Source organism: Terriglobales bacterium (assembly GCA_035651995.1).
Taxonomy (GTDB): domain Bacteria; phylum Acidobacteriota; class Terriglobia; order Terriglobales; family Acidobacteriaceae; genus DASRER01.
Genome location: DASRER010000020.1, coordinates 1 through 57671, shown reverse-complemented (window position 1 = coordinate 57671; position 57671 = coordinate 1). Strand labels below are relative to the sequence as shown.

Here is a 57671-nt window from a genome sequence, read left to right as displayed (position 1 = left end):
CGGCGACCGAAGAGGACATCTACCGCGCCATCCAGCGCAGCATCAAGCGGCCCGACAGCCCGCGGACATCGCCGGTGCCGCTGCCGCGCCGGGCCCCGAAGCCCACCGTCCGCGGCAGCGAGCGTGACGAGGTGGATGGCGCCATGTTCCGCGCCCGCGCCGTGGAACCGCACAAAACGCGCTCCGGGTTCGTTTTCTTTGACGTTTCAGGCATCAGCCGCCCGCTTTCCGGCGCGCGCCTGTACGCCACCGGCGTCAAGAACGGCGACGGCGACGAGCTCTGGTACTTCGAAATTCCGATGGAGAAGTACCTTTCCACCCCAGTTCGTTGATTTGCGTCCAACCTGAGCGCGACTGCATCCAGCTGCCATGCAGGCCTCGCGGCCAGCGAGCGATTGCCTGATCCGGCGCGCCACTTTTTCCGACGCCCAGGCCGTGCTGCGCTGCCTGCACGCCGCATTCGAGCCTTACCGCAGCCAGTACACCGAAGGGGCGTTTCGCGACACGGTGCTCGATCCGGTTACCGTCCACAAGCGCCTGGCGCGCATGTCGCTGTTCGTGGCGATCGCGCCAGACGGCAAGATCGTCGGCACGATCGGCTGCGAGGTCCAGCCTGGCGGCAGCGATGGCCATCTGCGCGGCATGGCGGTCCTGCCGCAGTGCCAGGGCGGGCGCGCCGCCGCACAACTGCTTGATCGTGCCGAAGAGGAGCTGCGCGACGGCGGTTGCAGCCGCGTGACGCTCGATACGACCGAACCTCTTCAGCGCGCCATCCGTTTTTATGAAAAGCACGGCTACGCCCGCACCGGACACGTGGCCGACTTCTACGGCATGCCGCTCCACGAGTTCGCGAAAAATTTGCGGTCAGGTTCGCGGGCGAATCTGTAATCTAGAGCATCCATGCGCGCCGTGGCGGTGATTCCGGCGCGGCTGGCCTCCACCCGCCTGCCGCGAAAAGTCCTGCGCCCCATCGCGGGACGTCCGATGCTCGCCTGGGTGTATGAGGCTGCGCGCGCCGCGCCTGGATTGGCCGACGTGATCGTCGCCACCGATGCGGACGAGATCGTGGAGCTGTGCCGCCGCCAGGGTTGGAGCGCAAGGCTCACTTCCGCCGCGCATCGCAGCGGTACCGAGCGGGTGCGCGAGGTGGCCGCCGCCGTTCCGGCCGACGTGTACCTCAACATCCAGGGCGATGAGCCCCTCACCCGTCCCGAGCACATTGCCGCACTGCTGGAGCTGATGGCGCGCAGCGACGTCCAGGTGGGCACACTGAAAACGCCATGCGCGGCACACGATGTCGCCAATCCCAACGCCGTGAAGGTGGTGGCCACCGGCTCGGGGCGCGCGCTTTATTTCTCGCGCGCCCCCATTCCCTTCGATCGCGATGCGGCGGGCGTGGCGCGCTACTTCAAGCACCTGGGATTCTACGGATATCGCAAGGGCGCGCTCGACCGCTTCGCGAACTGGCCGGAGTCGTCGCTGGAAAAATCGGAGCGGCTGGAGCAGTTGCGCTTTCTCGAGCACGGCATCGCCATCCACGTAGCGGAGACGCCTTTCGACACCATCGGCGTGGACACCGAAGAGGACGCGCAGCGCGTGGAGACGCTGCTGCTGGAGCGCGCGCCGCGATGATCACCATGACGCGCCGGCAGATGCAGCGCATCAGTGGCCGACGCCGGGCTGGTGGAAGTCCGGCGCCATGCCAAGTTCGCCCACCTGCGCCTGCGCCGCGACGTGTGGCGCGCCTACCTGAAGCAGCTCACTAAGTGGTAGACCTCCCCCGGCCTTGCCTCGGACGAGTCAGGCTGGATCACGGGCGAAGACATCCTGGCCGGCGGCGGCCTGCGCGTGTGATCCGGGAACATCGGGCCATCGGGTCATTGGACCCTTGAGACGAATCCCAGGGTCCAATGACCCGATGACGCAGTGGCTCGAGATTCACTAGTGGGGCAGGAACTTCGAGACGTAAGGCGAGTTCCGCTCGGATCCCGTGCCCGAACGCCGGAAATGGCCCGACGGTCCCTCCCCCAGGAATTCCGAGAACCAGGCCTCGTGCTCCACCTCCTCATGCAGGATGGCGAGCGACAGATCGTAGGTGCGATGGTCCTTGCCGGCGGTGATGTTGCAAATGTTCGTGTAGCCTGCCACCGCGCAGCGTTCCGCCTTCACCAGGACTTCCAGCATCGAGCGGATGTCCGTCGGGTCCTTCGGCAGCGACGCCGGCGGGCAGGCCGAGATGTCGTGGAACACCTTCATGTCGTCGGGAATTTTTCCGCCGAGTTCGTAGATGCGCGGCACCAGAGCTTCAAAGTGGTTGCGGTCTTCGATGCGCGCGTCTTCGGTGATCTCCTTCAGTCCTTCGCCTTCGGTGCCGATCAGGTTCACGCGCAGAATCGTGTAGTAGTAATACGTGGTCAGTTCAGCGGAGGCGTTTTTCACCAGCAGGTCGAGCAGTTTCTCCACGTCGACTCCCGCCTTCACCACCATTTCACGGGCAACACGCGCCATAACAATTCCTCCTTTCGGGAAACTTGGGTTGCTGATGGGGACCGGTCGGCGTCCCAGAAGTCAGCGGCGGCGTCGTGGCGTTGCGGTCAGCTTCGTGAGCGAGGACTGCGCTTGCGGGCGCATTTGCGGCACAGGCCGAGCGCGTCCACTTTGAATTCACGCACGCGGAAGCCGCGCGGCGCCGGGCGGCGAGCGCGAACGGGAACCAGCCAACTGCTCGCCACGTCTCGCACCGCGCCGCAGCGCGTGCACACCAGGTGATGGTGCCGCTCCAGCGTGGGATCCACGCGCAGCGGGCCCGCGCCGGGATGCAGCTCGCGCAGCATGCCGTGCGCCACGAACGTCTTCAGGTTCTTGTAAACGGTGGCCAGCGAGATCGAGGGGATCTGCCGGCGCACCAGGTTGTAAACGTCTTCCGGGGAGTAGTGGCCCGGCCGGGCAGTGACCGCGCGGTAGATGATCACACGCTGGTGCGTGGCCGCCAGGCCGTGCACCCGGCAAAGCTCCCGGACCTTGGACTGCGACTGCATGCGATATCGGATGATAAGGATTATCGAACAGGTTGTCAGCCGTAATTCATGCCCGCGCGGCTCAGGCGCCCGCGTGCGCGGGCGTGCCCTGGTTCACGAACACGTCCGCTTCGCCCAGGATCTGCTTCACCAGCGCCGGCGATGACGCCTCCGAGTACACGCGCAGCAGCGGCTCGGTGCCGGAGGCGCGGAACAGCACCCAGGCATCGGCGCCGTTACCGTTCGTGGGAGCGTCGAGATAGAACTTGATGCCGTCGAGGTTCTCCTTCCGCAGGACGTTGAACGGGCCAAGCTGCTTCGTCTCCGCAGCCGCGGCGCGCGCGATGGCCGACTGCTTCACGTCGTCGGCCACCTTCATGTCGAGCCGGCCATAGTGGTGCTCGCCGAACTCGCGCTGCAGCCCGGCGACGAGCTGGCCCAGGGTCTTTCCGCTGTCAGCCATGGCGTTGGCGAGCAGCAGCGAGTTCAGAATGCCGTCGCGCTCGGGCAGGTGGCGCGGGATGCCGATGCCGCCCGACTCCTCGCCGCCGATCAGCACTTCTTTTCCCGAGAGCACGACCTCGGTGACGAACTTGAAGCCGATGCCGTGCTCGACCAGCTCGCGTCCGTACTTTTTCGCGATGCGGTCGAGCATGCGCGTGGTGTTGAACGCGCGCGTCACCGCGCCCGGCCACTTCTTGTATTCCAGCAGCCACTGCAGCAGCACGGCGTAGCACTTGTGCGCGTCCACGAACGTGCCGTCTTCGGTGACGGCGCCGATGCGGTCGGCGTCACCATCGGTGATGAAGCCGGCCTGCGCCTTCTCCCGCACCACCGCCTCCTGCGCGGCGCGCACGTGCGGCTCGATGGGCTCGGGATTGATGCCGGGGAACAGCGGGTTCACCTCGGCGCGAATCTGCACGTGATCGACGCCGCGCTGCCTGAAGATGCCGGCGAGCACGTTGCGGCCGGCGCCGTACATGCAGTCGATGACGAAGCGAAAGCCGGCTTTCTCGATCTTCGCCATGTCGGCGAACTGTGTGATGGCGGCGACGTAGTCGGGCTTGAAGTCCACTTCGGTGAGCGCGCCGCCGGGGAATCTCGGATCGGCATTGGCATACAGCTCGGCCTCGATCTTCTTGAGCGCAGCGGGCGTGGCCGATCCGCCGAATTTTTCCTTGAACTTGATGCCGTTCCAGCTCCACGGATTGTGGCTGCTGGTGACCATCACGCCGCCGGCGGCCTGACGATGCTTCACGGCGTACGAGAGTGCGGGTGTGGGCGTGTAATCGTTGGCGAGCTGCACCTTGAGCCCGGCGGCGACGAACTTTTCGGCCACCAGTTCGGCGAAGCGGCGCGAGCCGAAGCGCGTGTCGTAACCGATGAGCAGAGGACGCGAGGCGTCTTCATTCCTGCGCACGTAGGCGGCGATGGCCGCCGAGACGGCGCGCACGTTTTCGAAGGTGAAGTCGTCGGCGATCACGCCGCGCCATCCGTCGGTGCCGAATTTGATGTCTTGGGTCATATGTATTTACATCCCGAAGCGTTCGGGATTTCGGGAGCAAGCGCTCACGTTAACTTCCTGAGTTTCTTCTTCTCATCCAGCTGCTTCACGATCCTGGCCACGTCCTGCGAGTGCTGGCGCGTGGTGATGAGCAAGGCGTCGTCGGTCTCGACCACGACCACGTCTTTCACGCCGACGGCAGCAACGAATTTCCCCGGCGCGTGGACGTAGTTGCCGGCCGCATTCAGCAGCAGCTCGCCGGCGGCTTCGATCACGTTGCCGTTTTCGGCCGCCATCGGGCGCGCCGCGGACTTGTGTTCGTGCAGCGCCGTCCACGAGCCCAGGTCGTTCCAGCCGAAGTCAGCCGGGAGGCAGTAAATCCCGGAAGCGCCTTCGCCGCGCGCCGAGCGCGGCTCGAGCACGGCGAAGTCCACGCTGATGTTTTCCGCCTGCGAATACAGCTTCGCGAACGTGCGCTCGAAGCGACGGGTGCCGTAGGTGGCGGCAATCTTCTCCAGTACCGCCGCTGTTGACGGCAGGTGCTCGCGCAGCGCGTTGACCAGCGTGCGCGCGCTCCAGATGAACATACCGCTGTTCCAGAAATAATTTCCGGCGACGAGAAACTCGCGCGCGGTGATGGCGTCGGGCTTTTCGGTGAAGCGCCGCACGCGCAGCCGGCCGCCGGGCATGGCGCCGCCGGCTTCGATGTATCCGTAACCGGTCTCGGAACGCGAGGGCTCGATTCCCATCACCACGATATTTTCGCCTTCTGCGGCGATGGCGGCGGCGCGCTCCACGGCGGCGCGGAAGCGCTTCTCGTCGGAGATGACGTGGTCCGAGGGGAACATGCCGATGATGGCGTCCGGATCGCGCGCGAGCAGGATGAACGCGGCCAGGCCGATCGCCGGGGCCGTGTTGCGTCCGAAAGGTTCGGCGATGATCTGCCGCGCGGGAACGCGCTTCACCTGCTGCCGGATCGGCTTGAGCAGGTCATCGTTGGTGATGATCCAGAAGCGATTGCGCGGCGCCAGCGGCTCGAGCCGCCTTACCGTCTGCTGGATCATGCTGCGCGGGCCGTCGAGCGCCAGCAGTTGCTTGGCGCGGCGGCGGCGCGAGAGCGGCCAGAACCGGGTGCCGCGCCCGCCGGCAAGAATCACGGGATAGAACGACAGTTTCAAGAAAGCAGCTTCAAGTTTCAAGTTTTGGGCGAAGCAGGCCTTCAGGCCTGCATATCAGGTATCACCCCAATTGGGGCCTTCAGGCCCCGGGTACCTCAGCGGCCGAAGCCGCCGGCCTCCTGGTCTTACGTTCTGCGCAGGGCTCAAGCCCTGCTCCACCCCACAACAAAAGCTGTAGCCTCCACTACTCACTGCGTGATCTCGGGATGAACGGCGCCTGCTTCCGGCAACGACGCCACCAGCAGCTCCGCCTGCCACTGCGGCTTCACGCTGACCTTGGGGACCGAGGCCGGAATCACCGCCGCCTCACCGCGTGCCACGGAGGCCGCCGGCGCTCCGGGAGCGGAAATTACCGCGCAGCCTTCCAGCGCGACGACAATCTGCACGCTGCGGCCGCTGGAACCACCGATTTCGCGGGCGCCGCTGAGCGTGTACTTATCCACGCGGAAGCACGGTGAGTTGACCAGTGTGACCAATCCATTCGATTGCGCTGCGCGCTTTGCTTTCCCCGCGCGAGTTTGCGGTTTCATCGCCGCCAGGCCCAGCTCGACGTGCAACTCGCGCCCGCGCCCATAATCGTACAGGCGATAGGTGGTATCGGAGTTCTGCTGGGTCTCCACCAGGACCGAGCCCGGCCCGATGGCGTGCACCGTTCCCGCGTCCACATAGATGAGATCGCCGGGCGACAAGTCAACGCGGTTCAGCAGCTCCTCGGCGCGGGCTTCGGCGATGGCGCGCTCCATGTCGGCGCGCGTGGTGCCCGGTTTCACGCCGAGTGAGACGTAGGCGCCGGGCTCGGCGGCGAGCACGTACCAGCACTCGGTCTTGCCGCAGGGAAGCCCCGAGCCGCGCGCGCACTCGTCGTCGGGATGCACCTGCACGCTCAGCTTCTCGCGGGGGAACAGAAACTTGATGAGCAGGGGAAACCGCCGCGCTTGCGGCGCCGCCGTGCCGATCAAATCCGCGCCAAAGCGCGGGCTCAGTTCGGCGAGCGAGGCGCCGGCCAGCGGACCATTGGTCACGCGGCAGTCTTCGCCGGTGAGCCACGCCTCGCCGATGGGCTCTCCGACGACCGGACGTGAGTAGACGGGCCGCAGGTCGCGCGTCCCCCAGGGGCGCGTCTTGAACTGCGGCTCCAGCAGCAATGGATACAGCTCGCTCATGCCCCTTCCAGCGGCGGAAACCCGGCCCGCTAAGCGGTTTGATTATAGAGGCAGGGCTGCGGGCTTCCCGGGGATTGACCCCGAAAATTGCAAGTGTTGCATGCTAGAATTTTCCATACCGTAGCCAGAGACTCAGTTCCTGATCTTCAGCAGCCCAGGCAGAGAAGCGCTGTGATCGAGCTTGCCCCTTCCATCCTCTCGGCCGACTTTGCCCGTCTCGCCGAACAAGTGCGTTCGGTGGAAGAGGGGGGCGCCACTCTGCTGCATGTGGACGTGATGGACGGGCACTTTGTGCCCAACATCACCATCGGGCCGCCGGTGGTGGCGTCGTTGCGTAAGGCCACGCGGCTGCCCCTTGACGTCCACCTGATGATCGAGAACCCGGACCTGTACATTCCGGCATTCGTGGATGCTGGCGCAGACTGGATATCGGTGCACCAGGAGGCCACCGTCCACCTGAACCGCACGCTCAACCTGGTGCGCAGCCACGGGGTACGCGCGGGGGTGGTGGTCAATCCAGCAACGCCGGCCGAGTTCCTGAGCGAGGTGCTCGACCTGGTGGATTACGTGCTCGTCATGTCGGTGAATCCCGGGTTTGGCGGGCAGAAGTTCATTCCCGGGGTGCTGCACAAGGTGATGAAGCTGGCCACAGAGCGCCAGCGGCGTGGGCTGAGTTTCCGCATTGAGATTGACGGCGGCATTGGGCTGGCTACCATAGCCGACGCCGTCCGCGCCGGGGTCGAGGTGCTGGTGGCCGGGAACGCCGTTTTCGGCGAGGGAGACCCGGCCGAGAACACCCGCCGCCTGCTGAAGGCTGCCAGCGAGGCGACGCTGGTGAAAGTTTAGCGATTTTGACCGTTCAATCCGGCAGGAGCCGGGTTGCCCGGGGCGCCACCCGGACATCCAAGCTAGCAGTAGCTCGGTCCGGCAACAAAGATTCTGAGAGGCTGCATGCGTCGTCTGATTAGTGCCTGCCTGTTGGGAACCGTCGCGCTGCTCACCGCCGGCTGTCACCATAAGGTTTCCAATCCCATTGCCAACGTCAATTCCAAGCAGCCGGACAAGGTCCTCTACGACCGGGCCATGGAGGCGATGCGCAAGGGCAAGTGGGACGTGGCACGCCTCACGCTACAGACCCTGATCAACACCTACCCCGATTCCGAGTTCGTGGCACGCGCCAAGCTGTCGGTGGGCGACTCCTGGTACGCCGAAGGCACCACCACTGCGCTGCAGCAGGCCGAGATCGAATACCGCGACTTTGAAACCTTCTTCCCCAACATGCCGGAAGCGGCCGAGGCGCAGCTGAAGATCGCTACCATCCACTACAAACAGATGGAGAAGCCGGACCGCGACTTCACCCACGCCAAGCGCGCGGAAGAGGAGTACCGGCAGCTGCTGCAGCAGTATCCCGACAGCAAACTGGTTCCCGAAGCCAAGCAGAAGCTGCGCGACGTGCAGGAGGTGCTGGCCGAGCGCGAGTACCGCATCGGGCGGTTCTACTTCCTGCGTGAGTCGTATCCCGCGGCCATCGCGCGCCTGCGCTCGCTCACCGACAACTATCCGCTCTATAGCGGCGCCGACAGCGCCCTGCTGATGCTCGGCAACGCCTACGAAAAGGAAATCGACCTTATTCGCGCGGGCCGAGCTGCTGAAGTTTCCAAGGGCCGGCTGATCGAAGACTTCACCAAAAGCGCCGCCGAAGCCTACACCCGGCTGATCAACCGTTATCCGATCAGCGAGGAAGCCAAGTCTGCGCGGGAGCGGCTGACCGCACTGCACCGGCCGGTGCCTACTCCCACCGCCGAAGCCATCGCGCAGAACAGGGCGGAAGAAGAGAGCCGCCGCGAAACGGGCAAAGTCGGCAAGGTCATGCTGAACTTCAAGCGCCGTCCTGACGTGGCGCAGGCGGCGCATGTTGGAGAGCCGTCGCTCAATCCGGGCGAAGAAGCCAGCGCGCCTGAGATCATGAAGCGCGCCGAGCGCACCGCCGTCGGCAGCATGGGAGGCGACAGCGACAACCACAGCGTCTCGGTCGAGACCGTGGGCCGCGGCGCTCCGCCTCCGAACGAGGCAACGCCGCGAACCGAAGAAGCTCAACCTTCGACGCCGGCGCCCAATGTCGCGCCGCCGACCGGTGGCTCCAGCTCGAACTCGGCGCCATCGTCGAACCAGACCGGCATCGAAGACCTGCCGGTGACCGGTGGCTCGGCGCCGGCAGCGCCCGGCAATAGCGGGCCTGCAGCGCCAGCCAACAGCGCACCTGCTGCGCCGGCAGCGCGTCCGCCTTCCGCAAACTCGGCTCCGGCGGCAGCGACGCCGGCGGCCAATGAGCCCGCACCGTTGCCCCCGCCCACGCAGATAAACGAGGCGGCACAGGAGCCGGCGGACCAGGCCAGCTCGGCCCCGAGCTCGTCCACATCCGGCAAGGTGGACAAGAAGACCGAGTCCACTTCGAAGAGGAAGAAAAAGAAGAAGCTGATTATCTTTTAGGTATCCCAGTCCTCAGCCGGGTCGCGCAATCAGCACGACCCGCGAATTCTCGGTCGTGCTTTTCCTGCCGGCGCGGCGTCTGGCGCGGAAATGGGAGTTCGCGTAATCGGCGGTCTGCCGCCCTAAGTAACTTTCCCTACGCCGGGTATTCGCGTTGACTTGGATACCGATAAACAGTACCTTTTGCACACTGCTCCCCGGGAAATCCCAAGGAAAACGCCGTGAGTCTCAAGGTCCTTCTGGCCGACGACAGCATGACTGCCCAGAACATGGGCAAGAAGATCCTCACCGACGCCGGCTACAAGGTGGTCGCCGTGAGCAACGGCGCCGCCGCCATGAAGAAGATCGCCAGCGAGAAGCCCGACATCCTGGTGCTCGACGTCTACATGCCCGGCTACACCGGCCTTGAGGTCTGCGAGAAAGCCAAGGCGGACCGCGCGGCGCTGCCGGTGCTGCTCACCGTCGGCAAGCTCGAACCCTACAAGGCAGAAGACGGCCACAAGGTCCGGGCCGACGGCGTGATCGTGAAGCCTTTCGAGGCCACCGACCTGCTCAACGCGGTGCAGAAGCTGGCGGCGGGACTGGGAGTGCTGCCCGATGCCCAAGGCGCGCCCAAGGGTAAGCCGGCCGACTTCGAAAAAACCGTAAAGATGGCGCCCCTGGAATTCGCGGTGGAAGCTCCTTCGGCCGAGGAAGCGCCGCCGGAGCCTGCGCCTGCGCGAACCGAGACCATCGAAGTGCCGAAAGAAGTGGCCGCGGCGGCCGCCTTCGAGCTTCCTCCCGACGAGCCGCCGGTCACGATTCCGAGCATGCCGGCGCCCGACGCGGGCAGCGCCGCGTCTGCCGTGATCACCGAAGCGATGCAGGGCTCGCAGTGGTTCGCCGAGCCGCTTCACGAGATCGTCGTACCGGCGCCGCCGGCGCCCGAACCGGTCCCTGCGCCGAGTCCGGTTGTGCCTGACGCGGAAGCGACCGCGTCGATTGAAGCGTCTGTGGCGCCGCCGGCCGATGAAGCAGCGCCGCCGCGCGAGACGCGCTTCCGCACCGAGGCCATTGAGCCGCCCGCAATCATCGCAGCCGCTGCAGCGGCGGCCGCTGGCGGCGAAGCTGCGCCTCCGGCGTACGAGGGTTCCGCGGCGGGCGAGTTCACCGTGGGCAGCGGCGTGCACGACGCGGCCGTCATCGAGCCTCCCGTCGCGCCCGAGATCGAACTGGAAGCCGCGCCTGCACCCGCCGTGCTCGAGCCGCCCGCGCCCGCAAAGGACCCCGAGGTTGAGTACACATCGCCGCCGCCGGCGCCGGTTGACGCCGTCGCGGAAGCGGGACTCGAATCCACGATGCAGGCCTCGGAGGTCGAAGCTCCGCCCGCGCGTGATCCGGCGCTGGTGACCGACGCCACCGAGATGGCGCAGTTCACCACGCGCTTCGGCGCCGCCGAGCCGGCGGAAGCCGCTCCCGCCGAGACGCCCGCGCCCGAGGAGGCCCCGGCGCCTCCGCAAACCTGGGCGGCCGACCACGCTTTTCCTGACGACACCGCCGCGCGCGTGCGCCTGGCCGAGGAGTTCCACGCCGCCATCGCGCACTTGCCGGCAACGCCGCACGATGAGCCGGTACACGAAGAAGCTGCGCTGGCGCCGGTCGCGGAGCCCGCCCCGGCCGCCGCCGCGACTGTTCCCGATCCGCACCTGGTATCGGAACTGGCGGCAGCGCTCACCGCCGGCAGCGCGCAGATCGCCACCGAGGCTGCCGCCAGCGGCGGCGCCGATCCGCAGACCGACGCCGTCAGCCGCGCCGTGCAGCGCGCCCTCGCCCGCCTGCACAACGAGATCGTGGCGGAAGTGATGCGCGAGCTGAAGGGCTAGCCGCCCAACATCCACCAATCCACCACAGAGACACAGAGCAACCGAGGTCCTGGCCGCGCGCGATCGGTATGCGCAGCCTCACAGCCCAAGCGTCGAGTTGGCGGCTCGCGCCACCTGCGGACTCCGCCCGTCCCTGTCCGGTTGGACGCGGCCGCCGTAAGCGCGGGTTTCCGCGATTCGAGTGTAGGATTGCTGCAGCCGACGTGAGGCGATCGCCATGTCATCCGCAGAAACAAAATCAGCCGGGCCGAAGGCGCCCGATCCGAAGGCTTCCAATTCGCAACCTGGCATCTGCTTCGGCGGCATGACTCCGATCCTGCGCGTGGCCGACCTGAAGGCTGCCATCGATCACTACGTCCGCGTGCTCGGCTTCCGCATGCTGTGGGACTCGCCGAGCTTCGCTTCGGTGAAGCGGGACGAGTGCGAAATCTTCCTCTGCGAGGGCGACCAGGGGCACGCCGGCGGCTGGGTGTGGATCGGGGTGAGCGACGTGGACGCCGTCCTCGCCGAGTACCGGCGCAGCGGCGCAAAGATCCGCCACGCGCCCACCAACTACTGGTGGGCCTACGAAATGCAAGTCGAAGACATTAACGGCAACGTGCTGCGCATCGGCTCCGAGCCCCGGGGCAAGACGATGGGCGAGTGGCTCGACATGCGCGGCGTCCGCTGGATCCCGCAGGCTGATGGCGGATGGAAGAAGGTGAAGTAGCCGGTCAAGAATCGGACCTTCGAAGTTCGGCGTCTGACCAGTATCCGCTCTGTTTGACCCCTCTTTTTCCCGTCCTTTACACTGAAAAATTCCCGCGTCGCTGCTGGGAGACGTAGCAGGCAACGTCTCTGCGCGTTCTTGCCAGCCGTCGCGATTCGCCGACACATGCCCCACGATCTCCCAAAAGCCTACGACCCGGGCGCGATTGAGGCGCGCTGGGCCGAATACTGGGTCGGCGAGCAGTTGTTCCACGTCGAAACGCCCGGTCCGGTTTCCAATCCCGAGCAAGCGCCGCACATCTTCACGCTGCTGCTGCCGCCGCCCAATGTGACCGGGCGGCTGCACATGGGGCACATGCTGAACCACACCGAGATGGACATCATCACGCGCTGGCGCCGCATGCGCGGGGCGCTCGCGCTGTGGCTGCCCGGCACGGACCACGCCGGCATCGCCACGCAAATGATGGTGGAGCGGCAGCTGGCCAGCGAGGGCGTTGCACGGCGCGAGCTGGGCCGCGAAAAATTCGTGGAGCGCGTGTGGAAGTGGAAGGCCGAGTACGGCGGGGCGATCCTGGAACAGATGAAGCGCCTGGGCGACTCGGTGGACTGGTCGCGCGAGTACTTCACCATGGACGATCGGCTCTCGCCGGCAGTGCGCGAGGCCTTTGTCCGGCTGTGGGAAGACGGGCTGATCTATCGCGGGAAGTACATCGTGAACTGGTGTCCGCGATGCCAGACGGCGATCAGCGACCTGGAAGTCGTGCACGACGAAGTGGTGGGCAAGATTTACGAGATCCGGTATCCCGTGGAACCGTCGTTTCCCCACGTTAGCGCCGATGAAGCCGGCGTGAACACGGGGCACGCTCATGAAAGCGGTGAGTTCATCACGGTGGCGACGACACGTCCGGAGACGATGTTGGGTGACACGGCGGTTGCGGTGAACGCGGCTGACAACCGCTACCGGCGTCTGCATGGGCGGCGCGTGCGCTTGCCGCTGGCGGCCGATGTCCGCAAAGACGCACTCGGAAACGAGGTGACGCGCTCGATCCCGATCATCCTCGACGAGCTGGCGAATCCCGAGTTCGGCACCGGCGCGGTGAAGGTGACGCCTGCGCACGATCCCAACGACTTCCAGGCCGGGCTTCGCCACAACCTGCCGCAGGTTGATGTGATGGACGAAGTGGCGCGCATGAACGCCAACGCCGGCCGCTACGCCGGACTGGATCGCTACGAAGCGCGCGAAAAAATTGTGAACGAGCTGCGCGAGGCGGGACTGCTGGCCGCCGTGCGCGACCACATGCACGCGCTGGGCAAGTGCGATCGCTGCAAGACGGTGGTTGAGCCGCGGCTTTCCACGCAGTGGTTCGTGGCGGTGAACAAGCAGCCGAAATCGGGCGGGCCATCGATGGCGGAGCGCGCGCGGCGCGTGGTGGAAGACGGCTCGATCCGCTTCACGCCGGAAAATTACAAGGCCATCTACCTGAACTGGATGGCCGGTATCTACGACTGGTGCATCTCGCGGCAGTTGTGGTGGGGCCACCGCATCCCGGCGTGGCACTGCGGCGAATGCGCCGAAATCATTGTGGCGCGCGAGGCGCCGAAGTCGTGCGCGAAGTGCGGCTCGGCGAAGCTCACGCAAGACACCGACGTGATGGACACCTGGTTCTCGTCGGGACTGCTGCCGTTCACCGCGTTCGGATGGCCTGCCAAGACGCGCGACCTGGAGGCGTTTTATCCCACGTCGCTGCTGGTCACGGGCTTCGACATCCTGTTCTTCTGGGTGGCGCGCATGATCATGCTGGGCTGTCACTTCATGCGCGATCACCGGCAGGATGCGGCGGTCAAGGTGGCGAGCGGCGCGGCGCGCGGTCCGCGCGAAGCCGAGAAGACGAACGACACGGCGCCCTTCCGCGAGGTGTACATCCACGCCCTGGTCCGCGACGCCGAGCGGCAGAAGATGTCGAAGACCAAGGGCAACGTGGTGGACCCGATCGAGATCATCGAGCGCTTCGGGACCGACGCGGTGCGCTTCACGCTGGCATCCATGGCCGCGCCGGGGACCGACATTGCATTTTCCGAGTCGCGGACGGAAGGCTACCGCGCTTTTGCCAACAAGATCTGGAACGCGGCGCGCTTCCTCTTCATGCACGTGGACAAGGCGGAAGAGAGCGGCGCGTGGGAGTTGGCGGAGTTTGGGGCGAGCAGTTCGGAGGCCTCGCGAAACGTTGCCGGAATCCCGGGCTTCCAGCCGGTCACGCTTGAGGACAGGTGGATCGCGTCCTGTTTTTCGCGCGCGGCCGAGCAGTGCAATGCGGCGCTGGCTGAGTATCGTTTTCACGAGGCGGCGCTCGGCGTCTACCACTTTTTCTGGGACGAGTTTTGCGACTGGTACATCGAGCTGGCCAAGCTCCGGCTGAACACGGGCACAGACGACGCGGCGAAGCAGGCGACGCGCGCGGCGCTGAACAACCTGGCCTCGCTGTTCGAGGCGGCGCTGCGGCTGCTGGCGCCGTTCATGCCGTTCCTGACGGAGGAAATCTGGCACGCGCTGTACGACGGCAAGCCGCCGCTGAAGTCCATTGCGCTGGCGAGTTTCCCGCAGGCCGACGCGAAGCAGATCGACGACGCCGCCGAAACCGAGATGGCGGTCCTGATTGACCTGATCGTCGCAGTTCGAAACTTGCGGACCGAGCAGAAAGTGGAAACACGCGCGAAGGTCCCGGTGCGCGTGTTTGCCGACACCACGACGCGCAAACTGGTCGAAGCCAACCGGCAGGCATTGGAGAAGCTGGCGAACGTGGAGGCGGTCGAGTTCGTGTCGCAGCCGCTCTCGCAGCAGGCGGGCTCGCGAAGCACGGCGCGCTTCGATGTGGCGCTCGTCTACGAGAAGAAGATTGACGCCGGCGCCGAGCGCGAGCGCCTGACGAAAGAGCTGGCGAAGCTCGAGGGCGAGGCCTTGCGCGCGGCGGCGCAGCTGGCGAACGATGGTTTCCTGGCGAAGGCGCCGCCGAAAGTGGTGGAAGGCCTGCGCACGCGCGCGGCGGAGCTGGCCGTGCTGATCGAGAAGGCGCGGCGGGCGCTGGACGCCATCGGGTAATTGCCTAATCGGGTCATCGGGTAAATTAGGGACGCGGCGAGGTCCGTGGGGCGCCGAGCCACATGCCGAAGGGCCTTCGTGCTGCGTCGTGAACTACGGGCCCACAGCGGTTTTCAAGAGAAATGAACTGGCACAGCCATCGCGTCACCGCCATCCTGGAGAACGCGCTCGCCGAGGACAAGGCGACGCGCGACTCGACGACCTACGCGTGCATCGATCCGCAGCAGCGCACGGTCGCAACCGTTCTTGCAAAGCAGGACTGCGTGCTCGCCGGCGTGGGCTCGGTGCAGCGCATCCTGGAAATTTTCGCGGTGATGGATGGAACAGTCACGTCGCACCCCGATGTCACTTCGCATCCCGAAGTTTTCGACGGCGTGCGGCTGCACAAAGGGCAGACGATTGCCGTCGTCCGGCACAATGCCCGCGTAGCGCTGGCCTGCGAGCGCGTGATCCTGAACGTGCTGCAGCGCATGAGCGGTATCGCGACGCTCACGCGGCGCTTCGTGGACGCGGTGGCGGGCACGCGCGTGCGCATCCTCGACACGCGCAAGACCGTGCCGGGACTGCGCGGGCTCGACAAGTACGCGGTGCGCTGTGGCGGCGGGTTCAATCACCGGCTCGACCTGAGCGACGGCGTGCTCATCAAGAACAACCACATCGCGCTGGCCGGCAGTATTGCCGAGGCGCTGCGGCGCGCGCACCAGAACCGCCGCGGCGAGCAGCCCATCGAGTGCGAAGTGCGCTCGATCGCCGAACTCGAGGAAGCGCTGGGCAACGGCGCCGAGGCCATCCTGCTGGACAACATGAGCGTGGAAGACGTGCGCTTCGCCGTGGAGCGCGTGAAGCAGCACACGCGGCGCATTCCGCTGGAGGTTTCGGGCGGGATCAATCTGGAGAACGTTCGCGCGTACGCGGAGACCGGCGTGGAGTATATCTCGGTCGGCGCCCTTACCCATTCGCCCATGGCGGTGGACATGAGCATGCGCATGGCGCCGGGGTAAAACGCTGCCGGCTTCCCGCTGCCCGCTCCCCGCACGGCCCGCTGACCGCGAAGGCACGAAAAAGCGAAGAGATTCTTCTGACGATCGCCTCGCGCCTTTGGTGTCTTCGTGGGGAAGAACCGGGTTGCGGGAAGCGGGTAGCGGGAAGCCGGCAGCGTTCTTCTATAATCCCCGCATCCGCAAAGCCCTGCCAAAGCGCATTCCCGCTGAGGTCGCCGTGCCCGACGGACGCACCGACGAGCGCCTGGGGCGCGTGGTGCGTCTGCTCGCCGATCACGCCATGGTGGTGGTGAGCGGCACGAAGCTCGCCGATGAGATTGGCGCGTCGCGCTCGGCGGTGTGGCGTCTGGTGCAGCAGCTGCGCTCGCTGGGAGTGGAAATCGCCGGGCGCCCGACTACTGGATATCAGCTCACCACCGTCCCCGATCTTCTGCTGCCCGACGTGCTGGCGCCGCTGCTGCGAGGCACTCGCCTGGCGAAGAACATTCATCATTACTTCCGGATCGGCTCCACGAATACAGTGGCGATGGATGCGGCGGCGACGGGCGCGCCGGAGGGCAGCGTGTTCCTGGCCGAAGAGCAGACGGCGGGGCGCGGGCGCGGCGGCAATCGCTGGAATTCGGAGCGGTCGTCAGGGATTTACTGTTCGGTGATTCTGCGGCCGGCGGTGCCGCCGGCGGACATCCTGTCGCTTTCGCTGCTGGCCGGGCTGGCGGTGGCTGACGCGGTGGAGAGCGTGACCGGTCTCAAGCCCGACCTGCGCTGGCCGAACGACGTGCTGCTCGGCGAAGAGAAATTCTGCGGCATCCTCACCGAGATCAGCGCCGAGGTGACGCGCGTGCGCTACGCCGTGGCCGGCATCGGGATCAATGTGAACCAGCGCGAGTTTCCGCGGGAGCTGCGCGGCCAGGCGACGTCGCTGCGGATGGCGTCGGGACGCATGTGGTCGCGCGTGGAGCTCGCGGCGGCTTTGCTAAAATCGCTCGACCGCATGTACGCCGATTTTCAGCGCCCCGGCGGCGTGCAAAATGTGCTGCCGCGCTTCGAGGCGGCTTCCAGCTACGCGCGCGGCAAGCAGGTGCGGGTTGACGAGAACGGCGGCTTTGAAGGCACCACCGACGGCCTTGATGAGCGCGGATTTCTCCGCGTGAAGACCGCCGGTGGCGTGCGGACGGTGATTTCGGGAGGAGTCAGGCCGATTGCGTAATTGAGAAATCGGGTAATCGGTTAAAGTCAAATCAAGAGCCAGCCACAAAGGACACGAAGGCGCCAAGGTCACAAAGTAGCGGTCCTCGATTTTCATTTACCGGCTTTCTCAATTTCTCAATTACCCGATGCTTCTGGTCCTCGATGTCGGCAACACGAACACGGTGCTGGGCGTTTTCTCCGGGCCTGAGGGCGGAGCGCGCCGCCTGGTGGCGCATTGGCGCGTCGGGACGGTGCGCACGCAGACGGTGGACGAGTACGGCGTGCTGTTCCGCAACCTGTTCGCGATGGGCAATATTGACGCGCGCGCGGTGAACGGCATCGTGATTTCTTCGGTCGTGCCGCCCATGGACCCAACGCTGCGCGAGGTGTGCGAGCGATACTTCGGCACGGCGCCGCTGTTTATCGAGCCGGGCGTGAAGACCGGCATGCCGGTGCGCTATGAGAATCCGGCGGAGGTCGGCGCCGACCGCGTGGTGAACGGCGTGGCGGCTTTCGAGAAGTACGGCGGGCCGTGCATCGTGGTGGACTTCGGCACGGCGACCACATTCGACGCCGTTTCCGCCAAGGGCGAATACATGGGCGGCGTGATCTCGCCGGGCATCGGCATTTCGGCGGATGCGCTGTTCAGCCGCACCGCGCGCCTGCAGCGGGTGGAAATCCGCAATCCCGGCCGCGTGATCGGCACGACGACGGTGGGCAGCCTGCAGTCGGGGCTCTACTTCGGATACCTCGGGCTGGTGGACGGAATCCTGGAGCGCATGCTGCCCGAGCTGGGCGGAAATCCGAAGGTGATCGCGACGGGCGGACTGGCGCCGCTGATCGGCAGCGCGTCGAAGTACATCACCGAGGTGGACGAGCTGCTCACGCTCGATGGATTGCGCATCATCTGGGAGCGGAATGCGGCGGCGGGACGTGCGCCGCAGGCTTCGCGCGGCCAGCAAGCCGCCAAAAAGGCACGCTGATTGCGGAGGGGCGCCGCTTTCAGTCGCGCCGTCAATCGCGCCGACATTCGGCTTCAGCCGCTGAGGTATTCTTTCGGGCACGAGTGCAGCGCCTGAACCTTTCTGTCAGACGATGCGCTTACGGTACGGCTGAAGCCGTGCTCCTCCGAAGGATTCGCTCAGCCGCTTCAATCCATTGTGGACAACTATTTCAACTACTTCACCGAGGTCGAGGAGCACTTCCAGCGGCGTCGCGGGGCCGGGCTGCTGCTCTCCACGCTCGACTGGGCGCTGATCGAGACCTGGAAAGACGCGGGGGTGCCGCTCGAGGCGGTGCTGCGCGGCATTGACGATGCCTTCGACAAGTACGACCGGCGGAGGTCGAAGTCGCAAAAGGTGAACAGCCTGGCTTACTGCGCGCAGGCGGTGCTCGCAGCGGTGGAGGGCATGCAGGAAGCGGCGGTGGGCGCACCGCCTCCGGCGGCGGAGCAGGGAGGATTCGACGCGCCAACGGTGGCGGCGTATCTGCGGAGGAATGCGGCGGAGATCGAGCGGCGGGTAGCGGACCTTCCGCCGCCGGCACAGGCGGTCGGGCAGCAGACGGCGCGCAGTCTGGGCGAGATGGCGGATGAAGTTGCGGCGATGCCGCCCGCGACTGCGCGCGCGATGGAAGACCTGGAACGGCGGCTGACCGTGATGGAAGAGCGGCTGTTTGCGGCGCTCACGGCGGCCGCCAGCAATGACGAATTACTGGCGGTGCGCGCCGAGGCTGACCGCGAGCTGGCGCCGTATCGCAGCAAGATGCCGGCGGCGCAGATCGAACAGTTGCACAAGCAGTACGCCAACAAGCGATTGCTGGAGCGGCATCGGCTGCCGCGGCTGAGCCTGTTTTATATGTGATAGGTTGAAGTGTCGCTCGCTTCGCGTCATCTTGAGGGAGCGCGGAGGGCGAGTCGAACGGTCCCTACTTCACCCAATGTTCGCGGGTCGAGCAGGGATGCTTCAGCTCCGGCCCGCTGCGCGGGCCTCCGCTCAGCAGGATGGAAGTTGAGTTGCAAACGGTGCCTCCGCAATCGAAACTCGCCGCGTTCTTCAGCATCCTGCGCTCGCTTTTTTTCTTTGTGCCGCTGGTTTACCTCTACACGGCGGTGCTGGGGGCGCTGTCGCTGATCTCGTCGTTGTGGGACCGCTCGGGGCGCGTGCAGCATGGGTTCGCGCGGCTCTGGTCGCGGCTCATCCTGAAGACGTTGTTCTCGCCGGCGACGACCGTGGGCCTGGAAAATGTTTTGAACGACGGCAAGCCGCGGCTGTGGGTGTTCAATCACGCGTCGGCGCTCGACATCCCGGTGCTCTACGCCGACCTGCCGTTCCAGTTCCGCATCATCGCGAAAAAAGAACTGTTTCGCTATCCGTTCATGGGCTGGCACCTGAAGCGCTCCGGCCAGATCGCGATTGACCCGGAGGATGCGCACTCGTCGCTGAGCAGCTTGAATCGCGCTGCCCAGACGTTGCGCTCGGGCATGCCGCTGGTTGTCTTTCCCGAGGGCGGTCGCTGCATCGACGGACACATCCAGCCGTTCCTCGGTGGCGGGTTCTACGCGGCGATCCGCGCCCGCGTTGACGTTGTGCCGGTGGCGCTGGTGGGCACCTGGGAGGTGCTGCCGATGAACAGCTACCACGTCCGCCCCGGGCCGGTGCAGATGATCGTGGGCAGGCCGATTTCGACCGACGGCATGCACGTGCGCCAGATGGACGAGTTGGCGGCGCGGGCGCAACGCGCGGTTGAAGATCTTTATTATTCGCGCGCGGCCGTGGCGCGCCCGGAGCCGCGGCCTGCCGAGGCGATACAATCAAGCTGATGCGTCCGCGCATTGCCATCCCGGTGCCGCACTCTCAGAAGCCCGACTACGCGCAGCGCTCTCTGCCCCAGTACACGCGCGCCATCGAAGAAGCGGGCGGCGAACCGGTGGTGATCCCGCTCGACCGCGGGCCGGAAGATGTTGCCCGCTTGCTGCGCGATTGCGATGCCGTGCTGCTGCCGGGGAGCCCGGCGGACATCGATCCGCAGAAGTACGACGCGGCGCGCGATCCCAACACCAATCCTCCCGACCCGGCGCGCGATGCGGTGGATGAACTCCTTCTCCAGGATGCGTACAACCTGCGCAAGCCGATTCTCGGCATCTGCTACGGATTGCAGGCGCTCAACGTGTGGCGCACGGGCACGCTGGTGCAGCACATCGCGTCGCCTGTGAACCACGAAGCAGGGCGCAATGTGCTGCGCGCCCACAAGGTCACGCTGGAGCCGGCGTCGCGGCTGGCGGGGATACTGCTGGGGCAGTCGTTACGCCACGTTACCCGCCAAGAGCAGGCCGCGAACGCGCGGCGCCCGCAGGACGGGCGCCAGGCTCCGGCCTCGGCGACGCTGCGGGGCGTGGCGGCGGTTGCCGAGCAGGCGTCAATGCCGGAAATCGACGTGAACTCCAGCCACCATCAGTCGGCCGACGTAATCGGCGACGGCCTGCGCGCCGTTGCGCGCTCGGAGCGCGACGGCGTGGTGGAGGCCATCGAGGGCACGGCGCCCGACCACTTTGTCGTCGCCGTGCAGTGGCATCCCGAGCGCACCACCGCGAGCGACGAGCCTTCGCGCGCTCTGTTCCGGGCGCTGGTGGACGCGGCTGCCGAGTGGAAGCGCAAGCGCCGAACCACGTCCTAGCTCCATTCCCAAGATGAACGACGGAGTCACACTCACACTCACGGGCAAGGTCGCGCTCATCACCGGCGGCTCGCGCGGCATCGGCGCAGCGGCGGTGAAGATGTTCGTGCGCGCCGGCGCGCGCGTGGCATTCAACTACGTGCGTTCGCGCGCTGAGGCGGAGCGCGTGGTTGCCAGTTGCGGCGGAGAAGCGAACTGCCTCGCGGTGCAATGCGAACTCCATGGTCCCGCCAGCGCCGAAAGACTCGTCAAAGCGGCGATCAACAAGTTTGGCCGGCTGGACGCGCTAATCGCCAACCACGGCATCTGGCCGCCGGAAGACGTTCCCGTGGATCGCATGACAGACGAGCAGTGGCGGCGCACCGTGGCCGTGAATCTCGACAGCGTCTTTGGCCTGGTGAAGCACTCGGTCGCGCAGATGAAAGCGCAAAAACAAGGTGGAAGCATCGTTCTCATCAGTTCCACCGCCGGCCAGCGCGGCGAGGCGTTTCACGCCGACTACGCCGCGACCAAGGGCGCAGTGATCAGCATGGTGAAGGGGCTTTCGACCGAGCTGGCGGCGCACGGCATTCGCGCGAACTGTGTCGCGCCGGGCTGGGTGGATACCGATATGTCGGCGCCGGCGCTGAGCGATCCGGCGTATCGCGAGCGCGTGTTTCGCGCCATCCCGCTTGGCCGGGTGGCCACGCCGGATGAAATTGCGGCGCCGATTCTGTTCTTGTGCACGCCGCATGCGGGATTTATCACCGGCGAAATCTTCAACGTGAACGGCGGGGCGGTGCTGGTGGGATAAAGGCAGGTTTCACGTTTCGCGTTTCACGTTTCACGAAAAGGCAAAGGCGCATCGCTCTTCACGGCCAGATGCTAAGTGCCAAATGCCAAGTGCGACGTGCCGACCAGAGCAGCCGAACGGACGAAGTTTGCGTCCAACCTGATATCGCCAGATGAAAAAGATTCTCGCAACCCTCGTGTTGTTGACCTGCTCCGCGCTTGCGCAGGCGCCGGGCCAGCCCGCGGTCAGCCAGGACGGCAGCTCGCGCAAGGCGCGGCAGCTCCTCGACCAGATGATCCGCGCGCTCGGCGGGCAGGCTTACCTCAACTACACCGACGTCGCCCAGGAAGGCCGCACCTACGGGTTCTCTCACGGGCAGAGCGGCAGCGGCGCTCCTTTCTGGCGCATGTGGAAGTGGCCCGACAAGGAGCGCCTGGAGCTGACCAAGCAGCGCGACTGGATCATCATCCACAACGGCGACAAGGGATTCGAAATCACCTTCCGCGGCGTTAAGCCGGAAGAGGCCGAGGCGCTGAAGTCGTATCTCGAGCGCCGCGAATTCTCGCTCGAGCGCGTGCTGCGCGTCTGGCTCAATGAGCCGGGCACAGCGCTTTTCTACGACGGCCAGGCGGTGGCGCAGCGCAAGTCCACCGACAAGGTGACCATCCTGAACTCCAAGAACCAGGCAGTCACGCTGTATCTGGATATTGATTCGCACCTGCCGATCCAGAAGAGCTACCAGCGGCGCGATCCCACCACGCGCGAGAAAGACGACCAGGACGAGGTTTACGACAACTACCACCTAGTGCAGGGAATCCAAACGCCCTACAGCATCACACGCCTGAAAAACGGCGAGATGGAGAACCAGCGCTTCCTGAACCGAGTCAGCTACAACAACGGCTTTCCCGACAGCATGTTTGAAGCCGCGCCCCTGCCGCCCGAGAAGCGGTAATGCGGCAGCTCCGCCCTACATGACTTCGCCCGGCCAGCACGGGTACAGGTGGGGATGCTTCGACGACGGCCCGCTGCGCGGTCCTTCGCTCAGCATGACAGTTGGATAAGGGCGCGCCTGTAAGTCCGACTCAGGTGCTCACGGCAGCCCGGAACCGCCTCTTTTGCGCCACGGACTGTGGCGAATTTGCCACAGCCGCCACCTGCAACTCCGGGCGTAAACTGCACATCTAGAAGTCGTTACGTTCCCCCGCTGCTTGAGTTACGAGCAGACAATTCGTTCCGCGGTGGAGTGCAGCGGCGTCGGGCTGCACAGCGGCGCTCCGGTGAAGCTGCGAATTCTGCCCGCACCCGCGGGCACCGGCGTGGTGTTCCGCCGGGTTGACCTCGACGGCTTCACCATCGAGGCGGTGAGCCGCAACGTGGCGCGCGTGAGCTACGCCACCAGCCTGATGAAGAAAGGCGTGCTCATCTCCACCACCGAGCATCTGCTCTCGGCCTTTATCGGCATTGGGGTGGACAACGCGATCGTGGAGCTCGACAACCTCGAGCTGCCCATCCTCGACGGCAGCGCGCAGCCGTTCGTGGACATGGTGCTGCGCGCCGGGCTGAAGCAGCAGCGCAAGCGGCGCGTCTCGCTGCGCATCCTGCGCAAGCTGGAATTACGCGAAGGGAACAAGTTTATCGGCGTGTATCCGGCCGACGGTTACTCGGTTTCCTACAACATCGATTTTCCGCACCCGATGATCGGTCGCGAGACCTTCGAAATCGATCTCTCGCGCGACCTCTATCGCCGCCAGATCGCCCCCGCGCGCACCTTCGGGTCGCTGGTGGACAAGGAAGCGATGGAGAAGATGGGCCTGATCCGCGGCGCGAGCCTGGAGAATGCCATCGTGCTCACCGCCGACGGCATCATGAATCCGCCGCTGCGCTTCAGCGATGAGTTCGTGCGCCACAAGGTGCTCGACCTGATCGGCGACCTCGCGCTGCTCGGGAAGCGCGTCGTGGGACGCGTGGTGGCCGATCGCGCCGGGCACGCCATGCACACCGCGCTGGTGTCGCGCATCCTGCGCGACCGCACCCTGTGGGAAGAGACCACCGACGAAGGACCATCCGTGGAAACGCCCGCCCGGCAGCCTGTTGCGGCGAACCCCGCGCCGTAACGCGTTTCCAGAATTGCCGTTCCTAAATTACGCGCGCTCAAGATGGCGGCAAGGTTGTGGTCTTTTGGCGGAAAAAACGGAAAACGGAAAACGGGAGAGCGGAAAGCGCCTTTACCCCGCCGTTGCCAGGCGACGTATCTCGGGCCGCGCGGTGAGCCACTGCGCGAGCTCAAGGCGGAGACCGGCGCTGACCGCGCTGAATTGCAGACCCACGTGGCCCTGTGGTGAAGTCCAGATCACGCTCGACTTGGCCTGCATCCACACGTCGCTATCCGGCAGCAGGAAGCGCAGGTGGACGGCGTTGCCGGGACGCAGTTTTTCCCGCTCCAGCCACACCGCCATGCCGCCCTCGCTCAGGTTCAGGCCGCGGGCGCGGACTTCGGTGCCATTCTCCATCTGAAGAAACACCGACGCGTCGATGCCGTGGCGGAACGCACGCCGGCGCTCGCGCGCCATCAGGGCATGCGCCGCGCGCAGGCAGCGTTGCGCACGCTCCTGCGTGACGGGACGCTCCCACACGAAGTTGGCGCCCATCTCGAAAGCTTTCCCGACCGGAGTGGTGTTGTGGACGATGGCGAACAGGACGGAAGTCTTGTTGCTGGGCATGGCGCGGACGGTTTTCACCATGTCGCGCGCGCCCTCCACCTGATCGCAATCCACCAGCACGGCTTCGAACTTGCGGCGGGCCAGGCGCTCTGCGGCAGCCTTGCTCGAAGCCATTGTTTCCAGATGGATACCCAGGTCGTCGAAGAGCCGGCGCATGAGCGCGACCAGTTCGGGATCGCGCGCCAGGAGGAGTGCGTTCAGCAGCATGACTTCCCGATCTTAGGCCGAGTTGCCAGCCGCCCCAAGTAACGAACGGGACGTGGCCCAGGGTAACGGCGGGAGGCTTGCCCGGCGGGAATGGATCGGCCCGTGCACAAAAGAGCGCGCCGGGAAGCGCGCTCGCCATCACAATGACACCTTGAAAGGAAGCTACTGCTTGTTCAACTCCGCCTTCGCAGTCCTGTTCTTCAGCACCTCGATGGCGCGCTTGAGCTGCTCATCTTCCTGGGGAGGCCTTTTCTCCGGCTGCTGCGGAGCGTTTTCGTCGTCGTCGGGCGAGATGTCGTCGTCGTTGTCTGCCACCACGATGTTGGGCGTGACGGCCGTGTCCTGGATGGCTTTACCCGCCGGCGAGTAGTACTTGGCCACGCTCAGGATGAGCGCCGAGCCGCCGGGAACTTCCAGCACCTTCTGCACCGAGCCGACGCCGAAGGTCTTGTCGCCCACCACGTCGCCGCGGGCGTTCTCAAGAATTGCCGCGGCCACGATTTCCGCCGGCCCGGCGGTGCCGCGGTTGACCAGCACAACCACGGGCAGACTGGTAACGGCGCGCGACGGATCAGCCGTGAAGTCTTCGCGCGGATACTTCTGGCCTTGCAGGTACGCGATGGTGCCGTGGTTCAGGAACAGGTTCGCCACCGCGACGCCTTCGGCTTCGTCGCCCTCGGAGGTGTTGCGCAGGTCGAGCACGAGCTTTTTGGCGCCCGACTTCTGCAGCGACTTGATGCGCGAAGCGATCTCCGACGCGCGGCCCTTGGGCAGGCCGTCAACCTTGATGTAGCCGACCGAGTCTTCCATCATTTTCTCGGTGGGCGGGGGAACGCTCACGTTGTCGCGCACGATGGTGATCTTCTGCGGCTCGGCCTTGCGCGCGCGCACCACGCTGATGTTCACCTGCGAGCCGGGAGCGCCGCTGAGCAGCAGGTTGATCTGCGCCAGCGACATGTCGCGCGTGGTCTTACCCTCGATGCCCTCAATGATGTCACCCGCTTCGACGCCCGCCTTGTCAGCCGGGCTGCCGGGAAGCACGGAGATCACGGCCGCATAGCCGAAGCGCTTCGAGATGGTCGCGCCCGTGCCGCCCTTGCCTTCCTTGCGCTCGCGGTAGCTGCGGTACTCAGCCGGCGTGAGATAGCTGGAGTTTGCGTCCAGTGACTCGAGCAGCCCATGCAGCGCGCCGTCGGTGACGTTCGGCATGTTGGGCTCTTCCACGTACTCCTTGCTGATGCGGGTGAGCACCTCGCTGTAGACGCCCATCTGCTTGTAGGCGCCGTCGCCCGTCGAGGCCTTGACGCCCAGGCCGCCGATGACGGTGAAAGCAACAATGACGAGTGAAGTGCTGAGGATGGCGGCTTTAACCTGTTTGGACACGTAGGACCCTTCTCGAACTTCGTTCTTTCCCTGGAACCGCCCGCGGACCGGCCGCGCGCCCGGCTGGCAGTAGCTCATTATACCCGGGTTGGATGCAGCCGGGTTCCCCCGGGATCAGGGTGCTTTTAGACGCCCGCCGGCCGCTTCCGTCACAAAAAGAACGGTGTAGCCGCCGCTGCTTGCTCTGCTTCCAGGCCCCGCCTGGCGGTGATTTTCGGCCTCGCCGCCGATGCTCACCGGGCGAAGGGCGGTGTCCGGCGGGGCCCTCGGGAGACCGTGAAGGGTGTAACCTAAAGGGTGGCCTCGGGACCGCTTTTCATCTTCTGTTAACACTCCTGACCTAAGATCACCACGCCCACTCGGTCATGTCTCGCCTCACGCTCGACAGCCCGCGCTACTACCTGAACCGGGAGGCCTCCTGGCTGGCCTTCAACCGGCGCGTGCTGGAGGAGGCGGAAGACCCGCGCAACCCGCTGCTGGAACGGGTGAAGTTCCTCGCCATCTCCGCCAGCAACCTCGACGAATTCGTGGAAGTGCGCGTGGCCGGCCTGCTGCAACAGATCGAAGACGGCTACTCCGAGTCCGGTCCCGACGGCATTTCGCCTTCCGACACGGCCGCGATGATCGACCGCGACATGCACGAGCTGGTGGGCAACCAGTATCGGGTGTGGAACGACCAGCTTCGGCCCGAGCTCTCGGCCAACGGCATCCGCGTGCTGCGCCTCTCCGAGCTCGACGGCCCGGCGCAGCGCTTCGTGGACGACTACTGCGACCGCGAGATCGATCCGCTGCTCACGCCGGTCACGGTGGACCCCGCGCACCCGTTCCCGCGCGTGATCAACAAGGCGATGTGCCTGGCGCTGCTGCTTCGCCGCCGCCGCCGTTCGGCGCAGCTCTACATGGGCGTGATCACCGTGCCCCGCGCGCTGCCGCGGCTGGTGCAGCTGCCGCGTGCCGGCGACACCAGCGACTATGTGTTTCTCGCCGATCTTGTGGCGGCGCACGCCGCGCGCATGTATCGCGGGTACGACATTGTGTCCGACGCGGCCTTCCGCATCACGCGCAACAGCAACCTCTATCTCCAGGAAGAAGAGTCGCGCAACCTGCTCGACTCGGTGCGCACCGAGCTGCACAACCGCCGCAAGGGCGACGCCGTGCGCCTGGAGATCGAGTCCGATGCCAGCGACGACATGGTCGAGCGGCTGCGCAACAATTTCGAATTGCAGAGCTGGCAGGTGTTCCGCACGCCCGGCCCGGTGAACCTCTCACGCCTGCTGCACATTTACGAGCTGACCGACCGTCCCGACCTCAAGTTCCGGCCGTTCGTGGCGCGCGAGCTTTCCATGCCGGCAACGCAGAGCATCTGGGACCGGCTGCGGACACGCGACGTGATGCTGCACCATCCCTTTGACTCGTACAAATCGGTGGTGGCCTTTATTGACGCCGCCGCCGACGACCCGGCGGTGCTTTCCATCAAGCAGACGCTGTATCGCACCAACGAAGACTCGCCCATCCTGCAGGCGCTGCTGCGCGCCGCCGGCAACAAGGAAGTGGTGGTGGTGGTCGAACTCAAGGCCCGATTCGACGAGGCATCCAACATCCGCTGGGCGCGGCAACTGGAAGATGCCGGCGTGCAGGTGTTCCACGGCCTGGTGGGGCTGAAGACGCACTGTAAGCTCTCGCTGATGGTGCGCAAGGACGAAGACGGCGCCACCCGCCGCTACGCGCACCTGGGCACCGGCAACTACAACCCGGCGACGGCGAAGTTCTATACCGACCTGAGCCTGCTCACCGCCGATCCGGCGCTCACCGGCGCGGCGCACGACGTGTTCAACTTCCTCACCTCGTACGCCGAGCGCAGCCACTACGAGCCGCTGATCGTTTCGCCGCTCAACCTGGCCGAGCGCACGGTGGAGCTGATCGGCCGCGAGGCCGAGCACGCGCGCCAGGGGCGCCCGGCGCACATCATCGCCAAGATGAACGCGCTGCTCGACCAGAGCGTGATCCAGGAGCTCTATCGCGCCTCGCAGGCGGGCGTGACGGTGGACCTGATCGTGCGCGGCATGTGCGCGCTGCGTCCGGGCGTGCGGCGCGTGAGCAGCCGCATCCGCGTGCGCAGCGTCGTGGGCCGGTTCCTCGAGCACAGCCGTATCTTCTACTTCGCCAATGGCGGCGGCGAGGAGATCTACCTGAGCAGCGCCGACTGGATGCCGCGCAACCTCTACGAGCGCGTGGAGGTCATGTTCCCGTTGCAGGACCCCATCTTGCGGACGCGGGTGCGTGACGAAATCCTGGCCGCTTACCTGGCCGACAACAGCAAGGCGCGCCGGCTGCGCGCCGACGGCGAGTGGTCGCGCGCCGACGGCGCGAATGCCGGACCGCGCCGCGCCCCGGGAAAATTCAGCGCGCAGGAATTCCTCGTCGACGTGGCCGAGGGCCGCGCCACCGCCGCCGACATTCCCACGGCCGCCGCGCGCAGAAAGCCCGCCCGCTTCACCGACCGGGCTGAGAGAGTGGCTGCGCGATGATCTTGTACTTTCTCCGCCACGCCAGCGCCGGGACCCATCGCTCCAGCCAGAAAAGTGACGACAAGCGGCCGCTCGACCGCGACGGCATCGAGCAGTGCCGCGAACTCGGCCGCGCCCTGGCCGCCCTCGAGCTCGATGTGGACCTGATCATCTCCAGCCCGCTGAAGCGGGCAACGCAAACCGCGGCGCTGGTGGCGAATGAGATCGGCTACGAAGGCAAGGTGCAGCAGGATGCGGCGCTGCGCCCCGAGTCGAACTGCGACGCCTTCCGCGACCTGCTGGGCAAGTACGCCAAGGCCGAGTCCATCATGCTGGTGGGACACAATCCCACGCTGAGCGAGTTTCTCAGCCTGCTGATCAGCGATGGCGGCAACGACCGCTCGGTCGACCTAAAGAAGTGTGCCATCGCTCGCGTGGAGCGCTCCGGCTCGCGTCCGGCGACGCTGCACTGGTGTCTCACGCCCAAGCTGCTGCGCGCCGCCTACGAAGCAGCCGCCACCAGCTCCCGCCCGAAGACCTGGCGGAAGTAAGCACGCTCCTTTTCCAGCGCCCACAACTCCAGGTCGGCGCCGCCGCGTCCGGCTTTGAGCTTCAGCAGGACCCGATCCTCCACCGCGCGGGCCGAGACGCCGCGCACCGCGCCGCGGCGTCCCTGATCGAGCGACACGGCCAGCCGCAGCAGCGCTACGGCTTTCGGAATGCGCTCTCGGTCCGGCGAGCGCAGGCGGCGCAGCACGCGATCGCCGGGCTGCGGGACCGACTTGCCCAGGAAGCGCGCGAGGGTGGCGATAATGCGCCGCTGCTCGACGGTGTAACCGAAAATGTCGGAGTTGGCGATGATGTAGTACGTGTGCCGGTGCCGGCCGGTGCGGCTCAGGAAAAGTCCCACTTCGCAGAGCATGGCGGCCGCGGCGAGCCACTCGTTGTACTCCGGCGGCAGGCCGTGCACGCTCTTGAGTCCGCCAAACAGTTCGCCGGCGAGCTGGCGGACGCGAGCGGCATGCTTGTGATCGATGCCGTAGTGGCGCCCGACGGCGAGCAGCGCGTTCTCGCGCTCCGACTGCAGTTGCCGTTGCAGGCGGGCGCTGCGGCCGTAGTCGGTGGCCATCTGCGCCAGCAGGCCGTCGCGCAGTCCCAGGGGCGAATAGCGGAAGCCGCGCAGGCCGAGCCGCGTGAACAGCTCGGCGAACACGACGGCGCCGGCCACGATGATCTCGGCGCGTCGCGGCCCGATGCCCGGCATGGCGATGCGCTCGTTGAGCGTGGCGCGCGAGAGCAGGTCCGCCAGCTTCACCACCGCGGCGGTGGGCACCGAGCGCGGCGCGCGGTCCTTCTTGCGCTGGCGCGCCATCCAGGCGCGGTTCAGTGCGGCAGCGGTGCCCGAGGTGGCAATCGCCAGCTGCAGCTTGCGCGCGGCAATCCGCTTCTGCAGCGGGGCAATCTCTTCCGCAATGAACTCGCGCAGCCGCGCCAGCTCCTTGCGTTTGGGCGGATCGCGGCGCAGAAACTCCTGCGTGAGCCGCACCGCGCCGAGCGGCAGGCTGTGGAGCTGCCGGATCTGGCCGCCCATGGAGATGGTCAGCTCGCAGCTTCCACCGCCAAGGTCCACCAGCAGCACGCGCTGGGCGCCGGAGCGCGTGGCCGACATCACGCCCAGGTGGATGAGCCGGCCTTCTTCCAGGCCGGAGATGACCTCCACGTGCCAGCCGGTGGCGGCGCGCGCCCACTCGATGAACGACGCGGCGTTGCGCGCGTCGCGCAGCGCGCTGGTGGCGACCACGCGCACGCGGTCCACGCCGTGCTCCTGCACGGCGCGATGAAAGCGGCGCAGCACCTTCACCGTGTGCGCCATGGTGGTGGGTTCGAGTGTGCCGTTGCGGAAAACCGATTGGCCCAGGCGGGTGACTTCGCGGTCTTCGTGGACCACGCGCAGGCGGCTGCGCACCAGCCGCGCAATCTTCAGCCGGACCGAGTTCGCTCCGATGTCAACCGCGGCGAAGGCGGGCATGGATTCTGGCGGCGCGGTGAAGAATTACGAAACGCCGGCGACGGCGCGCAGCGGGCCCTCAACGGGCGCGGCAGGTTCAGCGCGTGGCGCTTTGCGGGCCCGTCCCTCGCGCTGCGCGAGTAGGTTGCGCTCCGCGTCGGTGGTGACGCGCACCGCTTCCAGGAACTTGGAGCGCGTGATGGCGCGCAGCGCGCTCACCAGCGGCGAACTGGAGCGCCCCAGCTTGTCTTCCGCGGTGCCGGTCAGCGTGAGCCAGTCGTGCCACTCGCCGGCGGCGTCCTGTATGCGGGTGAACTGCTCGATGGCGGCGGTGGCCGCGGGCGTCTTGCCGGCCATCTCGGCGGTGTAGCGCAGGCGCTTGCAGCGCAGGCGAAAGTCGTGCAGCGTGGTCTCGGTGAGCGCACCGCGCCCGCGCGCGAGTTCGGCGAAGCCGTCGAGCGCCTGCGCCACCGGATCGAACCCCGGGCGGGACTGGCGTGCGCTTGCGGCCGACAGCAGTTCCTCGCGTGTCCTCCTCACGTGCTTGCCGAAGTTGTGGTCGCGCGCCGACTCCAGCTCGGCCAGCAGCTTGTTCTCCTGCTTGGCGCGCGCCTTCTCCAGCGCCCGCATCACGCGTTTGCGGTCGCGGGCTGCGGCCTCCACTTTCACCTGCTTGAGGGCGGCGATCTGCACGTCGAGGTCGCGCACCTTGCCGGCGCGCTTGCGCAGCCTGGCCGCTTGTTTCAGAAGCTTGGCCGACTTGCCGCTCCTGGCCAGGCCGGCCGTATCCAGCAGCGACTCCACCCGTCGGATGGTGGTGCGCAGCTTGTGGACCGGCTCGGGGCCGGCCTGGCTGGCGATCTTCTTGGGCAGGTTCTCCAGCGTCGTCAGTAATTTAAGAGTGCGAACTTTCCCTGAGGATTCCATACTCGGCAGGAGTGCCGCACGATACCGGAGAGGGGACCCGACTGCAAGGGCTCCGTACGGCCGCAGCTTCCTTACCAGTTTAACAGTGCCTTAACACTTTGTCGTTATGCTGCAAGCCGCTGTTAAGCCCGCATAAAAGCTGGAGTTGGCCGATGCCATCGGGAAGTTTTGCACTGCAAACGCGGCCCGGCGTGCACCCGGGACAAGTGGTGATGGTGATCAGGGGTCCGCTGACCTTGGAAAACCTGTTCCGGTTTCAGGACGCCTGGCGCGGCCAAACCGCTCCCTCGCTGATCCTTGATCTTGCGGACGTGCCGTACGTTGATTCGGCGGGCATCGGATCGCTGGTGCACCTGCACGTTTCGCGCGAGAAGGCGGGCGGCTCGCTGGCCCTCGTCGCCGTGGCGCCGCGCGTGCGCGAGACGTTCAAGGTGACGCACGTGGACCAGACACTCAAGCTCTTCGCAGCCATCAGTGAAGCTGAAGCCGCGCTGGCGGCGCACGGTTAATGTGCCGCCGCGCTACTCCGGCCAGCCGTTGTGCGGCAGGCCGGGCGTGATCCTGAGCGCGTTCTTGTAGTAGAGCTTCTTCAGTACATCGTCGGGCAGGTCGAGCCCGTACAGCTTCCAGAAAGCGTGATAATCGCGGTAGTAGTCGAAGTATTCGTCCCCCGTCTCGAATACGCGCCAGTAGTACGGATACTCGTCGGGCTGGAAGCTGTCTTTTCCAAACAGAATGCGGTCCTGGTATTTCAGGAAGAACGCGCGCGCGGCGCGCGGCTGCCGGCCAAAGTCGTAGAGCACGGCGGCGACCTCCGGATACACATTCGGCAGGCGATCGAGCAGCTGGCTCAAGCGCGCCAGGTCGTTGGCGTGCCACCCGAAGTGCGCCAGGATGAACTTGGTCCGCGGATGCCGCGCGAACATGTTGTTGCGCTCCGTCACCAGCTCCTCGAACGACGGGAAGCGTGACCGGTCCTGGTAGCGCCGGTCGGGATACAGCGCCAGCTCCAGCCAGCGCTCGTTGTGGTAGTCGATGGGCTCGAAGAATTCCTGCGGGTCGGCCACGTGGATCAGCACCGGCACGTTCAGCTCGGCGCACTTTTCCCAGATCGGGTCCAGCTCGGGATCGTCCACCTTCAGCCGCGAGCCGTCGGCCTTGCGCGCGTGCAGACCGAGGTTCTTGAAAATCTTCAGCCCGACGGCGCCCGCCTTGATGTCTTCCTCCAGTTGCTTGGCGGCGCGCTCGCCGAAGCCCGGGCCCACGTCGCTGAAGTTAACGTTGGCGAACAGCACCATGCGTCCGGGATAGGGACTGTTCTTGATCACGGCCAGCCCCTGCCGCAGGCGTTCTCCCGATCCGCCGCTCAGGTTCACAATGTACCGGATGTTGAGCGCATCGAGCGCCTTCACCACCTTCTCGTACTGTTCTGGCGAGATCGGCGTCGGGTGGTGGCTGTGTATGTCAATCACCGGGAACTTGGCGCGCGGCACCAGGTGCTGCGGCGTCACCAGCGTCGAGCGCGGCTGATATTCGCGGATGCTGGGCGGCGGCCACTCCGGCTGCCGGCCCTCAGCCGGACGCGGCCGTATCAGGCCGGGCGTTTGGGGAGACTGGGCCTGCGTGACGATGGTCAGTACGCAGAGCAGAGTGAGGATGAATGCGGTTCTCTGGTTCATGGGTGAGTTTGGTCCGTGGAATGCAAAATTGCGAAATGAAAAGCACGCATTTTGCATTCGCCGCTTAGCTGCTGATTGTACTCAACGCCCCCAAACCGGTGTCTCTCCCGGATTCAGAGCATCTAATCCCTGGCGAAGCATGGTTCGTCTCTCTCACCGGGCCCTGGCGGTCCTTGCCGCTGTTTTTTTCGTTTCAACCGTCGTGCTGGGCATATCGCTGGGCGCCACGTGGGTGTATGTCGCGCGCCTGCTGCAAAAGCCCGCTCCGAAACCCGGGCCGGTGCGCGCCAGGCTGGCGCCCGTGTCGCCGCTGCTGTTGCAGTACACGCTCGATCTGCCCGGGCGCGGCGAAATCTTTCCCGCGCTGGTGGGCAGCTCGGCCGCCGAGTACTGGCCCGTGGCGGTGCTGACCGTGACCAACGCCTCGGACCGGCCCGTGCTCGTTACCATCAGCGCCGAAGTTCGTGACTGGACGCGGCCGAGCATCATCACCGCCGTCATCGGACCGCGCGAGGCGCGGCCGGTGCGGCTCAATCCCGAGCTTCTGCCGGCGGCGTACAGCAACAGCGAGGTGCGGCGCGCGACGCTTTCGGTGCGCGTCGCGGCGCCAAATGGCGAAACCCTGTTTGCCGATACGCGCCCCGTGCTGCTGCACTCCGGCGCCGAGCTGTTCTGGGGACAGAAGTTCGCCAACGCGCAATACGTGGTGCGCTGGATCACGCCGCACGATCCCGCGGTGATGCGCCTTGTTTCGCAGGCGCGCCAGTATCTTCCGCGCGGGAGGCTGGGCGGATACAACTTCCCGCCGGAGGCGACTCCAGCGGCGATGAAGCGCCAGGTGCGCCAGCAGGCCGAGGCCGTTTTCCGCGCGCTGAAGCGCAGCGGCATCAGCTACGTGAGCAGTATCTTCGTCTACGGCGAATTCATCAATCAGGCGCAGCGCATCCGGCTGCCCAGCGAAACGCTGCAACTGAGCAACGCCAACTGCATGGACGTCTCGGTGCTGTTCGCCTCCGCCATCGAGAACCTGGGCATGCGGCCGGTGGTGATCATCGTTCCCGGGCACGCGTTCGTGGGCGTGCGCTACGGCCCGGATTCGACTGAAACGCTTTACCTGGACCTGACCGTGCTGCCGCAGGGCAGCTTCGCCGCAGCGGAAAAGCGCGCCCAGGAGTGGCTACAGAAGACCGACAACGAACACCAGCTCATGGTGGATGTGGCGGCAGCCCGCGCGCTTGGTATCTATCCGCTGCCGGAGCAGAACGCGACCAGCCCGGTGGCGGGTGGTGCGGCGGCGCCGTCGCCGGGCGCCAAAGCAGCGGCCCCGGGTGCGGAGCCCGCGCCGGGCGGAGCGCGACCGGCATCAGCCCAGTTCGTCCAAACATCCGACGCGGCCGTGAATTTCTTTCTCCCTTGCGCGGGTGGAACATCCAACCCTTGTGCCGTCCGCGCCGCGAGTTCCTGACTCGCGGTTGTAACTGCTGAAATTCCTGTGAAGCCGGTCGGCCTGCGCAAGGCCAGCTGAGCTCAGGCCAGCGCTTTTTCCTTCGAACGGTCGGAAGCGGCCAGGGTCCTTAGCCGGGCGATGAGGTCGCTCTTCCAGTTCTCGCCCTTCTGGAAGCAGCCTTCGGCATCGCGGCGCAGGACGTCCATTTCCGCTCGCGTCAAGTCTTTGCCGGTGAGCACGAAGACCGGCAGCTCGCACAAATCCGGATTCTGCCGGATGCGCTGCAGCACCTGGAAGCCGTCCATGCCGGGCATGATGAGGTCCAGCAGGACGAAGTCGGGCCGGCTCTTCTCCAGCATGGCGAGGGCGGCTGCGCCATCATGGGCCGAGGAAACAGCGTAGCCTGCCGAGGTCAGCGCTTCGCCGACGAGCTGAAGGTCGGCGGGATTGTCGTCCACCACCAGCACGCGCTGCGCGGGCGTGCTGCGGGCCGTGTGCTTGCGAATGGAATTGAGCAGCACGTCACGCGGCACCGGTTTTACCAGGTAATCGCTCACGCCCAGCAGCAGCCCGCAGGTGGCCCGGTCGAGCACCGAAACGACGACGACGGGAATGTCGGCGGTGCGGGGGTCGAGCCGCAACTGGTGCAGCGTGTCCCATCCGCCGCCGTTGGGCATCATGATGTCGAGCGTCACGGCGCTGGGGCGCAGCTCGGCCGCCAGGCGAACCGCTTCCGCGCCGCATGACGCGGCAAACACTTCGTAGCCCGCCGACTCGAGGTGATGCCGAAGCAGCTCCACCGCCGCCGTGTCATCGTCGGCCACCAGGACCCGGACCGGGGTTGACGGCAGTACGCGCTCGGGCGCGCCTTCGGGCGGCGCAGGCGTTTCTGCCGCTGCCGGCGCCAGGGGAAGCGTGAAGCGGAAAGTTGTGCCCTTGCCCAACTCGCTCTCCAGCCAGATGGTCCCACCCTGCCGCTCGATGAGCCGCTTGGCAATGGCCAGCCCCAGTCCCGTCCCTTCTTTCGTTCCGCGCGTGCTCTCGCCCACCTGGCGGAATTCCTCGAAGACGACCTTCTGATCATCAGGCGCAATGCCGATGCCGGTGTCGGAGACAGAAATGGTGACGAATTCGTCGCGGCACGATGAGGCGATGGCCACGCGCCCGTGGTCGGGCGTGAACTTCACCGCGTTGCTCAGCAGGTTGTAGACCACCTGTTTCAGGCGCGTGCGGTCGGCGCGCACGGTGAGCCCCGGCTGAACTTCCCTGGTCACCGCGATGTGCTTGGACATCGCCAGCGGCTTGATGATGGAGAGGACCTCGGGCAGGGCCTCGTCGAGCAGGAAGTCTTCGATGGAGAGGGTGAGCTGCCCGGACTCGATCTTGGAGAGGTCGAGGATGTCGTTGATCAGCTGCAGCAGGTGCTTGCCGGCGGTGCGGATGTGGCCCATCCAGCGGCGCTGCTTCTCGGTGAGCTGCTGGGCGTTGTCGAGGATAAGTTCGGAAAACCCGAGGATGGCATTGAGCGGCGTCCGCAGCTCGTGGCTCATGCTGGCGAGAAACGCGCTCTTCAGCTGCGTGGCCCGCTCCGCCTCGCGGCGGCGAAGTTCCAGCTCCTGGTTCTGCTGCGCGATGTGCGCGGCCGAAGCTGCCAGCTCGCGGTTGGCGGCGGCCAATTGCGCCGTTCGGACCGCCACGCGTTCCTCGAGCTGCTCGTTCAGCAGGCGCACCTCGTTCTCGGCGCGCGTGCGCGCTTCGATGTCGGCCACGAGCTGGTCGAGCATGCCGTTGAAGGTACGCCCGAGCTGCCCGAGTTCGTCATGTCCGGGCGCGTGGATGCGGGCGGCGTAGTCCTTTTCCACCGAGATTCTCCGCGCCAGCTCCGTGAGCCTCTGGATCGGCCCGCAGATCACGCGCTGCGCGCGCGCCGAAATGCCGAGCGAAATGGCGAAGGCCGCCGCCAGCACGAGTGTGGCGGTGAGGCCGTAGCGGCGGAAGCGCGTGTACAACACCGCCAGGTCGGCCTCGACAAACAGGCCGCCCACGACCTCGCCGTCGGAGACGATCGGCCGGGTCACGATCAGCCGGTCGCCGGCAAACTCGAAGCGATCGGCAAACTCGCCGAGCCGAGGCGGTACAGCCGCATCGCTGGTCTGTGTGCGTGAATACGTGGCGAAGAGCGCGCCGTCGCGGCGGTAGATCGCGGCGGCGGAAATCTGCGGCTCGGCTCGCAGCGCCGCCAGCGTGCCCCGGGCCGCGGCGGCATCGTCGAAGAGAATGGCGGAAGTCGTATTGGAGGCGATGATCTCGCCCTGCGTCCGGACGCCGCGCACCAGGCCGTCGCGAAGGGAGAGCAAATCCACCACCAGAAAGGCGGCGCAGGCCAGCAGCAGCGCGATGCCGGTCACCAGCAGCATGCTGGCCATCAGCTTGAAGCGCACCGGGCGGTTCGCGAGGAACTCCATGCCGGTCAGCTCCGCGGCGCCTCGTTGACGATGTGGGCGAGTTTGAGCAGCTGCGAACTCAGGGTGAGGCGCGCGCGCTCGGCCGCCTGCAGGTTCACGTCGAAGCGGACCTTGTTGTCTTCCACCCGCAGCGCGATCACGCCGCCCTGCTGCGCAAAGCCGCTGGACTCTCCGACCGTGAGGACGCTCCGGCCTTCCAGTGCCTTGACCAGCTCGGCCAGGCGATGCTCGTTGCCGCCGCCGACGAAGATGATCGGACACGCGATCGCCTCGTCCACGCTGGAAACGCGGCGGACCACGACCTTGCGGCCGCGCACGGTCTTATCGGCGAGCATCTGGTCGAGCGTCTTGCCGAACGGATCGCGGCCCAGCACCGCGATGGTGAGCGGCGCATGCACGCCGCCGGCCGATTCCTCCGGCCACTCGGTGAACTTGAGGAAGTTGAAAAGGAAGGCGGCCTTCACTTCGTACTCGGCCGGCGCGGCTTGCGCCCGCAGCCGCAGCGGCGGCGCGCCCAGCAGACAGACGATCAGGAGCGCGGTTGCGTGGGAAATCCCGGCCCGGAAAAACGGGCGGAGACGGCGCCGGCTATCGGGTCCAGGTGAGCTTGGCATAAGCGCTGCGCTTGATTCCCACCAGCGGTCCCGGATCGCCGCCGTACTCGGCGTGCTCGGGCTGCAGCAGGTTCTGCCCGGCAATCGAGAGTTCGAAGTGCCGCGCTGGGCGCCAGCCAAAGCGCACGTCGGCGGTGGAATACGCGGCCACCCGCAGATCGGGCAGGGCGCTCACGTAGCGGTAGGCCAGGTCCAGCTCGAAGCGCTTTGGCATATCGAACGAGCCCTGCACGACGAGCTTGTGCCGGGGGCTGCCGCCTTCCAGTTGCGTCACGGTCGGAGCCACGCTCACGCCGCCGCCGTCGAGCCGGAGGAAGGAATACGAGCCCTTCAGCCGGACGCCGGTTTTCAGCTGCCAGACAGGAGAAACCTCGACGCCCTTGGTGATGGCGCGCACTTTGTTTCGGAAAAAAAGCGGCAAGACGAAATGCGGCGCCGGCGTGTTCTCGCGGAAGATGCTGCCCGCCTGCACGCTGAGCAGATCGTCGTGCTCGTTGTAGTAGCCGGCGACGTCGAGATAGACCGCCTGGCCCAGGAGCGTGCGGTATCCGAGTTCGTAGCCGTAAAGTTTCTCGGAAACGAACTGGCCGTCGCCGATCAGCCGCGTGAAGACGGGCAGCACGGAGTTGAGCGCGAACGAGGTGAACTGGAAGCCGTCTTCCACGCGCGACGGCGTGCGCACCGCTCGCGTCACCGCGCCCCACACCGCCTGGTGCGCGCCCGGCGTCCACAACAGGCGCCCGCTCGGCTGGAGTTCGAAGCCGCTGAAGCTGTTGTGCTCCAGCTTGGCCCCGGCGGTCAGCGCCAGACGCCCGGGAACCAGCGCCACCTCGTTCTGCGCGAAGCCGCTGAAGATGTTGTACGTGTGGTGATGCGGCGAAAAGTCCGCCGTCATGACGGTCTGCGTGTATTGGCTGGGGCTGGTGCGAACTCCCAGGCCCCACACGAGCTGCTGACGCGGCACGGCCAGATGATGGACGAAGTCCAGGTCCAGCGTCGTGCGCCGCTCGCGGAAGTTCAGCTCGTGGCGGTCGGTGCGATCCACATACGCCTGCGCCTGTATGTCCGACGCGGAACTGAACGTGCGCCGCCACCGGGCAAGCAGGTTTTGTCCGAAGAAGTATCCGTCGCCTTGCACGTTGGTCAGCGCCGCGGGGACGTAAGTGCTGATGCCCTGCATCTGTCCGGCCACGGTGCCGTAGGTATCGCCCGCGATCGTCACGCTGTCGCGCAGGCCCGTGCTCCAGTCCACGCGGAAGCCGCCCTGCCCCATCTGCCACGCGTCAAAGTCGCGGCCATCGCGGTGATATTGCGGCGAGCGTCCGAAGGCCTTGCCGTAGACGCGATAGCTGAAACGGCCCAGGTCGGCCCCCGAGCGGACGTGCAGGAAGCCACGTTCCACGTTGCCGCCGCCCACCGCCATCATGTTGCCGGCCGATTCCCGCGAGCTGCGCGTGATGATGTTGATCACGCCGTCCACCGCGTTGGCGCCCCACACCGTGCCGCCCGGCCCGCGGATCACCTCGATGCGATCAATGTCTTCCAGCAGCGTGTCCTGCACCTCCCAGTAAACGCCGGCGAACAGCGGGGTGTAGACCGAGCGGCCGTCAATCAGCACCAGCACCGCGCGCGAGAGGCGCCCCTGGAAGCCGCGGACGCCAATGGCCCACTTATCGGAATCAATTTGCGCGACTTCGACGCCGGGCGCGAGGCGCAGAACGTCGGCCACGCTGGTGGCGCCGGAACGGCGAATGTCGTCGCGCGTGATCACAAAGATCGCAGCCGGCGTGTGCCACAGCTGCTCGGGCGTCTTCGAAGCGGACGTCACGGTCAGATTGCCCAGCTGTTCGAGCGACATGGCCGTGAGCGGCGAGAGATCGGAGCCCGCGGGCGGGTCCTCGGCGCCGGCGAACAAGAAACCCAGGAGCACGAAGGAGACAGTTGCGACGACAGAAAAGAGCGGCCGGCGCCGCGCCCGCTTCGGCTTCAGCGTTGGCCAACGCAGAACCGCCCACGCGTCGCCGTCCATAGGGCCGGCAACGCCGGCAGTAAGCTGGGTGCGTGAAAGGCCGCGGCAGCGGACAAGCATGCTGGACTCGTTCGCGGCGATTCTCGTACAGGGCGCGCGCGGCCGCGCCGCGAATCAGCGAAAAGAGAAGGTTCGCCGGTTTCAAATTGGAGTGGCGACGCGACGTGCCGCTTTGGGACCAGAGGGTTTCTCGGGTTGAGACTCGGGCGCACAGGCGCTTCCCACCAGTCAGGCCGGCAGGTCGGAATTGGGCTTCTTGACGCCCCTTTCCCCCGGCACATACCATCCAACCGGCGAACAACAATGGAACTCTCAAGCGTTGATCCTGTTGCCGTCGGCCAGTCGTTGCTGCACTACAAGATCCTTCGCAAGCTGGGCTCGGGCGGCATGGGCGTGGTGTACGAGGCCCAGGACTCGCAGCTCGGCCGCCATGTCGCGCTCAAGTTCCTCCCCGCCGAAATGGCGCAGGACAGCCACTTGCTCGAGCGCTTCCAGCGTGAAGCGCGCGCGGCTTCGTCGCTGAATCATCCCAACATCTGCACCATCCACGCCATCGCCCAGCACGAGCGCCGGCATTTCATCGTGATGGAGCTGCTGGAAGGCAAGACGCTGGCCGAAGTCATGACGCGCCAGCCGATGGAGATGGAAAAGCTCCTGCCGCTCGCCATTCAGATTGCCGACGCGCTGGAATCGGCGCACGCCAAAGGCATCGTGCACCGCGACATCAAGCCGGCGAACCTGTTCGTCACCGATCGCGGGCAGGTGAAGATCCTCGACTTCGGCCTCGCCAAGGTCAGCACCAGCGACCTGCCGCAGGACCCCGCCGCCGGCGACACGATGGTTTCCAACCACAACCTCACGTCGCCAGGTTCGGCGGTCGGCACGGTCTCCTACATGTCCCCGGAGCAGGCGCGCGGGCAATTGGTGGACGCGCGCACCGACATCTTCTCGACCGGGACGGTGCTCTACCAGCTCGCCACCGGAACGCTGCCGTTTCCCGGCGAGACCTCGGCCGTCGTCTTCGACGCCATCCTGAACCGCGAACCGCGGCCCGCCGGCGAGCTGAACCCCTCCCTGCCCGAAGATTTTGTCCGCATCCTCGAAAAAGTGCTGGAAAAAGATCGCACGCTGCGCTGCCAGACGGCCACCGAACTGAAGACCGACCTCAGCCGCCTCAGGCGCGATCTGCAATCGAAACGCAAAGGGGCAAAGGACAAGCACGATTCCGATCCCGGCGCGACGAAGCACTCCGGGAAGTCGGTCGCCGTCCTTTATTTCGAAAATCTGAGCGGGGCCAAGGAAGACGAGTATCTTCGCGACGGCATCACCGAAGACGTGATCACGGAACTCTCAAAGATCCGCGGGCTCAACATCTTTTCGCGTCCCACCGTGCTCGCCTTCCGCGATAAACAGGTCACGCCGCAGCAGATCGGGCAACAGCTTGGCGCCGCGTACGCGCTCACCGGCACCCTCCGCCGCGCCGGCGCCCGCCTGCGCATCAACGCGCAGTTGGTGGACACGCGCACCGACTTCCCCCTTTGGTCGGAGCGCTTCGACCGCGAGATGAAAGACGTCTTCGAGGTGCAGGACGAAATGGCGCGCAAGATCGCCGAAGCCCTGCGCGTCACCCTGTCGCCGGAAGAACTCGAAGCGCTGGCCATCAAGCCGACCGAGAACCTGCAGGCCTACGACCTCTACCTGCGCGGCAAGCGCTACGCGCGCCGCCAGACGCGCCAGGACCTGGAGTTCGCGCTGCAGATGTTTGAGAACGCGGTGGCGATCGATCCCAGCTTCGCGCTCGCCTACGCCGCCTGCGCCAACGCCTGCGCCATGTTTTACTGCAATTACAGCCGCGACCAGCTATGGGTGGAGCGCGCGCGCGAAGCGTCCGGCAAGGCAGTGGCGCTGCGCTGGGACCTGCCGGAAGTGCAGGTCAGCCAGGCCTGGGTGCTGTACGCCGCCGAACTGCACGACGAAGCCGTGCGCATGGTGAAGAAGGCCATCGAGCGCAAGCGCGACTGCGAAGGCGCCTACTACCTGCTCTGCCGCGCGCTGTTCGCCTCCGGACGCTATCAGGAAGTGATCGACGTGGCCGAAACCGCCATCGAGGCAAGCGGCGAAGACTACAACGTCTACGTTCCCATCGTGAATTCGCTCAGCGCCCTGGGCAAGGAAGAAGCCAAGCGCAACATGACGCATCGCCAGGTGGCGGCGTTCGAAAACCACCTGAAACAGGTGCCGGAAGACGCGCGGGCGCGCATCCTGCTGGCCGGCATCTACGCCTTCTCCGAACGGGCCGACGATGCGCTCCGCGAGCTCAACCTGGCCATGACCTTGCGCGCCAACGAAGCTTCCATTCTCTACAACGCAGCCTGCGTGTACTGCTATTTGAAAAAGAAAACGGAAGCAATGGAAACTCTGCGCAAGGCGTGGGAAGCCGGCTTTCGAGATTCCGCGTGGGCCCGCCGCGATCCCGACCTGAACCTTCTGCATGGCGAACCGGAATTTGACCGCCTCTATCCGGACAAGCCCGAGTCCGCGCCGGCCGGATAGCTCGCCGCGGCGAGATGGCAGCGGCTGCCGCCGCCGGCGCTTCCAGCCGCAATGCGTTCCTGGCGTCCGGTTGCGTGTTCATCGGCCCGCTCCTTGCGCGGCGTTCGCATGGTTCGTCATCACTGCCACCAACAGGCCGGCGATGTTGGGCGTGCGCGCCTCGCCCAAGACCGCGAGTCGTTGCCGGTCCATTCAACTGGCGAAGAATTTAGAACGCTGGTGGCGGGGGTTGGACTCGAACCAACGACCTAGGGATTATGAGACCCTCGCTCTAACCACCTGAGCTACCCCGCCATTTCACTTGAAGGCCTGCAGGAGGGAGGCCGCCCGAAGCGGCCGCGTCAGAACAGAAGCTGACGAGCGCAATCTGCGCGCCCAGCCTGATTCTAGAGTCCGCAATTCGCGAGTGTCAAACCGCGATGGCGGTCCGCTCACCGCTCTCCGCTGCTCCGTCGCCGGCAAATGCAACCGCTATAATCGTCCTCTTATGGCCACCATCTCGGCCGACATGCACGCCGCCGCGGCCAAGTACGAGCCGGTCATCGGCCTGGAGGTCCACGTCCAGCTGCTGACGGCGACCAAGATATTCTGCGCCTGCTCCACCCGTTTTGGCGCGCCGCCCAACACCAGCGTCTGCCCCGTCTGCCTGGGTCTGCCCGGCGCGCTGCCCGTCCTGAACCAGAAGGCGGTCGAATTTGCCGTGCTCGCGGCCATGGCGCTGAACTGCCGCGTCAACGAGAACTCGATCTTCGCGCGCAAGAACTACTTTTATCCCGACCTGCCCAAGGGCTACCAGATCTCGCAGTACGACAAGCCGCTCGCCGAGTTCGGCCACATTGATATTCCCGCCGCCGGCGGCGGAAACAAACGCATCGGCATCACCCGCCTTCACCTGGAAGAAGACGCCGGCAAGAGCATGCACGAGGGCTTCCCCGATTCGTGGGACCACAGCTACATCGACCTGAACCGCAGCGGGGTGCCGCTCATCGAGATCGTGAGCGAGCCCGACCTCTCCTCGCCCGACGAAGCCTACGAATACCTCACGCGCCTGAAAGAAATCATCCTTTATACGGGCGTGAGCGACGTGAACATGGAAGAGGGCTCGCTGCGCTGCGACGCCAACGTCAGCGTGCGCCCGCGCGGCCAGAAGGAATTCGGCGCCAAGACGGAAGTGAAGAACGTGAACTCGTTCCGCTTCATCCGCCAGGCGCTGGAGTACGAGATCGAGCGCCACGTCGAGGTGCTCGAATCCGGCGGGCGCGTCCAGCAGGAGACGCGCCTGTTCAACTCCGCTGAAGGCAAGACCTATGGCATGCGCTCCAAGGAACAGGCGCACGACTACCGCTATTTCCCCGAACCCGACCTGCTCCCGCTGGTCGTGGATTCGGCGTGGATCGTGCAGATCAAAGAAGCTCTGCCTGAGCTCCCCGAGGCGCGCCGCAAGCGCATGGTCAGCGAGTACGGCATCACCGAGCAGGACGCCGCCGTGCTCACCATGAGCAAAACGCTCGCCGACCAGTTCGAGTCGGCCGCCCGCGCCGCGAAAAATCCCAAGCGCGTCGCCAATCTCGTGCAGAGCGAACTTCAGGGACGTTTGAAAGCGCGTAACCTCACGATCGAGCAGTCGCCCATCAGCATGGCCGGCGTGGCCGCCTCGGCTGACCTGGTCGAGGCCGGCGCCATCTCCGGCAAGATGCTCAAAGACCTCTACGACCTGGCCTTCGAGCGCGGCAGGGATTTCCCCGCCGTGTACGACGAAGAGGGCCGCCCGCGGCAGTCCAGCGACACCTCCGCCTTGGAAAAGATCATTGACGACGTGCTCGCCTCCAATCCCAAGCAGCTCGAGCAGTACCGCGCCGGCAAGACGACCGTGAAAGCCTTCTTCGTCGGCCAGGTCATGAAAGCGTCCAAGGGCCAGGCGAATCCTGCGCTGGTCAATGAGCTGCTGGGGAAGAAGCTCTCTTCCTAAGATCCCGGGCGCGGTGAGGGATCTCTGGCTGCTCGGGCGAGTTCAGCGTTCAGACGCTTCCATGCCGTATCACATCTCGACGCGAGCACCCTGCTTTGGGCCATTACGCACAGCTGGCGAAGCCAGCGGCAATTGAGTAGCCCACAGCGTAAGCTGTGGGTAATCGGGCGAGATGAAGCCAAGCTCGCGAAGCGAGCGGCACAAACGCTATTGCCAGATGTAACGCTCATCGTACTCAATCCCGTTCTTCTTCAGGAACGAAATCAACTCATGCTGGAACGTCATCTTCTGGTGGTGTTCTTCCTGTTCGGCGATGTATTTCGCCACCGCCGCCACATTCGACTTGCTCACGCTGAACGCCGAGAACCCAAGCTGCCATGCAAACCGGGGCTGACCTAATTCCTCATGCGCCCACTTGGACGAATTCGATTTCAAGACGCGAACTGCCTCCGACGCGGACACGTCCGGCCGCAGGCTGATCAGCAAATGAACATGATCGGGCATGCCGTTGATCGCGACGGGAACGCCGGCCGTTTTCGTGGCGATGCCCCAGAGGTACGCGTGCAGGTCGCGCTTCATCTCCGCCCGAATCTGCGGGAGCCGGTTCTTTGTGCTGAAGATAATGTGTGTGAGAAGGTTGGTGTAGGTGCGCGGCATGCCGTGTCGCTCGCTTCGCGAGCTTCGCCCCATCTTGCCTCGGGGTCCCACAGCTTACGCTGTGGGCTACTAGGCTGCCGCTGGCTTCGCCAGCTGTGCCGAATTTGGCAGGAGGTTGTTGCGTCGCGCCAGGGTGCGTCACCAAATGCAGTTTAAGGTGACGGCTCTTGAACTGCCGCTGGCTTCGCCGGCTGGGGCAGCTTGGCGCCCGCTCTGCCGCAGGCGCCACCGTTGTGTCTTACTTCGGATCAGGCATCGTCGTCTCAGTTGTGAGCTGGCGAAGCCAGCGGCAGTTTCGTAGCCCACAGCGTAAGCTGGGGTTTAGCGAGTGAAGTGGAACAAGCTCGCGAAGCGAGCGGCACGGCCGGCTGGCGGCAACATACAGCCCCGCCGCGAAATTCTCTGAGCCGCCGTGCCTTCCTGCTCGTCCAATTCCGCAGCTCACACCAGGAGGTCACCATGACCCTGCGCCGCCTTGCCGTCCTGCTCATCTGTTGTTCTTCGGCCGCATTCGCCGCCGACGCGCCGCTCACCGCCCTCGACGTCCAGCACATCCGGCAGCTGCACCAGAAGTACCGCGACGCTTGGCTCGCCGGTGACGCCGACGGCGTTCGCTCCGTGTTCGTCGCCGATCAGGTCCTGCTGCCTCATCACGGCGACGCGCCGCGGGTTGGCCGCAAGCATGTGGACAACTTCTGGTTTCCAGCCGGTGCGCCGCCGACCAAAGTCACCAGCATGGAAGTCACCTGCGAGGAAGTCGGCGGATCAGGCTCGACCGCCTACGTATGGGGGCACGACAACGTTTCGTGGGAACTGACCCGCGAAGGCAAGACCGTTACCGTGACCAACAAGGGCGCCTATCTCAACGTAGTCCGCAAGCAGCCCAACGGCGAGTGGAAGATTTTCCACCACATGCGGGACGACCCCGCGCCGCAACAGCGCTGGAAGAAGCAGCCGCTCTGAGTGGAGGGAATGAAGCATGCTATCCTGCTCTTCTCCGCGACAGAAACTCCCGTGATGCAGTCGCTCTATTCCGATCTCCCTGAAGTGCAGGTGGGCGGGCGGAAATTCGTCGGTCGCTTCGTCTTCGGATTGCTGGTGCTCGCCGCCGCCGCCGTCGGCGCCTTCACCGGGCTGCTGCTGGTTTACTCCACCGAACTGCCGCAGGTGAATGAGCTGGAGCGTTACCGCCCCAGCGCCGTCACCGAGGTCTACGACGACCAGGGACGCGTGGTCGGCTCGTTCGCCCTCCAGCGCCGCGTGATCGCCGGCTACAACGATTTTCCCAAGGTGCTGCGCGACGCCCTCATCTCCATCGAAGACAAGGAATTCGAGACCCACTGGGGCGTGGACTTCTGGCGCATCGTGGGCGCCGCTTATCGCGACATCGCCTCGGGCAGCCGCGCGCAGGGCGCCAGCACGCTCACCATGCAGCTTTCGCGCAACCTGTTTCTCTCGCCCGACCGCAACTTCCGCCGCAAGATTCAGGAAGCCATGCTGGCGCTGCAAATCGAACGCCGCTTCACCAAGGAACAGATCTTCACCCTCTACGCCAACCAGATCTTCCTCGGACACGGCGTCTACGGCTTCGAGGCCGGCGCCGAGTTCTACTTCGGCAAGAAGGCCAAAGATCTCACGCTGGAAGAAGCGGCCACGCTGGCCGCGCTGCCCAAGGCGCCGAATTTCTATTCGCCCATCAACAATCCCGAGCGCGCCCTGCGCCGCCGGAACCTGGTGATCAACAACATGCTGGAAGACGGCAAGATCACCGCCGAGGAAGCGCGCCGCGCCAAGGCGGCGCCGCTCAAGCTCAATCCGCAGCCGTCAACCGCGGGCCCGGCGCCGTATTTCGTGGAGGAAGTGCGCCGCATCCTGGAGAAGAAATACGGAGCCGAGGAAGTTCACACCGGCGGCCTGCGCGTCTACACGTCGCTGAACCTCGACCTGCAGAAGGCGGCGAACCAGGCGCTGCTCGATGGCCTCGCCGCCTACGAGCGCCGCCACGGATGGAAAGGCCGCCTGCGCAATGTGCTCACAGCGCCCGATCCGAACTCGACGTCGGGCGCGCCACCCACGCTGGAGAGCTACCACGATCCCGACTGGGACATGATCCTCGAGCCTGGCGCCTACACCAACGCGCTCGTGCTCGAAGCGACCAACTCGCAGGCCACGCTGCGCATCGGGCGCTGGCGCGCCATGCTCTCGCGCGACGACATCAAGTGGACCGGCCACACCTCCCCCTCGGAAATCCTCACGCCCGGCGACCTCGCCTACGTGAAAGTCCAGCAGGTCGCGCCCGACGGCACCCTCCACGCCTCGCTCGAGCAGGACTCCGGCGTGCAGGGCGCGCTGCTCGCCATGGACAACTCCACCGGCGACGTCAAGGCCATGGTCGGCGGCCGCAGTTTCCAGGACTCGAAATTCAACCGCGCCACGCAGGCCCTGCGCCAGGTCGGCTCCTCGTTTAAGCCCTATGTGTACACCACCGCCATTGACGACGGCGCCACGCCGGATGACGTTGTCCTCGACGCCCCCATCACCTTCATGACCGCGTCTGGCGCCTACACGCCGCACAACTACGACGGCAAGTACGAAGGCCGCATCACCTACCGCCGCGCGCTGGCGCAGTCGCGCAACATTCCAGCGCTGAAGATCGCCGAGAGCGTCTCGGTGAAGAAGGTCATCGAGATGGCGCGCAGGTTCGGCATCACGTCGAACATCCCGCAGTATTTGCCGATCGTGCTGGGCGCGGCCGAGATCACGCTCATCGAGCAGACCGCCGCGTTCAGCACCTTTCCCAACGACGGCGTGCGCGTCTCGCCGCGCTACATCCGCAAGGTCACCGACTACGAAGGCCACGTGCTGGAAGAGGACTACCCCGAAGTGCGCGACGTCATCAGCGCACGCACCGCGCGCGTCATGACCAGCATGCTGCAGGAGGTGGTGCAGCACGGCACCGCGTTCAGCGCGTCGAAGCTCCAGCATCCGCTCGGCGGCAAGACCGGCACTACCAACGACTTCACCGACGCGTGGTTCGTCGGCTTCTCGCCCTCGATCACCTGCGGCGTGTGGGTGGGTTTCGACGAGAAGAAGACGCTCGGCAACAAAGAAACCGGCGCGCTGGCCGCGCTGCCCATCTGGATCCAGTTCATGAAAGCGGCCCTCACCGGGCGCGACCACGAAGATTTTATGGCGCCGCCGCCGCCCAACGCCCTCGCCCAAAAGGTCGACACGCCCGATCACAATCCGGGCGACGGGAAGAGCCACTGAATTGCCGGACTGCCGAGCTGCGGAATTGCCGGCAAACCCACGCTTCGCCGTATTACCTTAGTGCCATACCCCTCCTAAAACCCGCTCAGAACCCGACATCTCTCTGCTATAGTTCCCCGTCTCCGCCCGATTTCCTGCGTTTTTCCCGCTCGCGGGCGGTAAACGCCACGCATGAGCGTTGCCACCACAACCTCGCCGGCCGCCTCGCAGCACCAGCCGCGCGTCCTTTATTTTGAGCACGATGACGCCGGCAAGAACGCGCTGGCGGGCGTGAATCGCTACCGCCGGATGAAGTTTGTGCCCGATGAGCACGACCTGCGCGAGGGCGAGTGGGTGGTGGTCACGTCGTCGGAAAAACTGCTGGCGGAACACTATGAGCGTGTTCGCATGCCGAACGTCCGCGTGCTGGCGCTCTCCGACGAGCGCTTCCGCGATCCGCGTCTCGACGGCGCCGTTTACGCCTACGCGCCGCGGCGCACGCCGCCTGCGCTGCTGGAGCGCCTGGTGGACAACGCGCTCGACCACATCAACCTGCTGCACACGCGCTTTGAAGCCAGCGAACGGCTGGCCGGCGCCACCCGCGAGATCAACGAACTCAACCGTATCGGCGCGGCGCTCTCGGCCGAGCACGACACCGCCACGCTGCTCGAACTGATCCTCACCAAGTCGCGCGAGATCACCTCCAGCGACGCCGGTTCGCTGTACCTGGTGGAAGACATCCCCGAAGCCGGGCCGAAGAACAAGGCCTTGCCCGTCGTGGACGGCCATCCCGACGTCGCGGAAGAGCCGAAGAAGCAGTTGCGCTTCAAGCTGGCGCAGAACGACTCGGTCGCGCTCCCATTCCGCGAGCGCACCATGGAGATCAGCCAGGAGTCCATCGCCGGCTACGTCGCGCTGAGCGGCGACGCCGTCAACGTGGAAGATGCGTACGAGATGCCTCCGGCGGCGCCCTACACCATCAATCGCAAGTTCGACGAAGACTCCGGCTACCGCACCAAGAGCATTCTTGCCGTGCCCATGCGCAATCAGCACGGCGAAATGCTGGGCGTGATTCAGCTCATCAACGCCAAGCGCGATCCCGCCTCTCGCCTCACCTCGGCCGACGCCGTCGAAGCCGCTGTCGTCCCGTACACCTTGCATCAGCAGGAAGTGGTGGCATCGCTGGCCAGCCAGGCCGCGGTCGCGCTGGAGAACAGCCGCCTCTACGAAGAGATCCAGGCCATGTTGGAAGGCTTTGTGCGCGCCTCGGTCATCGCCATCGAAGCGCGCGACCCCACCACCAGCGGCCACTCGTTCCGCGTCTCCAACCTCACGGTCGCGCTGGCCGAAGCCGTAGACCGCGCCACCAGCGGGCCCTACGCCGGCCTGAGGTTCTCGCGCAGCCAGATGCGCGAAATCCGCTACGCCGCCCTGCTGCACGATTTCGGCAAGGTCGGCGTGCGCGAAGAAGTGCTGGTGAAGGCGAAGAAGCTGTATCCGTCTCAGTACGAGCTCATCCAGCAGCGCTTCCAGCTGGTCAAGCGCACCATCGAAGCCGGCATGCTGCGCAATCGGCTCGACTACGTTCTGGAGAAGGGCCTCGACCAGTACGCCGCCAGGACCGCCGAATTCGACAAGGAGACCGCCGAGCACATCCGGCAGATCGACGACTTCCTGAAGATCATCGCCTCATCCAACGAGCCCACCGTGCTCGCCGAAGGGCACTTCGAGGCGCTGCTCGACATCGCCGCGCACCACTATTCCGACTTTGAGGGCAACGAGCGCCCGCTGCTCACCATGGACGAAGTGCGCCTGCTCTCCATCCGCAAGGGCTCCCTCGACGACTCCGAGCGCCGCCAGATCGAGTCGCACGTGGTCCACACCTTCAATTTCCTCATCCAGATTCCCTGGACGAAGGAGATCAGGAACGTGCCCATGATCGCGCGCGGACATCACGAAAAGCTCAACGGCAGCGGCTACCCCTACAAGCTGTCGGCCCCGGAGATTCCCGTGCAGACGCGCATGATGACTATCTCCGACATCTTCGACGCGCTCGCTGCCAGCGACCGTCCGTACAAGAAAGCGGTCTCCACCGAGCGCGCCCTGGAAATCCTCGGCTATTCGGTCAAGGACGGCGAACTCGACCCCGAACTCTTCAAGGTCTTCCTCGATGCCAAAGTTTTTGAAAAGTGGAAGATCGAGCCGTATCCGTACTAGTTCCTCTCGCTCCTCCCGCTTTTCGGAAGGCGTCACCCCGGGAGCGCGCGCTCTTGGCGCGCGACGGCGCCGACGGCGTGCTCAGCATGAAGCCGGCCCGGCGGCCCCCCGCCTTCGTCGGCGAGCAGCCGGCCGCCCTCAAGCAGCCGTGCGTGGAAGACGCCGTCCGGGGCCGCTTGCTTTGCATTGCAAAGTACTTGACAGGCACCCAACTCTGCGTCATAGTAGGCGCCGATGGCTGACCAGCCCAGCGGCGGACACCGCATTCGCCGGCGCCTCGTCGCCGACCCTCCGGAAAACGCTCCGGCCGTGGACTTGGCGGCGCCAGGGGCCTCCGCGCCCCGTGCCGGGGCCCCGCCCTCCCGCGGTTCTCTGATCGAAGATCTGCGTTACATCCGCCAGACCATGGAGCGCGCCGGGGCCTTCACCGCCGTCCCCGGATGGGGCATCGTGGCTCTCGGCGTCAGCGCCCTGGCGGCGGCGCTGCTGGCCCAGCGGCACGCGACCGCACTCCAAATTGACGACCGCTGGCTGGAAATCTGGCTGGCCGAGGCGCTGCTGGCGCTGGTCATCGCCATCATTTCTCTGCGCGAAAAGGCGCGCCGCGCCAAGGTGCCGCTCTTCTCCGAGCCGGGACGCCAGTTCGCGCTCAGCTTCGCGCCGCCGCTGGCCGTCGGCGCCCTGCTCACCGCCGTGCTGCACACCCACGGCATGCGCCACCTGCTGCCCGGCAACTGGATGCTGCTCTACGGCGCCGGTGTCGTCACCGCGGGAGCATTTTCGGTGCGCGTGGTGCCGGTCATGGGACTTTGCTTCATGGCTGTGGGCGCGCTGGCGCTGTTCACCACCCCGCCCGCCTCGAATTTGCTGATGGCGGCCGGCTTCGGCGGCCTGCACATCGTTTTTGGCTGGATCATTGCCCGGCGCTACGGCGGCTAGCGCCGGCGAACGCTTCTTCCACCGGCGGCGCTCCGGCGGAAAGCGGAAAAAGGGAAAGCGCCTTGAGGGAGTTTGTTATGAAGCGTCTCAATCGTCGCGAAACATCGCCCCTTCGGACGCGGAGCGCCGAAGCTGGCCGCCCGCGTCCTGCGCGCGAGACCTCGCCCGCGCCGCGTCCCGAAATGCCCGCGGCCGCCGGCGAACTCGACCGCCTCATCCACGAGCGCATCCGCCTCGGCATGGTCAGCGCCCTGGCGGTCAACAAGGCGCTCACCTTCAACGACCTCAAGCAGCTGCTCAACACCACCGACGGCAACCTGAGCGTGCACGCCCGCAAGCTGGAGGAAGCCGAGTACGTGCAGTGCATCAAAGGTTTCGACGGGCGCGTGCCGCGCACCGAGTACCGCCTCACCGCCCAGGGCCGCAAAGCGCTGGAGCGTTACCTCGACGAGATGGAGGCGCTGATCCGTGTGGCGCGTGGATAAATCGCTGCTGGCTGCTCGCTGCTGGCTGCCAGCCAACACCACTGGACCATCTCCCCGGGCTGCTTCTTCGGTCGTGGCCCGCAGCGCCGTACCGGAAACGCAAATTTTTTTGCCTCGGCACTTTACTCTACAAAGGACTCTTTCATGATCCACGTGGGCATCATCATGGACGGCAACGGCCGCTGGGCGCAGTCGCAGGGGCTGCCCCGCGTGGCGGGACACCGCGCCGGCGCGCGCTCGGTGCGGCGCGTGGTCGAGGCCGCTCCCGATCTGGGCATCTCGACCCTCACTCTTTACGCCTTCTCCAGTGACAACTGGAAGCGCCCGCGCGCTGAAGTGGTCGCGCTCATGCGTCTGTTCCAGTCGTACTTGCGCTCCGAGGTCGCCGAGCTGCGCGCCAACGGCGTCAAGCTCTCCATCATCGGACGCCGCGACCGCCTGCCGCAGTCGGTGCTGCGCGAGATGCGCCGCGCCGAATCGCAGCTGGCGAACGGCACAAAGCTCCACCTCCGCGTGGCGGTGGACTACAGCGCCCGCGGCACGCTGCTGGCCGCTGCGCGCGCCATGCATACTCCCGAGGCGGCCACGCCCGCCGGCTTTGCCCGCGTGCTCGGCGCCGCCATGAACCTCGACGGTCCCAGCCCGGACGTCGACCTGATTGTCCGCACCGGCGGCGAGCAGCGGCTCTCCGACTTCCTGCTGTGGGAGGCCGCCTACGCTGAACTGGTTTTTTCGCCGCGCTGGTGGCCCGACTTCGACGCCGACGATTTGGCCGCCGCCGTCGCCGAATTTCATCGCCGGCAGCGCCGCTTCGGCGCGGTGCCGGATGCTCTCGAGGAGCGGATCAACCATTTGCCCGTTCCTGCACTCAGCACTTAGCAATTGGCATTTGGCCGTCAGGTCCGTCCCGGCCAGCAAGGACGAAGCGGAGGATTTTGCCGTTGGTTTTTCATTCCATTTCGGAGGTTCAGGGGCCAAATGCTAATTGCTAACTGCTAACTGCTAAGTGCCGCTCGCGGAGAGCGGGGAACGAGCAGCGGTTTCGATTTTCATGTTTCGAGTTTCCAGTTCGTGAAGCGGCGCCCCCTCGGCGGCAGCCATCGCAAGCCTGCCGCCCCTCCTGTCGCCGGCTGCAGCGACGTGAAACTCGAAACTTGAAACTCGAAAACCGCGGTTCACGATGTAGCGACCGGCGCCGTCGCCCGTCGGCACGCCAGCACACTGCGCCGGCCTGACCTCCGCCGCCCGCACAATTGCGCGAAACGCGAAACGGGAAACGCGAAACGAGCTTTTCGCGTCCTACCACCCATGGACGCGGGAACAGCTATCTCTCTGATCGGCAATTTCGTCGTGATCGTCGGCCTGGTGACCTACGGCTTCTCGCTCTTCGCCGAGTACCACGCCCGCGGGCGCTGGGCCAAGAACGTCACCGGCCTGCTCGCCGGCCTGGGCATGTGGGTGCTCGCCGTGGCCCTGCTGGTCACGCCGGCGAATGCCGAGGTGATCGCCATCATCGCGCGCACCGGCGCCAGCAAGTTCTTCCTCGGCATCAGCAGCGGGTTCCTGCTGGCCGCGATCACCGCCTTCGGGATCATCACGTACAGCCGCCCGCTGCGTTTGTGGCACGAGCGCCGCATCGAGCGAGACCTTCAGAGTGAACTCCCCAGGATCCCCTAAAGGGCAGGCGAAGCCGCCCTCGAACGTGGTGCGCTTCCCCCAGGCGCAGCCGCCGCCCGGTACGGGGCGCGAAATCCTGGCCTCGCTGCGCCGCATTGGGCCCGGCCTGGTGACCGGCGCGGCCGACCTCGATCCCTCGGCCGTCGTGACGGCGACGGTGGCGGGCGCGGCCTTCGGCGGCTCGGTGCTCTGGGTGGTGATCCTGTGCGTGCCGTTCCTGCTCACCATCTTCGAGGTTGCCGCGCGCATCGGCACGGAAACGCGGCAGGGGCTGCTCGACATCGTGCGCGACAACTACGGGCGCAGCTGGGCGCTCATCGGCGCCGGCGTGACCATCATCACCAACCTGGTCGTCATCATTGCTGACACCATGGCCGTCTCCGAGGGCTTCGCCATCATCCTGCGCCAGCCGCGCATGTACTTCGTCGCCGGCACCGCGTTCTCGGTGTGGTACATCCTCATCTTCCACGATTACCGGCGCATCACGCGCGCGCTGGTGCTCATCTCGGCGCCGCTCTACCTCTATATGGTCGCCGCGTTTCTCGTCATGCCGGCGCCGGCGAAGCTGCTGCACGACATCCTGGTGCCGCACGTGCGCACCATGCCCGATTACGTGGAAGCCATCGTCGCCCTGTTCGGCTCGCTGCTCACGCCCTACATCCTGCTCTGGCAGGTGAGCTCGCGCAGCGACCCCGGGCACGAGCCCTCGCGCGCCGACGCGCACCTGGCCACCCTCGTCAGCACGCTGCTTGCGTTCAGCATCATCGTCGCCGCGGGCGCGGTGCTGCGCCTGCCGCATCCCGCCGACATGACCACGCGCCAGGCTGCCGAGGCGCTGCGTCCCGCCGTGGGCGACTGGGGCACGCTGGTCTTCGCCATCGGCATCATCGGATCGGGCCTGGTGGCCCTGCCCGTGCTCGTCTCCTCGATGTGCTACGACCTGGCGCAGGCGGTCGGCTGGAAGTACGGCCTCAGCGAAAATCCCTGGGAGGCGAAGGGCTTCTACGCGCTGATCTCGGGGAGCATGTTCGTCGCCGGCGCCGCGGCCTTTCTGCCCATCAACCCGGTGCACGCGCTCTACTGGGCCATGATCCTGGCCGGCCTCTGCCTCATTCCCACGCTCGCCTTCCTCGTGCTCATCGGTAACGACCGCCGCATCATGAAGACGACCAACACCGTCGCCCAGAATTTCTGGATCGGCGCCGCCGCCGGCGGCCTGTTGGCGGCGTCGGTCGCGTATCTGTGGTGGAAGATCTGAACGCGGCGAATAGTGGAGAGTGAAAAGCGGATAGCCATGGCACAATCGGCGCTTCGCTCTGCAATCGCTGCGCAACGCGCAAGGCGGAAAGCGCAAGGCCGGGAGCCGGCGGCGGACAGCCCGGAAGCGGTAAGCCCTTTGCTGTCCACTGTCCACTAGCCACTGATTTACAATCCCCCGCCATGCGGGGATTCGCCGTTGTTCTCTTCTTGCTGGGCGCCATCGCCGTGGCGCAGACGCCGGCCACGCCGGTTCCGGTCGAAGCCGAGCCGCACCACCAGCTGACCTTCGAGAACGCGCGCATCCGCGCCTTCATCGCCGAGGTCCCGCCGCACCAGCAGACCGGGCTCCATCGTCACGAGCGCGAGTATGTCGCCGTCGAGCTGGTCGACGGACAAACCACCGCCACGCGCCTCGGCGAAGCGCCCATTACCCGAAAATTCAAGGTTGCCGACACGCGCCTGGTCACCGGCGCGCCGTTTGCGCACGTGGTCCACAACGACGCCAACACTGCCTTCCGCGCCGCCGACGTCGAGATGAAGGAGCCGCAGGGTGAGGCCAAGCCCGCCAGGCAGCCGACCTCCCGCTACTGCAATCCCGGCAGCAAGACCGCATGCGTCACCGAGGGCTATTTGTTCTGCACCCAGCGCTTCTGCGCCTCCGACGTCACCATGGGCCCGGGCGCCATCACCTCGCACCACACTCACGCCACCGACCACATGCTGGTCGCCGTCAGCGACTACCAGCTCTCCGACAAGGTGGACGGCAAGGGCGCCGTCCTGCGCAAAGTCGCCAGCGGACACGTCGAGTACATCCCCGCCGGCATCGCCCATCAGCTCACCAACGTGAGTGACAAGTCGGCGCGTTTCATCGTGATCGTGTTCCAGTAAACGGCGAAGGGGCCCAGCCGTCCACGGCCGGGCTGTCGCGCCTGTGGTCACTCGCTTCTGTACAATCCCGACATGTCACAGCGTTCGATCGCAGCCCTGATCCTTGCTGCGCTCCTGGTCTCCACCGGCTGCGCTTTCTACTCCGCCATCGACCAGGGCGACAAATCGAAGAGGGAGCAAGCCACTCCCGTTCCGCTCACCGCCGAGCCCTCACATCACCTCGCGCTCGAAAACGAATACGTGCGCGTGTTCAAGGTTGAGGTCGCGCCGCACGCCACCACGCTCATGCATCAGCACGACCGCGATTACTTCTGGGTGGCCATCGGCGCCGCCGACGTCACCAACGCCCCCGCCGGCAGGCCCGAGCAGCGCCTGCACTTGGCCGACGGCGAAGCGCATTTCTCTCCGGGCCGCTTCGCCCATCGCGCCATCAACAACGCCTCGACGCCCTTTCGCAACGTGACCGTCGAGGTGCTCAAGCCGCAGCGTGAGAGCGCCGCCGCGCAGGGCGCAAAGGACAAGCCCGCCGCGGCAAAGAAGGAAGACGCGCGCGGCCTCGAAGTCGGACGCGGCGCCATGACCGAGGTCCTCATGGTCAGCGACGGCGTGAAGGCCAGCGAAGTTACAATCAATCCCGGCGCCATGCTGCCGCACCACACGCACAAGCTGCCGCACCTGGTCATCGCCGTAAGCGCGCTGCATCTCAAAAACGAACCGCACGGTGGGCCGGTAACCGAAGTCCACATGCGGCCCGGTGACATCAGGTGGGTGCCCGCCGGCGTCTCGCACATGGTGACCAACATCGGCAACGCGCCGGCACGCTTCGTGACCTTGGAATTTCCCTAAGGACCTGCCGCGGATCAACGCGGATACCCGCGGATCAGAAACAAGGAATTCACAAGTCCGCGCTGGTCCGCGTGAATCCGCGGTAAGTCTTGTTTCCTCTGTGCCTCGGCGGGGAACCGCCCTTGCGCGGTCGACACCGGCGTGGTATAAAAGAACTCGACATTTGGGCTGTGGCCACAGGTAACGCGAGCTGTTTTCCGAGCGGTATCGAAGCGGTAGCCACCCTGAAAATCTGGCGGCTTATCAGCGGGATTTTGAATCCCTGCGCCCTTTCGGGCATCTGATAATGACCACCTGAAATTGACCCCAGGCGCGTCCCGCGGGTCAGCATTCGAAAGCGCTTTCTCAGGGAAGCTGGGCTTTCGAAGGGTTCGAGCGGTAATTCGCAAGACCTCCAGCGATCTTTTGAGAGACTTCCAAGTGCCTTCCGGCGCCGTGCGCCTGCAGTCAGCAGGGCCGCCGCCCGGTCGAGGCCGTATCGCGATGCCCTTATTCAGCGATGAGCGGGGGTATCTGGTTTTCCACTGCTGGCCGTGGTTTTCCACGCTTCGGCGCGTTGACAGCCAGCAGCAATTCGCGGTACTTTTGTAGGGTTTGCCACCACATACGGCTGGTCCCAGCTGTGTCGCTGATGGCAAGTTTCGAGGATGCGGTCCGGCGTCAGCCGCGATCGCGCTCGGACTGAAGCGCCCCGCTCAGGCGTAAGGCGAGTCGGTCTTTGACAACAGGTTGAACGTGCCAGTCGTGAGATGCCCCGCGCCGCAAGGCCGGGGTGGAAGGCTCGGTTCGCACCGAGCGATCTCACAAATATGTAAACTGCGCGGAATTCCGCTCCGGCTTCGGCCGGGGTTTTGTCCGCGTGGTATGTCTCTCAGACTTCCCGTCGGGGAGACGAACAGGTTACAAACGAGAGTTTGATCCTGGCTCAGAATCAACGCTGGCGGCGTGCCTAACACATGCAAGTCGAACGAGAAAGGGGAGCAATCCCTGAGTACAGTGGCGAACGGGTGAGTAACACGTGACTAACCTACCCTCGAGTGGGGGATAACCTCGGGAAACCGGGGCTAAGACCGCATAACGTCCGCGGGTGAAATTCCTGCGGACCAAAGGGGTAAGACGCTCGAGGAGGGGGTCGCGGCCGATTAGCTGGTTGGCGGGGTAACGGCCCACCAAGGCGATGATCGGTAGCCGGCCTGAGAGGGCGCACGGCCACACTGGAACTGAAACACGGTCCAGACTCCTACGGGAGGCAGCAGTGGGGAATTTTGCGCAATGGGGGAAACCCTGACG

47 protein-coding genes, 1 tRNA gene and 1 rRNA gene (1 of these 49 running past the window's edge) are annotated in these 57671 nt (G+C 65.7%); 34 read left to right on the top strand and 15 right to left on the bottom strand.

What is annotated here, in order from left to right:
* The 3 genes in view from VFA60_06145 to kdsB are tightly spaced (at most 37 nt apart) and all read left to right on the top strand, a layout consistent with a single transcriptional unit that may run on beyond the window.
* On the top strand, positions 1-332 hold the 3' portion of the coding sequence (locus VFA60_06145) for a hypothetical protein (protein ID HZQ91353.1). Its footprint begins 322 nt before the window's first position; only the last 332 of its 654 coding nucleotides appear in the window; its start codon lies off the left edge, out of view; the stop codon is at positions 330-332.
* A 37-nt stretch (positions 333-369) separates the two neighbouring features.
* Positions 370-888, top strand: a complete 519-nt coding sequence (locus VFA60_06140) for a GNAT family N-acetyltransferase (GenBank protein ID HZQ91352.1) — start codon at positions 370-372, stop codon at positions 886-888.
* A gap of 12 nt (positions 889-900) precedes the next feature.
* On the top strand, positions 901-1632 hold the full coding sequence (gene kdsB, locus VFA60_06135) for a 3-deoxy-manno-octulosonate cytidylyltransferase (GenBank protein ID HZQ91351.1): 732 nt from the start codon (positions 901-903) through the stop codon (positions 1630-1632).
* 309 nt (positions 1633-1941) lie between these two features.
* Here the strand turns inward: kdsB and dps are convergent, their stop codons facing one another.
* The 5 genes from dps to VFA60_06110 all read right to left on the bottom strand — a co-directional run bounded on the left by dps (position 1942) and on the right by VFA60_06110 (position 6862).
* A complete protein-coding gene (gene dps / locus VFA60_06130; GenBank protein ID HZQ91350.1) occupies positions 1942-2508 on the bottom strand; it encodes a DNA protection during starvation protein in 567 nt (188 codons plus the stop codon).
* An 86-nt stretch (positions 2509-2594) separates the two neighbouring features.
* Positions 2595-3038: a transcriptional repressor gene (locus VFA60_06125; protein ID HZQ91349.1), complete on the bottom strand. Its 444-nt coding sequence runs from the start codon at positions 3036-3038 to the stop codon at positions 2595-2597.
* 61 nt (positions 3039-3099) lie between these two features.
* Positions 3100-4542 carry a phosphoglucomutase/phosphomannomutase family protein gene (locus VFA60_06120; protein ID HZQ91348.1) on the bottom strand — a complete coding sequence of 481 codons (1443 nt, stop codon included), beginning with the start codon at positions 4540-4542 and terminating at the stop codon, positions 3100-3102.
* A 44-nt stretch (positions 4543-4586) separates the two neighbouring features.
* Complete coding sequence (locus VFA60_06115) at positions 4587-5699, bottom strand: mannose-1-phosphate guanylyltransferase (protein HZQ91347.1); 1113 nt, start codon at positions 5697-5699, stop codon at positions 4587-4589.
* Positions 5700-5887: 188 nt separating this feature from the next.
* On the bottom strand, positions 5888-6862 hold the full coding sequence (locus VFA60_06110; GenBank protein ID HZQ91346.1) for a type I phosphomannose isomerase catalytic subunit: 975 nt from the start codon (positions 6860-6862) through the stop codon (positions 5888-5890).
* 171 nt (positions 6863-7033) lie between these two features.
* Here VFA60_06110 and rpe point away from each other — a divergent pair, with 171 nt between their 5' ends.
* The 14 genes from rpe (at position 7034) to lpxC (ending at position 23769) form a co-directional block, all read left to right on the top strand.
* Positions 7034-7708 carry a ribulose-phosphate 3-epimerase gene (rpe, locus tag VFA60_06105; GenBank protein HZQ91345.1) on the top strand — a complete coding sequence of 225 codons (675 nt, stop codon included), beginning with the start codon at positions 7034-7036 and terminating at the stop codon, positions 7706-7708.
* Positions 7709-7813: 105 nt separating this feature from the next.
* The gene (locus VFA60_06100) at positions 7814-9352 is read left to right on the top strand and encodes an outer membrane protein assembly factor BamD (protein ID HZQ91344.1); all 1539 of its coding nucleotides are present in this window, start codon (positions 7814-7816) and stop codon (positions 9350-9352) included.
* Between the two features lie 221 nt (positions 9353-9573).
* Positions 9574-11214: a response regulator gene (locus VFA60_06095; GenBank protein ID HZQ91343.1), complete on the top strand. Its 1641-nt coding sequence runs from the start codon at positions 9574-9576 to the stop codon at positions 11212-11214.
* 217 nt (positions 11215-11431) lie between these two features.
* On the top strand, positions 11432-11923 hold the full coding sequence (locus VFA60_06090; GenBank protein HZQ91342.1) for a VOC family protein: 492 nt from the start codon (positions 11432-11434) through the stop codon (positions 11921-11923).
* Between the two features lie 165 nt (positions 11924-12088).
* Positions 12089-15019, top strand: a complete 2931-nt coding sequence (locus tag VFA60_06085; GenBank protein ID HZQ91341.1) for a valine--tRNA ligase — start codon at positions 12089-12091, stop codon at positions 15017-15019.
* A 122-nt stretch (positions 15020-15141) separates the two neighbouring features.
* Positions 15142-16020 (top strand): carboxylating nicotinate-nucleotide diphosphorylase, encoded by an 879-nt coding sequence (nadC, locus tag VFA60_06080; GenBank protein ID HZQ91340.1) that lies wholly within the window; start codon positions 15142-15144, stop codon positions 16018-16020.
* A 217-nt stretch (positions 16021-16237) separates the two neighbouring features.
* The gene (locus tag VFA60_06075; protein ID HZQ91339.1) at positions 16238-17227 is read left to right on the top strand and encodes a biotin--[acetyl-CoA-carboxylase] ligase; all 990 of its coding nucleotides are present in this window, start codon (positions 16238-16240) and stop codon (positions 17225-17227) included.
* A 127-nt stretch (positions 17228-17354) separates the two neighbouring features.
* Complete coding sequence (locus VFA60_06070) at positions 17355-18191, top strand: type III pantothenate kinase (GenBank protein ID HZQ91338.1); 837 nt, start codon at positions 17355-17357, stop codon at positions 18189-18191.
* Between the two features lie 177 nt (positions 18192-18368).
* Positions 18369-19070, top strand: a complete 702-nt coding sequence (locus VFA60_06065; protein ID HZQ91337.1) for a hypothetical protein — start codon at positions 18369-18371, stop codon at positions 19068-19070.
* 140 nt (positions 19071-19210) lie between these two features.
* Entirely contained in the window at positions 19211-20029 is an 819-nt protein-coding gene (locus VFA60_06060; protein HZQ91336.1) for a lysophospholipid acyltransferase family protein, read from the top strand.
* Positions 20029-20883: a gamma-glutamyl-gamma-aminobutyrate hydrolase family protein gene (locus tag VFA60_06055; GenBank protein HZQ91335.1), complete on the top strand. Its 855-nt coding sequence runs from the start codon at positions 20029-20031 to the stop codon at positions 20881-20883. The genes VFA60_06060 and VFA60_06055 overlap by 1 nt, the downstream gene beginning before the upstream one ends.
* 13 nt (positions 20884-20896) lie before the next feature.
* On the top strand, positions 20897-21676 hold the full coding sequence (locus tag VFA60_06050) for an SDR family NAD(P)-dependent oxidoreductase (protein HZQ91334.1): 780 nt from the start codon (positions 20897-20899) through the stop codon (positions 21674-21676).
* A 151-nt stretch (positions 21677-21827) separates the two neighbouring features.
* The gene (locus VFA60_06045) at positions 21828-22607 is read left to right on the top strand and encodes a hypothetical protein (GenBank protein ID HZQ91333.1); all 780 of its coding nucleotides are present in this window, start codon (positions 21828-21830) and stop codon (positions 22605-22607) included.
* Positions 22608-22863: 256 nt separating this feature from the next.
* A complete protein-coding gene (gene lpxC, locus VFA60_06040; protein HZQ91332.1) occupies positions 22864-23769 on the top strand; it encodes a UDP-3-O-acyl-N-acetylglucosamine deacetylase in 906 nt (301 codons plus the stop codon).
* 111 nt (positions 23770-23880) lie between these two features.
* Here the strand turns inward: lpxC and VFA60_06035 are convergent, their stop codons facing one another.
* A complete protein-coding gene (locus VFA60_06035) occupies positions 23881-24582 on the bottom strand; it encodes a PilZ domain-containing protein (GenBank protein HZQ91331.1) in 702 nt (233 codons plus the stop codon).
* Positions 24583-24744: 162 nt separating this feature from the next.
* A complete protein-coding gene (locus tag VFA60_06030) occupies positions 24745-25965 on the bottom strand; it encodes a S41 family peptidase (protein HZQ91330.1) in 1221 nt (406 codons plus the stop codon).
* 365 nt (positions 25966-26330) lie between these two features.
* Here VFA60_06030 and ppk1 point away from each other — a divergent pair, with 365 nt between their 5' ends.
* Positions 26331-28493 carry a polyphosphate kinase 1 gene (ppk1, locus tag VFA60_06025; protein HZQ91329.1) on the top strand — a complete coding sequence of 721 codons (2163 nt, stop codon included), beginning with the start codon at positions 26331-26333 and terminating at the stop codon, positions 28491-28493.
* Complete coding sequence (gene sixA / locus VFA60_06020; GenBank protein ID HZQ91328.1) at positions 28490-29023, top strand: phosphohistidine phosphatase SixA; 534 nt, start codon at positions 28490-28492, stop codon at positions 29021-29023. Before ppk1 ends, sixA begins: the two co-directional genes overlap by 4 nt.
* Here sixA and VFA60_06015 read toward each other — a convergent pair.
* Together VFA60_06015 and VFA60_06010 are read right to left on the bottom strand one after the other, a co-directional pair.
* Positions 28975-30501: a Ppx/GppA phosphatase family protein gene (locus VFA60_06015; GenBank protein ID HZQ91327.1), complete on the bottom strand. Its 1527-nt coding sequence runs from the start codon at positions 30499-30501 to the stop codon at positions 28975-28977. The two genes, sixA and VFA60_06015, sit on opposite strands and share 49 nt — an antisense overlap.
* 24 nt (positions 30502-30525) lie before the next feature.
* Positions 30526-31407 carry a CHAD domain-containing protein gene (locus tag VFA60_06010; GenBank protein HZQ91326.1) on the bottom strand — a complete coding sequence of 294 codons (882 nt, stop codon included), beginning with the start codon at positions 31405-31407 and terminating at the stop codon, positions 30526-30528.
* Positions 31408-31598: 191 nt separating this feature from the next.
* Here VFA60_06010 and VFA60_06005 point away from each other — a divergent pair, with 191 nt between their 5' ends.
* Positions 31599-31916: an STAS domain-containing protein gene (locus VFA60_06005; protein HZQ91325.1), complete on the top strand. Its 318-nt coding sequence runs from the start codon at positions 31599-31601 to the stop codon at positions 31914-31916.
* A gap of 12 nt (positions 31917-31928) precedes the next feature.
* Here VFA60_06005 and VFA60_06000 read toward each other — a convergent pair whose 3' ends face one another.
* The gene (locus tag VFA60_06000) at positions 31929-33086 is read right to left on the bottom strand and encodes an amidohydrolase family protein (GenBank protein ID HZQ91324.1); all 1158 of its coding nucleotides are present in this window, start codon (positions 33084-33086) and stop codon (positions 31929-31931) included.
* Between the two features lie 139 nt (positions 33087-33225).
* Between VFA60_06000 and VFA60_05995 the strand changes: the two genes are divergently transcribed.
* A complete protein-coding gene (locus tag VFA60_05995) occupies positions 33226-34551 on the top strand; it encodes a hypothetical protein (protein ID HZQ91323.1) in 1326 nt (441 codons plus the stop codon).
* 62 nt (positions 34552-34613) lie between these two features.
* Here the strand turns inward: VFA60_05995 and VFA60_05990 are convergent, their stop codons facing one another.
* The 3 genes from VFA60_05990 to VFA60_05980 are packed head-to-tail and all read right to left on the bottom strand — an operon-like array spanning position 34614 to position 39542.
* Positions 34614-36998 (bottom strand): response regulator, encoded by a 2385-nt coding sequence (locus VFA60_05990; protein HZQ91322.1) that lies wholly within the window; start codon positions 36996-36998, stop codon positions 34614-34616.
* A 5-nt stretch (positions 36999-37003) separates the two neighbouring features.
* Positions 37004-37612 carry a YfiR family protein gene (locus tag VFA60_05985; protein HZQ91321.1) on the bottom strand — a complete coding sequence of 203 codons (609 nt, stop codon included), beginning with the start codon at positions 37610-37612 and terminating at the stop codon, positions 37004-37006.
* Positions 37587-39542 (bottom strand): TonB-dependent receptor, encoded by a 1956-nt coding sequence (locus VFA60_05980; protein ID HZQ91320.1) that lies wholly within the window; start codon positions 39540-39542, stop codon positions 37587-37589. Before VFA60_05980 ends, VFA60_05985 begins: the two co-directional genes overlap by 26 nt.
* Positions 39543-39944: 402 nt before the next feature.
* On the opposite strand from VFA60_05980, the gene VFA60_05975 reads away from it, so the two are divergent.
* Positions 39945-42194 (top strand): protein kinase, encoded by a 2250-nt coding sequence (locus VFA60_05975; GenBank protein ID HZQ91319.1) that lies wholly within the window; start codon positions 39945-39947, stop codon positions 42192-42194.
* 217 nt (positions 42195-42411) lie between these two features.
* On the opposite strand, the gene VFA60_05970 is transcribed toward VFA60_05975, so the two are convergent.
* A tRNA-Met gene (locus tag VFA60_05970) sits at positions 42412-42488 on the bottom strand.
* Between the two features lie 193 nt (positions 42489-42681).
* Between VFA60_05970 and gatB the strand changes: the two genes are divergently transcribed.
* Entirely contained in the window at positions 42682-44163 is a 1482-nt protein-coding gene (gene gatB, locus VFA60_05965; protein HZQ91318.1) for an Asp-tRNA(Asn)/Glu-tRNA(Gln) amidotransferase subunit GatB, read from the top strand.
* Between the two features lie 207 nt (positions 44164-44370).
* On the opposite strand, the gene tnpA is transcribed toward gatB, so the two are convergent.
* Positions 44371-44820 (bottom strand): IS200/IS605 family transposase, encoded by a 450-nt coding sequence (gene tnpA / locus VFA60_05960; GenBank protein ID HZQ91317.1) that lies wholly within the window; start codon positions 44818-44820, stop codon positions 44371-44373.
* Positions 44821-45279: 459 nt separating this feature from the next.
* Here tnpA and VFA60_05955 point away from each other — a divergent pair, with 459 nt between their 5' ends.
* The 11 genes from VFA60_05955 to VFA60_05905 all read left to right on the top strand — a co-directional run.
* Positions 45280-45783: a nuclear transport factor 2 family protein gene (locus tag VFA60_05955; GenBank protein HZQ91316.1), complete on the top strand. Its 504-nt coding sequence runs from the start codon at positions 45280-45282 to the stop codon at positions 45781-45783.
* 9 nt (positions 45784-45792) lie between these two features.
* Positions 45793-48090 (top strand): PBP1A family penicillin-binding protein, encoded by a 2298-nt coding sequence (locus VFA60_05950; protein ID HZQ91315.1) that lies wholly within the window; start codon positions 45793-45795, stop codon positions 48088-48090.
* Positions 48091-48261: 171 nt separating this feature from the next.
* Positions 48262-50286 (top strand): HD domain-containing phosphohydrolase, encoded by a 2025-nt coding sequence (locus VFA60_05945; GenBank protein ID HZQ91314.1) that lies wholly within the window; start codon positions 48262-48264, stop codon positions 50284-50286.
* A 234-nt stretch (positions 50287-50520) separates the two neighbouring features.
* Complete coding sequence (locus tag VFA60_05940; protein HZQ91313.1) at positions 50521-51225, top strand: hypothetical protein; 705 nt, start codon at positions 50521-50523, stop codon at positions 51223-51225.
* Positions 51226-51302: 77 nt separating this feature from the next.
* Positions 51303-51710 carry a transcriptional regulator gene (locus tag VFA60_05935; protein HZQ91312.1) on the top strand — a complete coding sequence of 136 codons (408 nt, stop codon included), beginning with the start codon at positions 51303-51305 and terminating at the stop codon, positions 51708-51710.
* 144 nt (positions 51711-51854) lie between these two features.
* Positions 51855-52589, top strand: a complete 735-nt coding sequence (locus VFA60_05930) for a di-trans,poly-cis-decaprenylcistransferase (GenBank protein ID HZQ91311.1) — start codon at positions 51855-51857, stop codon at positions 52587-52589.
* A 429-nt stretch (positions 52590-53018) separates the two neighbouring features.
* Complete coding sequence (locus tag VFA60_05925) at positions 53019-53387, top strand: hypothetical protein (protein HZQ91310.1); 369 nt, start codon at positions 53019-53021, stop codon at positions 53385-53387.
* Positions 53388-53412: 25 nt separating this feature from the next.
* Positions 53413-54645, top strand: coding sequence for a divalent metal cation transporter (locus VFA60_05920; GenBank protein ID HZQ91309.1), 1233 nt, complete (start codon positions 53413-53415; stop codon positions 54643-54645).
* A gap of 182 nt (positions 54646-54827) precedes the next feature.
* On the top strand, positions 54828-55535 hold the full coding sequence (locus tag VFA60_05915) for a hypothetical protein (GenBank protein HZQ91308.1): 708 nt from the start codon (positions 54828-54830) through the stop codon (positions 55533-55535).
* 72 nt (positions 55536-55607) lie between these two features.
* Positions 55608-56381, top strand: a complete 774-nt coding sequence (locus tag VFA60_05910) for a hypothetical protein (protein ID HZQ91307.1) — start codon at positions 55608-55610, stop codon at positions 56379-56381.
* Between the two features lie 902 nt (positions 56382-57283).
* A 16S ribosomal RNA gene (locus VFA60_05905) occupies positions 57284-57671 on the top strand; the annotation flags it as partial.

Coding starts and splice junctions, on each gene's coding strand:
- VFA60_06140 (HZQ91352.1), top strand. CDS start 370: ATGCAGGCCTCGCGGCCAGCGAGCGATTGCCTGATCCGGCGCGCCACT.
- VFA60_05910 (HZQ91307.1), top strand. CDS start 55,608: ATGTCACAGCGTTCGATCGCAGCCCTGATCCTTGCTGCGCTCCTGGTC.
- VFA60_06050 (HZQ91334.1), top strand. CDS start 20,897: ATGAACGACGGAGTCACACTCACACTCACGGGCAAGGTCGCGCTCATC.
- VFA60_06125 (HZQ91349.1), bottom strand. CDS start 3,038: ATGCAGTCGCAGTCCAAGGTCCGGGAGCTTTGCCGGGTGCACGGCCTG.
- VFA60_06070 (HZQ91338.1), top strand. CDS start 17,355: ATGCTTCTGGTCCTCGATGTCGGCAACACGAACACGGTGCTGGGCGTT.
- VFA60_06015 (HZQ91327.1), bottom strand. CDS start 30,501: ATGCCCGCCTTCGCCGCGGTTGACATCGGAGCGAACTCGGTCCGGCTG.
- VFA60_05925 (HZQ91310.1), top strand. CDS start 53,019: ATGGACGCGGGAACAGCTATCTCTCTGATCGGCAATTTCGTCGTGATC.
- VFA60_06120 (HZQ91348.1), bottom strand. CDS start 4,542: ATGACCCAAGACATCAAATTCGGCACCGACGGATGGCGCGGCGTGATC.
- VFA60_05995 (HZQ91323.1), top strand. CDS start 33,226: ATGGTTCGTCTCTCTCACCGGGCCCTGGCGGTCCTTGCCGCTGTTTTT.
- VFA60_05955 (HZQ91316.1), top strand. CDS start 45,280: ATGACCCTGCGCCGCCTTGCCGTCCTGCTCATCTGTTGTTCTTCGGCC.
- VFA60_05985 (HZQ91321.1), bottom strand. CDS start 37,612: ATGCCAAGCTCACCTGGACCCGATAGCCGGCGCCGTCTCCGCCCGTTT.
- VFA60_06045 (HZQ91333.1), top strand. CDS start 21,828: ATGAAAAAGATTCTCGCAACCCTCGTGTTGTTGACCTGCTCCGCGCTT.
- VFA60_05915 (HZQ91308.1), top strand. CDS start 54,828: ATGCGGGGATTCGCCGTTGTTCTCTTCTTGCTGGGCGCCATCGCCGTG.
- sixA (HZQ91328.1), top strand. CDS start 28,490: ATGATCTTGTACTTTCTCCGCCACGCCAGCGCCGGGACCCATCGCTCC.
- VFA60_05975 (HZQ91319.1), top strand. CDS start 39,945: ATGGAACTCTCAAGCGTTGATCCTGTTGCCGTCGGCCAGTCGTTGCTG.
- VFA60_06010 (HZQ91326.1), bottom strand. CDS start 31,407: ATGGAATCCTCAGGGAAAGTTCGCACTCTTAAATTACTGACGACGCTG.
- VFA60_06000 (HZQ91324.1), bottom strand. CDS start 33,086: ATGAACCAGAGAACCGCATTCATCCTCACTCTGCTCTGCGTACTGACC.
- VFA60_06055 (HZQ91335.1), top strand. CDS start 20,029: ATGCGTCCGCGCATTGCCATCCCGGTGCCGCACTCTCAGAAGCCCGAC.
- VFA60_05945 (HZQ91314.1), top strand. CDS start 48,262: ATGAGCGTTGCCACCACAACCTCGCCGGCCGCCTCGCAGCACCAGCCG.
- VFA60_05990 (HZQ91322.1), bottom strand. CDS start 36,998: ATGGAGTTCCTCGCGAACCGCCCGGTGCGCTTCAAGCTGATGGCCAGC.
- VFA60_06060 (HZQ91336.1), top strand. CDS start 19,211: ATGGAAGTTGAGTTGCAAACGGTGCCTCCGCAATCGAAACTCGCCGCG.
- nadC (HZQ91340.1), top strand. CDS start 15,142: ATGAACTGGCACAGCCATCGCGTCACCGCCATCCTGGAGAACGCGCTC.
- dps (HZQ91350.1), bottom strand. CDS start 2,508: ATGGCGCGTGTTGCCCGTGAAATGGTGGTGAAGGCGGGAGTCGACGTG.
- VFA60_05935 (HZQ91312.1), top strand. CDS start 51,303: ATGAAGCGTCTCAATCGTCGCGAAACATCGCCCCTTCGGACGCGGAGC.
- VFA60_06090 (HZQ91342.1), top strand. CDS start 11,432: ATGTCATCCGCAGAAACAAAATCAGCCGGGCCGAAGGCGCCCGATCCG.
- VFA60_05950 (HZQ91315.1), top strand. CDS start 45,793: ATGAAGCATGCTATCCTGCTCTTCTCCGCGACAGAAACTCCCGTGATG.
- gatB (HZQ91318.1), top strand. CDS start 42,682: ATGGCCACCATCTCGGCCGACATGCACGCCGCCGCGGCCAAGTACGAG.
- VFA60_06100 (HZQ91344.1), top strand. CDS start 7,814: ATGCGTCGTCTGATTAGTGCCTGCCTGTTGGGAACCGTCGCGCTGCTC.
- VFA60_06110 (HZQ91346.1), bottom strand. CDS start 6,862: ATGAGCGAGCTGTATCCATTGCTGCTGGAGCCGCAGTTCAAGACGCGC.
- VFA60_05930 (HZQ91311.1), top strand. CDS start 51,855: ATGATCCACGTGGGCATCATCATGGACGGCAACGGCCGCTGGGCGCAG.
- kdsB (HZQ91351.1), top strand. CDS start 901: ATGCGCGCCGTGGCGGTGATTCCGGCGCGGCTGGCCTCCACCCGCCTG.
- VFA60_06035 (HZQ91331.1), bottom strand. CDS start 24,582: ATGCTGCTGAACGCACTCCTCCTGGCGCGCGATCCCGAACTGGTCGCG.
- VFA60_06085 (HZQ91341.1), top strand. CDS start 12,089: ATGCCCCACGATCTCCCAAAAGCCTACGACCCGGGCGCGATTGAGGCG.
- VFA60_05940 (HZQ91313.1), top strand. CDS start 50,521: ATGGCTGACCAGCCCAGCGGCGGACACCGCATTCGCCGGCGCCTCGTC.
- tnpA (HZQ91317.1), bottom strand. CDS start 44,820: ATGCCGCGCACCTACACCAACCTTCTCACACACATTATCTTCAGCACA.
- ppk1 (HZQ91329.1), top strand. CDS start 26,331: ATGTCTCGCCTCACGCTCGACAGCCCGCGCTACTACCTGAACCGGGAG.